The organism is Pseudomonas fjordensis (genome assembly GCF_976987115.1).
The window spans coordinates 6245157-6301892 of record NZ_OZ336860.1 but is presented as its reverse complement, the minus strand read 5'-3'; the positions used below and the strand labels follow the sequence as shown (position 1 = coordinate 6301892).

Annotated in this window: 52 protein-coding genes and 1 pseudogene (1 of these 53 cut by a window edge); 27 read left to right on the top strand and 26 right to left on the bottom strand. The window is 60.9% G+C overall.

The genetic code is table 11. From position 1 onward, the window contains the following. Nucleotides 1-116: 116 nt before the first annotated feature. From choV to ACWHXD_RS28920, 3 genes are all read right to left on the bottom strand, one after another. Complete coding sequence (gene choV, locus ACWHXD_RS28930; protein ID WP_138762877.1) at nucleotides 117-1295, bottom strand: choline ABC transporter ATP-binding protein; 1179 nt, start codon at nucleotides 1293-1295, stop codon at nucleotides 117-119. After that, a complete protein-coding gene (gene choW, locus ACWHXD_RS28925; protein WP_003194913.1) occupies nucleotides 1292-2137 on the bottom strand; it encodes a choline ABC transporter permease subunit in 846 nt (281 codons plus the stop codon). The genes choV and choW overlap by 4 nt, the downstream gene beginning before the upstream one ends. A gap of 69 nt (nucleotides 2138-2206) precedes the next feature. Further along, a complete protein-coding gene (locus tag ACWHXD_RS28920) occupies nucleotides 2207-3154 on the bottom strand; it encodes a choline ABC transporter substrate-binding protein (RefSeq protein WP_032894932.1) in 948 nt (315 codons plus the stop codon). Nucleotides 3155-3570: 416 nt separating this feature from the next. Here ACWHXD_RS28920 and ACWHXD_RS28915 point away from each other — a divergent pair, with 416 nt between their 5' ends. Continuing rightward, nucleotides 3571-4947 carry an L-serine ammonia-lyase gene (locus tag ACWHXD_RS28915; RefSeq protein ID WP_032894933.1) on the top strand — a complete coding sequence of 459 codons (1377 nt, stop codon included), beginning with the start codon at nucleotides 3571-3573 and terminating at the stop codon, nucleotides 4945-4947. A 527-nt stretch (nucleotides 4948-5474) separates the two neighbouring features. Then, nucleotides 5475-6578 carry a choline metabolism transcriptional regulator GbdR gene (gene gbdR / locus ACWHXD_RS28910; RefSeq protein ID WP_003194907.1) on the top strand — a complete coding sequence of 368 codons (1104 nt, stop codon included), beginning with the start codon at nucleotides 5475-5477 and terminating at the stop codon, nucleotides 6576-6578. Nucleotides 6579-6705: 127 nt separating this feature from the next. On the opposite strand, the gene ACWHXD_RS28905 is transcribed toward gbdR, so the two are convergent. The 5 genes from ACWHXD_RS28905 to choX all read right to left on the bottom strand — a co-directional run bounded on the left by ACWHXD_RS28905 (nucleotide 6706) and on the right by choX (nucleotide 10816). Continuing rightward, nucleotides 6706-6969, bottom strand: a complete 264-nt coding sequence (locus tag ACWHXD_RS28905; RefSeq protein ID WP_138762875.1) for a hypothetical protein — start codon at nucleotides 6967-6969, stop codon at nucleotides 6706-6708. Between the two features lie 223 nt (nucleotides 6970-7192). Then, on the bottom strand, nucleotides 7193-7687 hold the full coding sequence (locus ACWHXD_RS28900) for a thioesterase family protein (RefSeq protein ID WP_138762874.1): 495 nt from the start codon (nucleotides 7685-7687) through the stop codon (nucleotides 7193-7195). Nucleotides 7688-7806: 119 nt separating this feature from the next. Continuing rightward, a complete protein-coding gene (locus ACWHXD_RS28895; protein ID WP_138762873.1) occupies nucleotides 7807-8772 on the bottom strand; it encodes an L-carnitine dehydrogenase in 966 nt (321 codons plus the stop codon). Between the two features lie 138 nt (nucleotides 8773-8910). Then, a complete protein-coding gene (cdhC, locus tag ACWHXD_RS28890; RefSeq protein WP_056782933.1) occupies nucleotides 8911-9798 on the bottom strand; it encodes a 3-dehydrocarnitine:acetyl-CoA trimethylamine transferase CdhC in 888 nt (295 codons plus the stop codon). A gap of 73 nt (nucleotides 9799-9871) precedes the next feature. Then, a complete protein-coding gene (choX, locus tag ACWHXD_RS28885) occupies nucleotides 9872-10816 on the bottom strand; it encodes a choline ABC transporter substrate-binding protein (protein WP_138762872.1) in 945 nt (314 codons plus the stop codon). A gap of 195 nt (nucleotides 10817-11011) precedes the next feature. Here choX and ACWHXD_RS28880 point away from each other — a divergent pair, with 195 nt between their 5' ends. Together ACWHXD_RS28880 and ACWHXD_RS28875 are read left to right on the top strand one after the other, a co-directional pair. After that, entirely contained in the window at nucleotides 11012-11956 is a 945-nt protein-coding gene (locus tag ACWHXD_RS28880) for a GlxA family transcriptional regulator (protein ID WP_032894941.1), read from the top strand. A 164-nt stretch (nucleotides 11957-12120) separates the two neighbouring features. Next, entirely contained in the window at nucleotides 12121-12549 is a 429-nt protein-coding gene (locus ACWHXD_RS28875) for a hypothetical protein (protein WP_056782929.1), read from the top strand. Between the two features lie 7 nt (nucleotides 12550-12556). Here the strand turns inward: ACWHXD_RS28875 and ACWHXD_RS28870 are convergent, their stop codons facing one another. Then, nucleotides 12557-12973 carry a DUF3010 family protein gene (locus tag ACWHXD_RS28870; RefSeq protein ID WP_138762871.1) on the bottom strand — a complete coding sequence of 139 codons (417 nt, stop codon included), beginning with the start codon at nucleotides 12971-12973 and terminating at the stop codon, nucleotides 12557-12559. Between the two features lie 40 nt (nucleotides 12974-13013). Continuing rightward, nucleotides 13014-13415, bottom strand: coding sequence for a lysozyme inhibitor LprI family protein (locus ACWHXD_RS28865; RefSeq protein ID WP_014720247.1), 402 nt, complete (start codon nucleotides 13413-13415; stop codon nucleotides 13014-13016). A 218-nt stretch (nucleotides 13416-13633) separates the two neighbouring features. On the opposite strand from ACWHXD_RS28865, the gene ACWHXD_RS28860 reads away from it, so the two are divergent. The 6 genes from ACWHXD_RS28860 (at nucleotide 13634) to etfB (ending at nucleotide 21399) form a co-directional block, all read left to right on the top strand. After that, entirely contained in the window at nucleotides 13634-14611 is a 978-nt protein-coding gene (locus tag ACWHXD_RS28860; RefSeq protein WP_014720245.1) for a dipeptidase, read from the top strand. A gap of 78 nt (nucleotides 14612-14689) precedes the next feature. Then, on the top strand, nucleotides 14690-15220 hold the full coding sequence (locus tag ACWHXD_RS28855; RefSeq protein ID WP_005792152.1) for a DUF5943 domain-containing protein: 531 nt from the start codon (nucleotides 14690-14692) through the stop codon (nucleotides 15218-15220). A gap of 15 nt (nucleotides 15221-15235) precedes the next feature. Next, nucleotides 15236-17296 carry a dimethylglycine demethylation protein DgcA gene (gene dgcA / locus ACWHXD_RS28850; protein WP_032894946.1) on the top strand — a complete coding sequence of 687 codons (2061 nt, stop codon included), beginning with the start codon at nucleotides 15236-15238 and terminating at the stop codon, nucleotides 17294-17296. 158 nt (nucleotides 17297-17454) lie between these two features. Further along, nucleotides 17455-19398, top strand: coding sequence for a dimethylglycine demethylation protein DgcB (gene dgcB, locus ACWHXD_RS28845; RefSeq protein ID WP_003194874.1), 1944 nt, complete (start codon nucleotides 17455-17457; stop codon nucleotides 19396-19398). Next, on the top strand, nucleotides 19398-20618 hold the full coding sequence (etfA, locus tag ACWHXD_RS28840) for an electron transfer flavoprotein subunit alpha (protein ID WP_098950164.1): 1221 nt from the start codon (nucleotides 19398-19400) through the stop codon (nucleotides 20616-20618). The genes dgcB and etfA overlap by 1 nt, the downstream gene beginning before the upstream one ends. A 4-nt stretch (nucleotides 20619-20622) precedes the next feature. Next, entirely contained in the window at nucleotides 20623-21399 is a 777-nt protein-coding gene (gene etfB, locus ACWHXD_RS28835; RefSeq protein WP_164545343.1) for an electron transfer flavoprotein subunit beta, read from the top strand. A 746-nt stretch (nucleotides 21400-22145) separates the two neighbouring features. Here etfB and gbca read toward each other — a convergent pair. Then, nucleotides 22146-23441: a glycine betaine monooxygenase oxygenase subunit gene (gene gbca / locus ACWHXD_RS28830; RefSeq protein WP_032894948.1), complete on the bottom strand. Its 1296-nt coding sequence runs from the start codon at nucleotides 23439-23441 to the stop codon at nucleotides 22146-22148. A gap of 282 nt (nucleotides 23442-23723) precedes the next feature. On the opposite strand from gbca, the gene gbcB reads away from it, so the two are divergent. After that, nucleotides 23724-24824, top strand: coding sequence for a glycine betaine monooxygenase reductase subunit (gene gbcB, locus ACWHXD_RS28825; protein ID WP_014720237.1), 1101 nt, complete (start codon nucleotides 23724-23726; stop codon nucleotides 24822-24824). An 81-nt stretch (nucleotides 24825-24905) separates the two neighbouring features. On the opposite strand, the gene ACWHXD_RS28820 is transcribed toward gbcB, so the two are convergent. The 3 genes from ACWHXD_RS28820 to ACWHXD_RS28810 all read right to left on the bottom strand — a co-directional run bounded on the left by ACWHXD_RS28820 (nucleotide 24906) and on the right by ACWHXD_RS28810 (nucleotide 27014). Beyond that, complete coding sequence (locus ACWHXD_RS28820; protein ID WP_138762870.1) at nucleotides 24906-25439, bottom strand: REP-associated tyrosine transposase; 534 nt, start codon at nucleotides 25437-25439, stop codon at nucleotides 24906-24908. A 140-nt stretch (nucleotides 25440-25579) separates the two neighbouring features. After that, on the bottom strand, nucleotides 25580-25780 hold the full coding sequence (locus ACWHXD_RS28815) for a hypothetical protein (protein WP_138762869.1): 201 nt from the start codon (nucleotides 25778-25780) through the stop codon (nucleotides 25580-25582). Nucleotides 25781-25973: 193 nt separating this feature from the next. Continuing rightward, the gene (locus ACWHXD_RS28810; protein WP_032894950.1) at nucleotides 25974-27014 is read right to left on the bottom strand and encodes a threonine aldolase family protein; all 1041 of its coding nucleotides are present in this window, start codon (nucleotides 27012-27014) and stop codon (nucleotides 25974-25976) included. Nucleotides 27015-27104: 90 nt separating this feature from the next. Here ACWHXD_RS28810 and ACWHXD_RS28805 point away from each other — a divergent pair, with 90 nt between their 5' ends. From ACWHXD_RS28805 to fdhA, 8 genes are all read left to right on the top strand, one after another. Further along, nucleotides 27105-27833 (top strand): TraX family protein, encoded by a 729-nt coding sequence (locus ACWHXD_RS28805; RefSeq protein WP_138762868.1) that lies wholly within the window; start codon nucleotides 27105-27107, stop codon nucleotides 27831-27833. 260 nt (nucleotides 27834-28093) lie between these two features. Continuing rightward, on the top strand, nucleotides 28094-29347 hold the full coding sequence (gene glyA / locus ACWHXD_RS28800) for a serine hydroxymethyltransferase (RefSeq protein ID WP_003194857.1): 1254 nt from the start codon (nucleotides 28094-28096) through the stop codon (nucleotides 29345-29347). Between the two features lie 22 nt (nucleotides 29348-29369). Beyond that, the gene (locus ACWHXD_RS28795) at nucleotides 29370-30620 is read left to right on the top strand and encodes a sarcosine oxidase subunit beta (protein ID WP_003176546.1); all 1251 of its coding nucleotides are present in this window, start codon (nucleotides 29370-29372) and stop codon (nucleotides 30618-30620) included. A gap of 15 nt (nucleotides 30621-30635) precedes the next feature. Then, on the top strand, nucleotides 30636-30938 hold the full coding sequence (locus ACWHXD_RS28790; RefSeq protein WP_003194855.1) for a sarcosine oxidase subunit delta: 303 nt from the start codon (nucleotides 30636-30638) through the stop codon (nucleotides 30936-30938). Then, nucleotides 30935-33952 (top strand): sarcosine oxidase subunit alpha, encoded by a 3018-nt coding sequence (locus tag ACWHXD_RS28785; RefSeq protein WP_138762867.1) that lies wholly within the window; start codon nucleotides 30935-30937, stop codon nucleotides 33950-33952. Before ACWHXD_RS28790 ends, ACWHXD_RS28785 begins: the two co-directional genes overlap by 4 nt. Nucleotides 33953-34088: 136 nt before the next feature. After that, nucleotides 34089-34721: a sarcosine oxidase subunit gamma gene (locus ACWHXD_RS28780; protein WP_138762866.1), complete on the top strand. Its 633-nt coding sequence runs from the start codon at nucleotides 34089-34091 to the stop codon at nucleotides 34719-34721. 125 nt (nucleotides 34722-34846) lie between these two features. After that, complete coding sequence (purU, locus tag ACWHXD_RS28775) at nucleotides 34847-35704, top strand: formyltetrahydrofolate deformylase (RefSeq protein WP_014720231.1); 858 nt, start codon at nucleotides 34847-34849, stop codon at nucleotides 35702-35704. Nucleotides 35705-35901: 197 nt separating this feature from the next. Next, nucleotides 35902-37101 carry a formaldehyde dehydrogenase, glutathione-independent gene (fdhA, locus tag ACWHXD_RS28770; protein ID WP_014720230.1) on the top strand — a complete coding sequence of 400 codons (1200 nt, stop codon included), beginning with the start codon at nucleotides 35902-35904 and terminating at the stop codon, nucleotides 37099-37101. A gap of 91 nt (nucleotides 37102-37192) precedes the next feature. Here the strand turns inward: fdhA and ACWHXD_RS28765 are convergent, their stop codons facing one another. Continuing rightward, complete coding sequence (locus ACWHXD_RS28765; protein ID WP_019817428.1) at nucleotides 37193-37651, bottom strand: anti-sigma factor domain-containing protein; 459 nt, start codon at nucleotides 37649-37651, stop codon at nucleotides 37193-37195. A 136-nt stretch (nucleotides 37652-37787) separates the two neighbouring features. On the opposite strand from ACWHXD_RS28765, the gene ACWHXD_RS28760 reads away from it, so the two are divergent. Continuing rightward, the gene (locus ACWHXD_RS28760; RefSeq protein ID WP_098950167.1) at nucleotides 37788-38360 is read left to right on the top strand and encodes a DUF2780 domain-containing protein; all 573 of its coding nucleotides are present in this window, start codon (nucleotides 37788-37790) and stop codon (nucleotides 38358-38360) included. Here the strand turns inward: ACWHXD_RS28760 and yihG are convergent. Next, nucleotides 38357-39244, bottom strand: coding sequence for a 1-acylglycerol-3-phosphate O-acyltransferase, YihG family (yihG, locus tag ACWHXD_RS28755; protein WP_032894964.1), 888 nt, complete (start codon nucleotides 39242-39244; stop codon nucleotides 38357-38359). The two genes, ACWHXD_RS28760 and yihG, sit on opposite strands and share 4 nt — an antisense overlap. 171 nt (nucleotides 39245-39415) lie before the next feature. Between yihG and rloA2 the strand changes: the two genes are divergently transcribed. Genes rloA2 through ACWHXD_RS28730 form a run of 5 tightly spaced genes read left to right on the top strand, consistent with a single transcriptional unit; the run spans nucleotide 39416 to nucleotide 43612 of the window. Further along, on the top strand, nucleotides 39416-39916 hold the full coding sequence (gene rloA2, locus ACWHXD_RS28750; RefSeq protein ID WP_014720226.1) for a retropepsin-like aspartic peptidase RloA2: 501 nt from the start codon (nucleotides 39416-39418) through the stop codon (nucleotides 39914-39916). Between the two features lie 8 nt (nucleotides 39917-39924). Further along, on the top strand, nucleotides 39925-40593 hold the full coding sequence (gene creB, locus ACWHXD_RS28745) for a two-component system response regulator CreB (protein ID WP_034133934.1): 669 nt from the start codon (nucleotides 39925-39927) through the stop codon (nucleotides 40591-40593). Beyond that, nucleotides 40593-42032: a two-component system sensor histidine kinase CreC gene (creC, locus tag ACWHXD_RS28740; protein WP_098950169.1), complete on the top strand. Its 1440-nt coding sequence runs from the start codon at nucleotides 40593-40595 to the stop codon at nucleotides 42030-42032. Before creB ends, creC begins: the two co-directional genes overlap by 1 nt. A gap of 51 nt (nucleotides 42033-42083) precedes the next feature. Beyond that, complete coding sequence (gene creD / locus ACWHXD_RS28735; protein ID WP_138762864.1) at nucleotides 42084-43433, top strand: cell envelope integrity protein CreD; 1350 nt, start codon at nucleotides 42084-42086, stop codon at nucleotides 43431-43433. After that, nucleotides 43430-43612, top strand: a complete 183-nt coding sequence (locus ACWHXD_RS28730) for a hypothetical protein (protein WP_169918556.1) — start codon at nucleotides 43430-43432, stop codon at nucleotides 43610-43612. Before creD ends, ACWHXD_RS28730 begins: the two co-directional genes overlap by 4 nt. Here ACWHXD_RS28730 and ACWHXD_RS28725 read toward each other — a convergent pair. The 8 genes from ACWHXD_RS28725 to ACWHXD_RS28690 all read right to left on the bottom strand — a co-directional run bounded on the left by ACWHXD_RS28725 (nucleotide 43597) and on the right by ACWHXD_RS28690 (nucleotide 52568). Beyond that, on the bottom strand, nucleotides 43597-44226 hold the full coding sequence (locus tag ACWHXD_RS28725; RefSeq protein WP_032894974.1) for a glutathione S-transferase family protein: 630 nt from the start codon (nucleotides 44224-44226) through the stop codon (nucleotides 43597-43599). The genes ACWHXD_RS28730 and ACWHXD_RS28725 overlap by 16 nt on opposite strands. 106 nt (nucleotides 44227-44332) lie before the next feature. Further along, entirely contained in the window at nucleotides 44333-44503 is a 171-nt protein-coding gene (locus ACWHXD_RS28720; protein ID WP_138762863.1) for a DUF4175 domain-containing protein, read from the bottom strand. Continuing rightward, complete coding sequence (locus ACWHXD_RS28715; RefSeq protein ID WP_032894975.1) at nucleotides 44500-45603, bottom strand: PepSY-associated TM helix domain-containing protein; 1104 nt, start codon at nucleotides 45601-45603, stop codon at nucleotides 44500-44502. Before ACWHXD_RS28715 ends, ACWHXD_RS28720 begins: the two co-directional genes overlap by 4 nt. Before the next feature lie 62 nt (nucleotides 45604-45665). Continuing rightward, the gene (locus tag ACWHXD_RS28710; RefSeq protein ID WP_138762862.1) at nucleotides 45666-48095 is read right to left on the bottom strand and encodes a TonB-dependent siderophore receptor; all 2430 of its coding nucleotides are present in this window, start codon (nucleotides 48093-48095) and stop codon (nucleotides 45666-45668) included. Between the two features lie 208 nt (nucleotides 48096-48303). After that, the gene (locus ACWHXD_RS28705; RefSeq protein ID WP_138762861.1) at nucleotides 48304-49272 is read right to left on the bottom strand and encodes a FecR domain-containing protein; all 969 of its coding nucleotides are present in this window, start codon (nucleotides 49270-49272) and stop codon (nucleotides 48304-48306) included. Further along, nucleotides 49269-49787, bottom strand: coding sequence for an RNA polymerase sigma factor (locus tag ACWHXD_RS28700; RefSeq protein ID WP_003194824.1), 519 nt, complete (start codon nucleotides 49785-49787; stop codon nucleotides 49269-49271). Before ACWHXD_RS28700 ends, ACWHXD_RS28705 begins: the two co-directional genes overlap by 4 nt. A gap of 154 nt (nucleotides 49788-49941) precedes the next feature. Then, on the bottom strand, nucleotides 49942-50649 hold the full coding sequence (locus ACWHXD_RS28695) for a 3'-5' exonuclease (protein ID WP_098950175.1): 708 nt from the start codon (nucleotides 50647-50649) through the stop codon (nucleotides 49942-49944). After that, on the bottom strand, nucleotides 50646-52568 hold the full coding sequence (locus ACWHXD_RS28690) for a putative nucleotidyltransferase substrate binding domain-containing protein (protein ID WP_138762895.1): 1923 nt from the start codon (nucleotides 52566-52568) through the stop codon (nucleotides 50646-50648). The genes ACWHXD_RS28695 and ACWHXD_RS28690 overlap by 4 nt, the downstream gene beginning before the upstream one ends. A gap of 246 nt (nucleotides 52569-52814) precedes the next feature. On the opposite strand from ACWHXD_RS28690, the pseudogene ACWHXD_RS28685 reads away from it, so the two are divergent. Beyond that, nucleotides 52815-53252: pseudogene (locus ACWHXD_RS28685) on the top strand (response regulator); the annotation flags it as partial. Between the two features lie 231 nt (nucleotides 53253-53483). Here the strand turns inward: ACWHXD_RS28685 and ACWHXD_RS28680 are convergent. Further along, a complete protein-coding gene (locus ACWHXD_RS28680) occupies nucleotides 53484-55661 on the bottom strand; it encodes a malate synthase G (RefSeq protein WP_138762859.1) in 2178 nt (725 codons plus the stop codon). A gap of 320 nt (nucleotides 55662-55981) precedes the next feature. On the opposite strand from ACWHXD_RS28680, the gene ACWHXD_RS28675 reads away from it, so the two are divergent. Continuing rightward, a complete protein-coding gene (locus ACWHXD_RS28675; RefSeq protein WP_138762858.1) occupies nucleotides 55982-56494 on the top strand; it encodes a glycine cleavage system transcriptional repressor in 513 nt (170 codons plus the stop codon). 222 nt (nucleotides 56495-56716) lie between these two features. On the opposite strand, the gene rarD is transcribed toward ACWHXD_RS28675, so the two are convergent. Beyond that, nucleotides 56717-56736, bottom strand: partial view of an EamA family transporter RarD gene (rarD, locus tag ACWHXD_RS28670; RefSeq protein ID WP_098950177.1) — the 3' portion only. 865 nt of this gene lie beyond the right edge of the window; only the last 20 of its 885 coding nucleotides appear in the window; its start codon lies off the right edge, out of view; the stop codon is at nucleotides 56717-56719.

Below are 56736 nucleotides of genomic sequence, written 5' to 3'. Positions count from 1 at the left end.
CCCTGTAGGAGCGAGCTTGCTCGCGAAAGACGTGAACGATAACGCAGCGCTAATCTGGTAGCTCGTGTTGCTTGCTCGTTTTTCGCGAGCAAGCTCGCTCCTACAGGGGGTCGGTTTTAGCCCAGGTTCTTGCCCAGCAGGGCATGGTAGAGCTCGCTGTCTCCCAAAATCCCCACCACCTTGTTGTTGTCGTGCAGCACCAGCTTGTTGCCTGTCTGGTAGCGAATCTGCAGCGCATCGCGCATGCCGATGTTCGAGTCCACCAGCGTCGGTACGCGGCCCAAGCCTTCCACGGGTTGCCCTGGCGCCCAGTTCTGCAGATTCATCGTCACGCCATTCTGGCGTGCGCCCTGGATGGTGTTGCCTTCGGCCAGGTCCAGCCAGGAGTCGCCACCCGGATCAAGGCACACTGAACCATTCACGCGCGTGCAGTTATCCAGGGTGCGCATCAGGCTGCGCCCGCACAGCACGTTCAGCGGGTTGGTATGGGCGACGAAGGTGCGCACATAGTCATCCGCCGGGTTCAGCACAATCTCTTCCGGCACGCTGTACTGGATGATCTTGCCGTCTTTCATGATCGCGATACGGCTACCGAGCTTGAGTGCTTCGTCCAGGTCGTGGCTGACGAACACGATGGTCTTGCTCAACTTGCGTTGCAGTTCCAGCAGTTCATCTTGTAAGCCTTGGCGGATCAGCGGGTCGAGGGCCGAGAAGGGTTCGTCCATCAGCAGGATATCGGCGTCCATCGCCAGCGCGCGAGCCAGGCCGACGCGCTGCTGCATACCGCCGGACAACTCGTCGGGCTTCTTGTTGCGCCATTGGCTCAGGCCCACCAGTTCGAGTTTCTCATCTACCAGCGTGCGCCGTTCTTTCTCTGGGCGGCCCTGCATCTCCAGGCCGAAGCTGATGTTCTCGCGCACCGTCAGCCAGGGCATCAGGGCGAACTTCTGGAACACCATGGCGATGCGTTTGGTGCGCATCATTTTCAGTTCGGCGGGGGTGCAGGAGGCGATGTCGATCTGGCGACCTTCATGCTCTACAAACAGCTGGCCACGGCTGACGGTATTGAGGCCGTTGATGCAGCGCAGCAAGCTGGACTTGCCTGAGCCCGAGAGGCCCATCAGCACACAGATCTCGCCTTTCTCAATGTCCAGGCTGGCCTTTTCAACGCCGACAATCTGCCCGGTCTTCTTCAGGATTTCATTACGGCTCATGCCCTGGTCCAGCAGCTTGAGCGCTTCGCGTGGGTCTTTGGAAAAGATCACGTCGACATTGTCGAATCGGATAATGCTCATGCATCACCCCCTACTTTAGCGTCGGGTTGTTTGCAGATACGGTCGAGCATGATGGCGAGCAACACAATGGCCAGGCCCGCTTCAAAGCCCAAGGCAATGTCTGCGGTGTTGAGTGCGTTGACCACCGGCTTGCCGAGGCCATCAGCGCCCACCAAGGCCGCGATCACCACCATCGACAGCGACAGCATGATGCACTGGGTAATGCCGGCGGCGATGCTCGGCATGGCGTGGGGCAGTTCAATGCGCGAGAGCAACTGGCGGCGCGAGCAGCCAAAGGCTTTGCCGGCGTCCATCAGCTCTTGCGGGACATCACGGATACCCAGGTAGGTCAGGCGGATCGGCGCGGCAATCGCGAACACCACCGTGGAAATCAGCCCAGGCACCACACCCAGCCCGAAGAGGGTCAGGGTAGGGATGAGGTAGACGAAGGTCGGCACGGTCTGCATCAGATCGAGTACCGGCCGCATCATGGTGTAGAACATCGGTTTATGCGCGGCAACAATGCCCAGCGGCACACCGATGACCACGCAGACCAGGGTGGCGAACAGCACCTGCGCGAGGGTTTCCATGGTTTCCTGCCAGTACCCCAGGTTGAGGATCAGCAGGAAGGAGGCGATGACAAAAACAGTCAGTCCCCATTTACGTTGAATAAAGTGAGCCAGCAGCGCAATCAGACCGATCAATGCCAGTGGATTGAACCAGGTCAGCGCAAACGTCACGCCGTGGATCATCGTTTCCAGTGTCGATGCGATTGCGTCGAAGTAGTTGGCCCCGTGTTGGGTCAACCAGTCGACGAAGGCAGCGATGTACTGGCCTAGTGGGATTTTCTGTTCAGTCAGCATGGTAGTGAATGTCCACATGCGAAGGGGAAAACATCCCAGGCCAGCGCACCGGCCTGGGGTCAGCGGGTGCTATTTGGCGAGGTAAGCTTTAACGGCATCGAGCCCTGGTTTGCCATCAACGGTGGTGACACCGGCGAGCCAGGTGTCGAGCACTTGCGGGTTCTTTTGCAGCCAGGCCTTGGCGGCAGCATCGGCCTTCATCTTGTCGTCCAGGACGTTCCCCATCAGGGTGCTTTCCATGTCGAGGGTGAACACCAGGTTCTTCAGCAACTGACCAACGTTGCTGCACTCCTGGGTGTAGCCTTTGCGGGTGTTGGTGTAGATGGTGGCCTGGCCGTAGTTGGGGCCGAACGAGTCGTCACCACCGGTCAGGTACTTCATCTTGAAGCGGGTGTTCATCGGGTGCGGTTCCCAGCCGAGGAACACGATGGCCTGGTCGCGCTTGGAGGCGCGCTCAACCTGAGAGAGCATGCCGGCTTCGCTGGATTCAACCACCTTGAAGCCGGCGGTTTTGAGGCCGAAGGCATCTTTGTCGATCAGCGTCTGGATGGTGCGGTTGCCATCGTTGCCCGGCTCGATGCCATAGATCTTGCCGTTCAGCTCATCCTTGAATTTGGCGATGTCGGCGAAGTCCTTCAGGCCCTTGTCGTACAGCGCCTGTGGGACTGCCAGGGTGTACTTGGCGTTCTCCAGGTTGGCGCGCACGGTTTCCACGGTGCCGGCATCACGGTACTGCTTGATGTCGTTTTCCATGGTCGGCATCCAGTTGCCTAGGAAAATGTCCATGTTCTTGCCGTCGGCCAGGGACTTGTAAGTCACCGGTACCGAAATCATCGTGGTGCGCGGCTTGTAGCCCAGGCCCTTGAGGATCTCGCTGGTGGTCGCGGTGGTGACGGTGATGTCGGTCCAGCCGACATCGGAGAAGTTGACGGTCTTGCACTGTTCCGGTTCTGCGGCGTGTGCCACGACTGGCAGACTCAGCATGGCGGCCAACAACAACGAGGGTGAACCTTTCATGTGGGTAGACTCCTGTGTCTTTTCTGGCGGCATTCGCCGCGCTTTATAAGTGTTGCGGTTGGAGCGTGAGACAACAGCTCTGGCGCGGTGCCTTGCAAACGAGTCGAGACTGATCATGTACCAGTGAAAATCTGACGCCTACAGGGGGCGTCGTATCCAGTACAGGGAGGGTCGCATCCAGTACCGATGACGTCGCTTACAGGTTTTTCCGAAGGTAAAACTGCTGTTTTTACCCTTCTGCACCGCAAAAAACGGCCAAAACTGGCGTTCGCACGCGAGCGCCGCTGGTGAGCATGAGTGCGTCGGTGTGAGACGCCGTGATGACGAATAAAAGCTTGATGATGCCGCCATCTGGGCGATCTGAGCGTAGCACCTCGTTCAAGCCCGGCCCGTGCTTATCGAGGAGTTTCACGTTAATGGCTATCAGCGTTTTCGACCTGTTCAAGATCGGCATCGGGCCTTCGAGTTCGCACACCGTGGGGCCCATGCGCGCCGCGGCGTTGTTCGTTCAAGGGTTGCGTGAGCGTGGGTGGCTGGAACAGGTGCAGCGTGTCGAAGTGCAACTGTACGGCTCGCTGTCGGCCACCGGCATCGGCCACGGCAGCGACACCGCCACCATCATGGGCCTGATGGGCGAATGGCCGGACGCAATCGACCCCACGCAAATCGGTTCCCGCATTCACACCTTGCGCGAAACCGACACGTTGCTGCTCGACGGGCGGTTGCCGGTGCCGTTTGTGTGGGCCCGGGACATGCGCCTGCTCGATGAGAACCTGCCGTTTCATCCCAACGCCATGACCCTGGTGGTGTTTGGCGAAAACGGCGAGTTGCACCGCGACACCTATTACTCGGTGGGCGGCGGTTTCGTCGTGGATGAAGCCCAGGCCCAAAGTGGTGTGGCGGACATGGACCGTACCGAGCTGCCCTATGACTTTTCCAGTGCCGTGGAGCTGTTGCAGCTGTGCAAGACCCACAACCTGCGCGTTGCCGAACTGATGCTGGCGAATGAAAAAACCTGGCGCAGCGAAGAAGAAATCCGCAGCGGCCTGATGAAGCTCTGGCGCGCCATGCAAGATTGCGTGGAGCAGGGCCTCAAGCACGAAGGCATCCTGCCTGGCGGCTTGAACGTGCGCCGTCGCGCCGCTAAGTTGCACCGCAGCTTGCAGGAGCTGAACAAGCCGAATGTGATCGGCTCGACCTTGAGCGCCATGGAATGGGTCAACCTGTTCGCCCTGGCGGTCAACGAAGAAAACGCCGCCGGTGGGCGCATGGTCACGGCGCCCACCAATGGCGCGGCGGGGATCATCCCGGCGGTGTTGCACTACTTTATGAAGTTCAGTGAAGAAGTCACCGAAGCCAACGTGGTCGACTACCTGCTCGGCGCGGCGGCGGTGGGCATCCTGTGTAAAAAGAACGCCTCGATCTCGGGGGCCGAAGTCGGTTGCCAGGGCGAGGTCGGTTCTGCGTGCGCCATGGCCGCGGCCGGGCTGGCGGAGATTCTCGGCGCCACCCCGGAGCAACTGTGCAACGCCGCTGAAATCGGTTTGGAACATAACCTTGGCCTGACCTGCGACCCGGTGGGCGGTTTGGTGCAAGTGCCGTGTATCGAGCGCAATGCGATCGCGGCGGTGAAGGCGATCAACGCGGCGCAAATGGCGTTGCGTGGCGATGGCCAGCACTTCATCTCGTTGGACCGGGTGATCCGCACCATGCGTGATACCGGGGCTGATATGCATGACAAGTACAAAGAGACATCGCGGGGTGGGTTGGCGGTGAGTGCGGTTGAATGTTGAGTCAGTGACATGATCGTTCCCACGCTCCGCGTGGGAATGCCGCCCCGGACGCTCCGCGTCCCATGGGTGACGCAGGGCGTCACAGGATGCATGCCCACGCAGAGCGTGGGAACGAGCCGAACAGAGGAGCATCATTGCTCACAAAGTGAACATCCCGGCCAAAATCGCCACCTTTTAGCGCGTCGCAAATAGATAAGTAGCTTCCGAACGATTCCTACACGATCACACGCCTGATGTGCTTTGGGTGACAGACTTCTCCTACGCCCGCAAAGCGCCTTCCCACAAGTGCTACCGATCTGCTCACACCCCTTGAACCCCGCCCGTTATGCGTCATATCCCGCACTTCACGCGCGGGCTTGTATAGACGCATCAACAGGTCGTTTTCAGGAGTTCTTGAATAGCCATTCAATTTTAGGCATGGCATTTGCTCTATCAATTGCAAAGCCTCTCCTTTTCAGGACGAGCGCAATAACAAGAGCCTCGCCTGAGGCCACCACCTGCTTTGTGTGATGTGAGGAGATACTGCGATGACGTCGACCAACTCCGGGGCCCAACCCCAGAACCGTGCGCCTCAATCCATCGGCTTTTTGCTGCTGGACAATTTCACGCTGATTTCCCTGGCGTCAGCCGTGGAGCCACTGCGCATGGCCAACCAGCTGTCCGGCCGCGAGCTGTATCGCTGGACAACCCTGAGTGTCGACGGCAACCAGGTGTGGGCCAGCGATGGCCTGCAAATCACCCCCGATGCCTCCATGCACAAAGCACCCGTCCTGGACACGGTCATCGTGTGCGGCGGCGTGGGTATCCAGCGCACCGTCACCCGTGAACATGTGTCGTGGCTGCAAAGCCAGGCACGCCAGTCTCGTCGCCTCGGCGCAGTGTGCACCGGCAGCTGGGCCCTGGCCTGCGCGGGCTTGCTCGACGGCTTTGATTGCAGCGTGCACTGGGAATGCCTGGCGTCGATGCAGGAAGCCTTCCCGCGGGTGGCCATGAGCACGCGCCTGTTCACCCTCGACCGTAACCGCTTCACCAGCTCCGGCGGCACCGCGCCCCTGGACATGATGCTGCACCTGATCAGCCGCGACCACGGCCGTGAATTGTCGGCCGCCATCTCCGAGATGTTCGTGTACGAACGCATCCGCAACGAACAAGATCACCAGCGTGTGCCGCTCAAGCACATGCTCGGCACCAACCAGCCGAAGCTGCAGGAAATCGTCGCGCTGATGGAAGCCAACCTCGAAGAGCCGATCGACCTGGACGAACTGGCGGTGTATGTCGCCGTGTCGCGCCGGCAGTTGGAGCGGCTGTTCCAGAAATACTTGCACTGCTCGCCGTCGCGCTACTACCTCAAGCTGCGCCTGATTCGCGCACGGCAACTGCTCAAGCAGACGCCGATGTCGATCATCGAAGTCGCCTCGGTGTGCGGGTTTGTGTCTACGCCGCACTTTTCCAAGTGCTACCGCGAGTACTTTGGCATTCCACCACGGGATGAGCGCGTAGGCTCCAACACCACCCAGCAAGTGGCGATGATGCCGATTCCGCCGGCACTGGTGTTGTCCCCATTGTCGGGGCCGATGTCGGCGTTGAGCCAGGCGCGCAATGAGTCGACGTTTGCCAGCGTAAGGCTCTGACACCGGGCTGCCTTATGGTAGGAGCGAGCTTGCTCGCGAAAAACTCAAGATCGCCGTGGGGTATCTGATGCCCCGCGTTATCGTTGGCGATCTTCGCGAGCAAGCTCGCTCCTACAGAGGATGTATTTCAGGCGCCGGAGCTTTGTTTGAACTGCATCAGCGCCGGCAACAATTGCTTGTCGATCGCCTGCCTCACCGCCGGCAAAATCGTCGCACTGCCGCTGTACATCTTTTCCACCATGCCCTTGAGCGCCTTGGCCCGGGCTTCGCTCAACCCGCGCACCGCACATTCGCAAGCCTGCTCGGCGGTAACGCCGCTGGACACTTCAAAACCCAGCGAGCGCAGTTGGCCCAGCAGGTCATCCTGGTCAATCAAATCCGCGTGCATCATGACGGTCATCCTGGTGTAGGGAGCGGGAATTGACTTGGATTCTGGTAGGCCCCAGGACTGGCGGCAAGGGCAGAATCCAGCGATGGCTCGTATGGCTATGAACAGGTCGTTTTCGGGTCACTTGATCTGACTCGTAACGGGCACACTGAACCCAGGCACGCAGCTTGACGGTTTGGTCACCCTCGAATGCACGGCTCACACAAAGCACTCTGCCCCGATCCCGTCACGGCTGGATCGGGGCTTTTTTTTGCGCGGGCAGCCCGATCACCCGGCCGAGCAGGGCAGGCCGGGGTAGGTCGGCGTGTTCCTGGCTCAGGGCGATGAGTTTTTCCAGGGTGGCGCCGGCAAACGGCGCCGACTGCGGCCCGGCCAGATCGACATGCAGCAGCATCTGCTCGTTACCGGCCAACTCGCGCCCTTCGCCCACAAGGTGGAGGCTGTGATAGAGGTGCAGGCGCTTGGCGTCGTGGGCGATCAGTTGGGTATGCACCTCAACCTCGGCGCCGAGCTTTACCTCGTGCAGGTAGTTCAGGTGCAGCTCCAGAGTGAACAGCGAGTGGCCGCTGGCTTCGCGGTTTTCGCTGTCCAGCCCCAGGGTGTCCATCAGCGCATCGGTGGCGTAGCTGAAGATCAGCAGATAGAACGCGTCACGCAGATGGCCGTTGTAGTCGACCCAGTCCGGCAGGATTTTGGTGGTGTAGGTGGTCAGTGCGGGCATGGTATGAATTCCAATTTGTAGGAGCGAGCTTGCTCGCGAAAAACTCAAGATCGCCGTGGGGTACCTGATGCCCCGCGTTATCGTTGGCGATCTTCGCGAGCAAGCTCGCTCCTACAGGGTTATTCGGCGAAGTTCATGCCGTGCTTGGCCTTGGTTGTTTTTACGGCTTCCAGTACCGCCAGCAGGCAGTCATCACGATAGCGCTCCAGTGCCGAAATGCTGTGGTTACCTAACTGTTCACTGGTGCCGTCGACCACATCATCAATCAGTTTTTCAGTCAATTCAGGCGCCGGCAGGTAAGTCCACGGCAACTGCAACGCCGGGCCGAACTGGGCCATGAAGTGGCGCATGCCCGCATCGCCGCCCGCCAGGGTGTAAGTGAGGAAGGTACCCATGAACGACCAGCGCAAGCCGGCGCCAAAGCGAATGGCATCGTCGATTTCGCCGGTGGTCGCCACGCCGTCATTGACCAGGTGCAGCGCCTCTCTCCACAGCGCTTCCAGCAGGCGGTCGGCAATAAACCCCGGCACTTCCTTGCGTACATGCAGCGGGCGCATGCCGAGGGATTCATACACCTTGATCGCTGCCCGGATCGCCTCTGGCGCGGTGTTTTTGCCGCCCACCACTTCTACCAGTGGCAACAGGTAGACTGGGTTGAAGGGGTGGCCAACCACGCAGCGTTCCGGGTGGGTGGAGCTTTCATAGAATTCGCTGGGCAACAGCCCGGAGGTGCTCGAACCAATCAAGGCATTGGGCTTGGCTGCGGCGCTGATCTGGCTGTGCAATTGCAGCTTCAGTTCCAGGCGTTCCGGGGCGCTCTCCTGGATGAAGTCGGCGTCTTTTACGCAGTCTTCGATGGTGGTGACAAAGCGCAGGCGGTCTTGGGAGGCTCCGGGCGCCAGGCCCTGTTGCTCAAGGGCGGCCCAGGCGTTGGCGACACGTTTGCGCAAGGCTGCCTCGGCACCGGGGGCGGGGTCCCAGGCGACCACATCCAGGCCATGGGCAAGGGCACGGGATACCCAGCCGCTGCCGATGACGCCGCTGCCCAACGCGGCGAAGGTTTTGATGTCGGTGATAAAGCGCATGGCATATTCCTAAAAAGTTCGGTGATCCCCTGTGGGAGCGGGCTTGCTCGCGAATGCGGTGTGCCAGTGGGTGCATTCGGTACTGACCCACCGCATTCGCGAGCAAGCCCGCTCCCACAGGGTTGTGTGGTGTTTGTGTTAGCCGCGTTGGGTCAGGCCCATCTTGATGCGGCCTTCGGCCGGGGTCAGGACCCGTGCGCCTAACCGGCTGAGAATTTCACTGGCGCGTTCCACCAACTGGCCATTGGTGGCGAGCACGCCCTTGTCCAGCCACAGGTTGTCCTCCAGGCCCACCCGTACGTTGCCGCCCAGCAGCACCGCTTGCGCGGCCATCGGCATTTGCATGCGACCAATGCCGAAGCCGGCCCACACCGCGTTGGCGGGCAGGTTGTCGACCATGGCTTTCATGGTGGTGGTATCGGCCGGTGCACCCCAGGGAATGCCCAGGCACAGTTGGAACAGCGGGTTATCGAGCAACCCTTCCTTGATCATCTGCTTGGCGAACCACAGGTGGCCGGTGTCGAAAATCTCCAGCTCGGCCTTTACGCCCAGTTCCTGGATACGTTTGGCGCCGGCACGCAGCTGCGCCGGGGTGGACACGTAAATGGTGTCGCCATCGCCGAAGTTCAGCGTGCCGCAGTCCAGGGTGCAGATTTCCGGCAGCAGTTCTTCGACGTGGGCCAGGCGGGTCAGCGGGCCGACCAGGTCGGTATTGGGCCCGAACTCCATGGGATTCTCGCCGCCACCGATCTCCAGGTCGCCGCCCATGCCGGCGGTGAGGTTGACGATGATGTCGATGTCGGCCTCGCGGATGCGCTCCATCACTTCGCGGTACAGGGCTACATCGCGGCTGAATTTGCCGGTCTGCGGGTCGCGTACATGGCAGTGCACCACGGTGGCGCCGGCCTTGGCGGCTTCCACCGCGGCGGCGGCGATTTGTTTGGGCGTGACCGGCACGTGTGGGCTTCGGGCGGTCGTGTCGCCAGCACCGGTGAGTGCGCAGGTGATGATGACGTCGTGGTTCATGAGGCGGTTCCTTACAGGCGTGGTGGTGCCGTTCGCGGTCGCAAGTGGCCGCGAAACGGTGGTTCGCAAAATGTTATTTGCTGGTCAGTTGCAGGTTGGTCGCGGCGGGTTTGCCGTCGAAAGTGGTGACGCCATCGAGCCAGCGCTGCCGGTCTTGAGGGTGATCCTTGAGCCACTGCCGTGCGGATTCCAAAGCGTCCTTGTGATCCAGCAGCGGCTGCATCATCCGGCTCTCGTCGGCGGCGGTGAACGTCAGGTTGGTCAGTAGCTTATGCACGTTGGGGCACTGCTCGGCGTAGGCCGGCGCGGTCACGGTCCATACGGTAGCCATGCCTTCGTTCGGGCCCAGGGCGTCTTCGCTGCCGGTGAGGTAAGTCATCTCGACGTTGACGTTCATCGGGTGCGGCGCCCAACCAAAGAACACCACGGCTTCCTTGCGGCGCACGGCACGGTCCACTGCGGCCAACATGCCGGCTTCGCTGGACTCCACCAACTGGAACTTGCCCAGGCCGAACTGGTTCTTGGCGATCATTGCCTTGATCTGCGTGTTAGCCCCCGAGCCCGGCTCGATGCCGTAAATCTTGCCGCCCAGTTCTTTCTCGAACCTGGCGATGTCAGCAAAGGTTTGCAGGCCCTTGTCGGCCAGGAAAGTCGGCACTGCGAGGGTGGCGCGAGCGTCTTCCAGGCTGGCTTTGTCGAGGACCTTGACTTGCTTGGCGTCGACGAACGGCGTGATGGTCTGGGTCATCAGCGGGTTCCAGTAGCCGAGAAACAGGTCCAGGCGCTGGTCGCGGATGCCAGCAAATATGATTTGCTGAGAGGCGCTGGTTTGTTTGGTCTTGTAACCGAGGCCATCGAGCAGCACCTGGGCCATGGCGCTGGTGGCGATGACATCGGTCCAGTTGACCACGCCCATGCGCACGTTCTGGCAAGCAGGGGCATCCGCTGCCATGACAGGGGTGCTCAAAATAGCGCTGGCGCTGAGTGCAAGTACGCAGCGGCTGATCAGTCGGTTCATGGGTGAAGCCCTCGGCAGGTCGTTATTGTGGGTGCCGGCGTCTTGGTGCGCCGTGGGATCACGTTACGCAGCTTGGCGCCCCGCAAAGCGCACGGCGGCGACTCGCTCTTGCACTGCAGCGACCTGTGCTCTTGAATGGCCGGTTGAACTGGCGTATCACAGTGACCACGCTGCCCGTCCGACGAGAGCGCCACCATGTCCCAGGATGTCTACTTCTTGCTGATGCCGGGTTTCTCGGCCCTCGGTTTTATCTCCGCGCTGGAACCGTTGCGGGTGGCCAACCGCTTTCGCGGCGAGCTGTACCGCTGGCACATCTTGAGTGCCGATGGCGGCGCGGTGCTGGCGAGCAACGGTATGTCGGTCAACGCTGACGCAGCGCTCGAGCCACTGAAAAAAGGCGCGACTTTACTGGTGGTGGCCGGCTTCGAACCCCTGCAGTTCGCCACGCCCGCCCTGGAGCATTGGCTGCGCCGCCTCGACCATGAGGGTGTGACCCTCGGCGCCATCGACACCGGCGCCTGCGTGCTGGCCGAGGCGGGGCTGCTCGACGGCCATCGCCTGACCTTGCACTGGGAAGCCATCGACGCCTTCAAGGAAGCCTATCCGCACCTGAGCGTGACCCAGGAGCTGTTCGAAATCGACCGGCGCCGCATCACCTGCGCCGGCGGCACGGCTTCCATCGACCTGATGCTCGACCTCATCGCCCAGGCCCACGGCCCGGAGCTGGCTATCCAGGTTTCCGAGCAATTCGTACTCAGCCGCATCCGCCCACGCAAAGACCACCAGCGCATGCAGATCGCCACGCGCTACGGCATCAACAACAAGAAGCTGGTGCACGTGATCGGCGAAATGGAACAGCACACCGAACCGCCCCTGAGCACCTTGGCCCTGGCCGAAACGATCAAGGTCACCCGACGCCAACTGGAGCGGCTGTTTCGCCTGCACCTGAACGACACCCCCAGTAATTTCTACCTTGGCCTGCGCCTGGAAAAAGCCCGAAAACTGCTGCGCCAGAGCGACATGAGCGTGCTGGAGGTGAGTATTGCGTGTGGGTTTGAGTCGCCGTCGTATTTCACGCGAAGTTATCGAGCCAGGTTTGCCAAATGCCCAAGGGAGGATCGGCGACGGGAGGTGGTTTAAGCGTTGGTGCAGATTCAAGCCAGCTCCCACATTGGTAAGTAGTGTGGTGTCAGGAAACGCGTGTGGTGGCGTGGGAATATTCTTGTTTTGCAAGGTTGCGGGCGATTACTGGAAACGGACTGCTAACGTCCAAAGGGTTCCTTACGTAACCATAAGAGGTTGGCATGCTGAAAAAACTAGTCACTCTGATTGCACTCGCGTCCACCCCAGTGTGGGCCGCCCAGGCGCCAGCGCCGTTCACCGGCGCCGATTACAGCGGGCGTTATGAATGTACCGGCCAGGACAAACATATTGGCAACTTCAAAGGCGTTGTCGACATGAAACTCGACGCCAAGCAAAGCACTGGCAAATATGCGGCCTACACCTTCACTCTGACCCTGGAAGACAAGTCCCGCTATGAAGGCATGGCCGCCGGGACTGCCGATACCCTGGGTATCTACTTCGCCCATACCGACCCGGCCTTGAAGGACTTTGGCGTGGGCGTGGCACAAGTGACACCGACCCCGGAAGGCAAAGTCTCCTTCGTTAAATACTATTACGGCCCTGAATACGAAGGTGGCGGGCACGGCTTGGAGCACTGCGTCAAAAGCTGATGTGCGGTTATTTCTTCATCAGACATGAGCACGCGGTCTTATAGGCCTCGTGCTGATACTTGTTGAGCGTCGCTGGCAGATCAAAGGTGTGCTTTTTGTATTGCGCATTGATGGTCTGCGGCGACAGCAGCGTCACCTCAACCCCCTCCAGCAATTGAAACACCCCTTCAATCTTGAACGTCGTCGGGCCACCGGCGAATTCACCTTTTTTGCTGCGCTTCTTGATCGCGATACGGGTAATGGCGTTCGCCTGCACGAACGCCTTCACCTGTGCGGCAAAGGCTTTGACGTTGGCCGCTTCGTCGTCATCGTCCAGGGCGATTTTCTTGGTGGCCAGGGCGACGTGGGTCAGCGCCTGGTTGTCCAGGGAGGCGACAGCGATGATGGCTTCGCTGCCTTTGATTTCTATGCCGCACAGAGTCATGAGTAGCCTTGGTCAAAAGAAAGAGTGGCGCGATTGTCGCTTATTCCTGGCCAATCGACTCCAAAAACTCCGACCGCTCATCACTCATCCGCGCCAGGCAGTCGTTGTGCGCAATGGCATAGGCCTTGGTGCCGGTTACCGCCGGGAAGGTGTCCACTGCACAATCGGCGTCGCGCAGTTTTTCCCACTTCTGCTGCGCATCCTTCAGACGGGCGGTAATGTCCGCCAGTTTGGTCTTGTCGCTGCCGTAGGTCGAACCCATGCGCTCCAGCAGCCCCTGATAGTTATCCTTGAGCAATTGCTCGGCGGTGGTTTTGTTGTAGGTGGCGCATTCCAGGGTTTGCTGGTCGTTCTCGATACCGTCGCACGGCGTGCTGTCGGTGTCTTCGGCCGCGTGGGCGGTGGTTGCGATGAGTGCCAAAGCCAGGAAAATCGATTTCATTGCGCCGTCTCATATCAGGTGATGAGGAATTCTGGCTCAAGCGTAAGACAAAGAACAGCCGACCGTGGGGCCTGTCTTCGCAGCCTTTGTCGCGGATTGACGCTTTCGGCAATTCCCCTGTCGTTTTTGCACCCGGCTCCGTCGGTGCCTGGGCATATGCTGGCCCCAAAGCGCCGGCAGACGATTCGGCGCATGAATCGCCAATAAGGGGACGCCTGATGAGCCCAGCCGAGTTGCACGCCGACAGCATCGTTATCGACGGTCTGATTATTGCCAAGTGGAACCGCGACCTGTTCGAAGACATGCGCAAAGGTGGCCTCACCGCCGCCAATTGCACGGTGTCGGTGTGGGAAGGCTTCCAGGCCACGATCAATAACATCGTTGCCAGTCAGACCCTGATCCGGGAAAACAGCGACCTGGTGATCCCGGTGAAAACCACCGCCGACATCCGTCGCGCCAAGGAGCAGGGCAAGACCGGCATCATCTTCGGCTTCCAGAATGCCCATGCGTTTGAGGACCAACTCGGCTATGTCGAGATCTTCAAGCAGCTCGGCGTTGGCGTGGTGCAGATGTGCTACAACACCCAGAACCTGGTGGGCACCGGTTGCTACGAACGCGATGGCGGCCTGTCGGGTTTCGGGCGTGAGATCGTCGGCGAGATGAACCGCGTCGGCATCATGTGCGACCTGTCCCATGTCGGCTCCAAGACCAGCGAAGAGGTCATCCTCGAATCGAAAAAGCCGGTGTGCTACTCCCACTGCCTGCCGTCCGGGCTTAAAGAGCACCCGCGCAACAAGTCCGATGAAGAGCTGAAGTTCATCGCCGACCATGGCGGTTTTGTCGGCGTGACCATGTTTGCGCCGTTTTTGGCCAAGGGCATTGACTCGACCATCGACGACTACGCCGAAGCCATCGAATACACCATGAACATCGTCGGCGAAGACGCAATCGGCATCGGCACCGACTTCACCCAGGGCCATGGCCAGGATTTCTTCGAAATGCTCACCCATGACAAGGGTTACGCCCGCCGCCTGACCAGCTTCGGCAAGATCATCAACCCGCTGGGCATCCGCACCGTGGGTGAGTTCCCCAACCTCACCGAGACCCTGCTCAAGCGCGGCCACAGCGAGCGCGTGGTGCGCAAGATCATGGGCGAGAACTGGGTCAACGTGCTCAAGGACGTCTGGGGCGAATAAGCCACTGCTCGCTTAATCCTTCACCCGCCGCCATCCGCGCGGCGGGCATCAAAACGAATTTTCTGGAGTTAAGTTTCCATGGCCAAGATCGCCCCGCAATTGCCTATCGAAGTCGACAGCGAAACCGGTGTCTGGACTTCCGACGCCCTGCCGATGCTGTACGTGCCACGCCATTTCTTCGTCAACAACCACATGGGTATCGAAGAAGTGCTGGGCGCTGACGCCTACGCCGAGATCCTCTACAAGGCCGGCTACAAATCCGCCTGGCACTGGTGTGAAAAAGAAGCCGAATGCCATGGCCTGGAAGGCGTCGCGGTGTTCGAGCATTACATGAAACGTTTGTCGCAACGCGGCTGGGGCCTGTTCAAGATCCAGGACATCGACCTGGATAAAGGCACCGCCAGCGTCAAGTTGGAACACTCGGCATTCGTCTACGTGTACGGCAAGGTCGGCCGCAAGGTGGACTACATGTTCACCGGCTGGTTTGCCGGCGCCATGGACCAGATTCTTGAGGCCCGTGGCAGCAAGATCCGCACTGTCGCCGAACAAGTCTACGGAGGCTCCGAAGAGGGCCACGACGATGGTCTGTTCACCGTCAAACCGTTGTAAGCCGAGGACCGTGCCATGGCTTTCGAAGCAATGTTCCAGCCGATCCAGATCGGCAAACTGACCATCCGCAACCGCGTGCTCAGCACTGCGCATGCCGAGGTGTATGCCACCGACGGCGGCATGACCACCGACCGCTATGTGAAGTACTACGAAGAGAAAGCCAAGGGCGGTATTGGCCTGGCAATCTGCGGCGGCTCCTCGGTGGTGGCCATCGACAGCCCGCAGGAGTGGTGGGCGTCGGTAAACTTGTCCACCGACCGCATCATCCCGCACTTCCAGAATTTGGCCGATGCCATGCACAAGCATGGCGCCAAGATCATGATCCAGATTACCCACATGGGCCGTCGCTCGCGTTGGGACGGCTTCAACTGGCCGACCCTGATGTCGCCGTCCGGCGTGCGCGAGCCGGTGCACCGTGCCACCTGCAAGACCATCGAGCCGGAAGAGATCTGGCGTGTGATCGGCAACTACGCCCAGGCTGCACGCCGGGCCAAGGCCGGTGGCCTGGACGGGGTGGAACTGTCGGCCGTGCACCAGCACATGATCGACCAGTTCTGGAGCCCGCGGGTCAACAAGCGTACCGACGAATGGGGCGGCACTTTCGAGGGCCGCATGAAGTTCGGCCTGGAAGTGTTGAAGGCCGTGCGTGCCGAAGTGGGTGACGACTTCTGCGTGGGCATGCGCCTGTGCGGTGACGAGTTCCACCCGGACGGCTTGTCCCACGAGGACATGAAGCAAATCGCCAAGTACTACGACGACACTGGCATGCTCGATTTCATCGGTGTGGTGGGCTCGGGTTGCGACACCCACAACACCCTGGCCAACGTCATCCCGAACATGAGCTACCCGCCGGAGCCGTTCCTGCACCTGGCGGCCGGCATCAAGGAAGTGGTCAAGGTTCCGGTGCTGCACGCGCAGAACATCAAGGACCCGAACCAGGCCACGCGCATTCTGGAAGGCGGCTATGTGGACATGGTCGGTATGACCCGTGCGCACATCGCCGACCCGCACCTGATCGCCAAGATCAAGATGGGCCAGATCGACCAGATCAAGCAGTGCGTGGGCGCCAACTACTGCATCGACCGCCAGTACCAGGGCCTGGATGTGCTGTGCATCCAGAACGCCGCGACCTCCCGTGAATACATGGGCGTGCCGCACATCATCGAGAAGTCCACCGGGCCCAAGCGCAAGGTGGTTGTGGTGGGCGCCGGCCCGGCCGGGATGGAAGCCGCACGCGTGGCGGCCGAACGTGGCCACGACGTGACGCTGTTCGAGAAAAAAGAGTTTATCGGCGGGCAAATCACCACCGCGTCGAAAGCGCCGCAGCGTGACCAGATCGCCGGTATCACCCGTTGGTATCAACTGGAACTGGCGCGCTTGAAAGTCGACCTGCGCCTGGGCGTGGCGGCAGACGCCGAGACCATCCTGGACGTGCGTCCGGACGTGGTGGTGCTGGCGGTGGGCGGTCATCCGTTCATCGAGCAGAACGAACACTGGGGCGCCGCCGAAGGCTTGGTGGTGAGCAGTTGGGACGTGCTCGACGGCAAGGTGGCGCCGGGCAAGAACGTGCTGGTGTACGACACCATCTGTGAATTCACCGGCATGTCGGTGGCCGACTTCCTGGCCGACAAAGGCAGCCAGGTGGAGATCGTCACCGACGACATCAAGCCGGGCGTGGCGATCGGCGGTACCTCGTTCCCGACGTACTACCGCAGCATGTACCCCAAGGAAGTGATTATGACCGGCGACATGATGCTAGAAAAGGTCTACCGCGAGGGCGACAAGCTGGTGGCTGTGCTGGAGAACGAATACACCGGCGCCAAAGAGGAGCGGGTGGTCGACCAGGTGGTGGTGGAGAACGGCGTGCGTCCCGACGAGGCCATTTACTACGGGCTCAAGGAAGGCTCACGCAACAAGGGCCAGATCGACGTTGAAGCCTTGTTTGCGATCAAGCCGCAGCCCTGCTTGAGCGAAGCGGGCGAGGGGTACTTGCTGTTCCGCATTGGTGACTGTGTGGCCCAGCGCAATACCCATGCCGCCATCTATGACGCCCTGCGCTTGTGCAAGGATTTCTGACGAGGTGAACTCGGTCAAATGTGGGAGCGGGCTTGCTCGCGAAGGCAGTGTATCAGGCACTGGATGCATCGACTGACACGCCGCCTTCGCGAGCAAGCCCGCTCCCACATTCAGGGCCAGTTTCACAGTAGACCTGTGTGGTCTTCGGGAGCTTCACCATGCTGAATACCCTTCTTCCCATCCTGCTCTTTGCCGCCCTGGGCCTCGCCGTCCTCGGCGCCCTGCGCCGGGTGAACATGTGGCGCCGTGGCCGCGCATCCAAAGTCGACCTGCTGGGTGGCCTGTTGGCCATGCCCAAGCGCTACATGGTCGACCTGCACCACGTGGTCGCCCGTGACAAATACATCGCCAACACCCACGTTGCGACGGCGCTGGGCTTTGTGCTGTCGGCGCTGCTGGCGATTGCGGTGCACGGTTTCGGCCTGCAGAGCCGCATTCTTGGCTATGCACTGCTGCTGGCGTCGACATTGATGTTTGTCGGCGCGATCTTCATGTACCTGCGCCGCCGCAATCCGCCTGCGCGCCTGTCCAAAGGCCCGTGGATGCGCCTGCCCAAAAGCCTGATGGCCTTCTCGGTGAGCTTCTTCCTGGTGACCTTGCCGGTGGCCGGGATTCTGCCCGCCGACTTCGGCGGCTGGTTGCTTGCGGCATTGCTGAGCGTGGGCGTGTTGTGGGGCGTGTCCGAAATGTTCTTCGGCATGACCTGGGGCGGGCCGATGAAACACGCCTTCGCAGGTGCCCTGCACCTGGCCTGGCACCGCCGCGCCGAACGCTTTGGCGGTGGCCGCTCCACCGGTTTGAAACCGTTGGACCTGAGCGATAAAACCGCGCCGCTGGGCGTGGAAAAACCCAAGGACTTCACTTGGAACCAACTGCTCGGCTTCGACGCCTGCGTGCAGTGCGGCAAGTGCGAAGCGGCGTGCCCGGCGTTTGCCGCCGGCCAGCCACTGAACCCGAAAAAACTCATCCAGGACATGGTGGTCGGCCTGGCCGGTGGCACCGATGCCAAGTTCGCCGGCAGCCCATACCCCGGCAAACCGGTGGGCGAACACGGCGGCAACCCGCACCAGCCGATCGTCAACGGCCTGGTGGACGCCGAGACCTTGTGGTCGTGCACCACCTGCCGCGCCTGCGTGGAAGAGTGCCCGATGATGATCGAGCACGTGGACGCCATCGTCGACATGCGTCGCCACCTCACCCTGGAAAAAGGCGCTACGCCGAACAAGGGCGCCGAAGTCCTGGAAAACCTGATCGCTACTGACAACCCTGGCGGCTTTGCCCCCGGTGGTCGTCTGAACTGGGCGGCAGACCTGAACCTGCCGTTGCTCAGCGACAATGGCAGTTGCGATGTACTGTTCTGGGTCGGCGACGGCGCCTTCGACATGCGTAACCAACGCACCCTGCGCGCGTTCGTCAAAGTGCTCAAGGCTGCCAAGGTCGACTTCGCCGTGCTTGGCCTGGAAGAACGCGACAGCGGTGACGTGGCGCGGCGCCTCGGCGATGAAGCGACCTTCCAGCTGCTGGCCACGCGCAATATCCAGACCCTGGCCAAGTACAGCTTCAAGCGCATCGTCACCTGCGACCCACACAGTTTCCATGTGCTGAAAAACGAATACGGTGCCTTCAACGGCAACTACCGGGTGCAGCACCACAGCACCTTCATGGCCGAGCTGATTGGCGAGGGCGCGCTGAACCTGGGCCAGCACAAAGGCAACAGCGTGACCTACCACGACCCGTGCTACCTGGGCCGCTACAACGGTGAATACGAGGCGCCACGCCAAGTGCTGCGGGCGTTGGGTATCGAGGTCAAGGAAATGCAACGCTCGGGCTTCCGTTCACGCTGCTGCGGTGGCGGCGGCGGCGCGCCGATCACCGACATTCCCGGCAAGCAACGTATTCCCGATATGCGCATGGACGACATCCGCGAGACCGGTGCCGAACTGGTGGCCGTGGGTTGCCCGCAATGCACGGCGATGCTGGAAGGCGTGGTCGAACCACGCCCGTTGATCAAAGACATCGCCGAACTGGTCGCCGACGCGTTGCTTGAAGACGCCGCGCCAGCCAAAGCCCCCCTCAAGCGTGAACCTGCGGAGGTGCACTGATGAGCGACATTATCCGCCGCGACCCACGGGCCGAATGGATCGCCCGTAACCGCCTGCACCCGTTGCACGCGGCGATGCAGCCGCTGCAACACAGCTGGATGGGGCCCAACGGCGTCATTCGCAAAAACGTGCATGGTGTCGGTTTTATCGGCCCCAACGGCATCAAGCGCATCGACCGCAGCGGTGCCCAGCAGGGCGGCGCGTCCAAGCGTACCGCGGCAGTGGAAGTGCAATTGCCGCTGCATCAGGTGCCGGCCCCGGCGTTCTACATCAACGTGGTACCGGACATGGTCGGTGGCCGCCTGAGCAGCCACGACCGTGACCTGCTTGGCCTGGCGCGCCAACTGGCCGGCAGTGACGGCGCGGTGTTGGCGGTGGTGTTCGGTGAACACAAGGAAAGCGCCTTTGCCACCGCCGGCGTCGACCGATTGCTGGTGCTGGAGGGGCATGAATTCGAAGGTTATGCACCGGAGCAACGCGTGCAGGGTTTGCGTGCTGTGGATAACCAATTCAGCCCGCGCCACTGGCTGCTGCCAGACAGCCGCAGCGGTGGTGGCGAACTGGGGCGACGCTTTGCCGCCAGCCTCAAGGAACGCCCGGCAACGCGGGTGTGGCAGATCAAGGGCGAGGAATGCATCGGCCGCGCCGGTGCCGGCCAGGAAGACCTGGCGCGACCGTTGCCCCGTCTGATCCTCGCCGCCGCCGAATGTGCCGATCCGGTCAGCGAGACCCGCCACGAAGTCTTGCCCGTGGAGTTATCCACAAGCCTGGCGCGCAGTTTGCCGCGTATCGAAGACCTCGGTGCGGTGGCGGTCGACCCGGCAGCGATTCCAATGGCCGAGGCCGAGTTCATTTTCTCCGGTGGCAACGGCGTGAAGGACTGGGCGCTGTTCCACCAGACCGCCGCGGCCCTGGGCGCCACCGAAGGCGCCTCGCGGGTGGCAGTGGACGATGGCTTCATGGCGCGTGATCGCCAGGTCGGCGCCAGCGGTACCTGGGTCACTGCGCGGGTGTACGTGGCCGTCGGGATTTCCGGGGCGATCCAGCACCTGCAAGGCATTGGTGCCTGCGACAAGGTGGTGGCAATCAACCTCGACCCGGGTTGCGACATGATCAAGCGTGCCGACCTGTCGGTGATTGGCGAAAGCGCCGCGATACTCAACGCTTTGATCGCAGCGGTCGAAACCTACCGCAACGGCGCCAAGCGCGATGCAGCCTGAGGATATGACCATGACGAACACAGTATTCAGCCTGGTGTCCATCGGCGCTCACCCCACCTCCGGGCGACCACGGCGCGCCGAGCAGGACGCGCGCGCGGTCGAGCTGGGGCTGCAACTGGCTGGGGATAAGTTGCAGGTGCTGCACGCGGGTGATGTCAGCGAGCCGACCCTGCGCAGCTACCTGGGCATGGGCCTGCCGCAACTGCAGGTACTCGAACAGCCGGCCGGCGCCGATGCGTTGCCGGTGCTCAGCGAGTATCTGCGCGACGCCGGTGCCCAAGTGGTCCTGACCGGAAGCCAGGCAGAAACCGGCGAAGGTTCGGGGATGCTGCCGTTCCTGTTGGCCGAACAATTGGGCTGGCCGCTGATTGTGGGGCTGGCGCAGGTGGAGTCCATCGACGCCGGCGTAGCCCTGGTGCTGCAGGCGTTGCCTCGCGGCCAGCGGCGGCGCTTGAAGGTGCGCCTGCCGTTTCTTGCCACTGTGGATAACGCGGCGCCCAAGCCACGCCAGAGCGCCTACGGCCCGGCGCAACGGGGTGAGCTGGCGGCCCATGACGTCGAGATTGAACAGGATGAGTTATTCACAGGCGCACTGCTGCAACCGGCCAAGCCACGGCCCAAGCGCCTCAAGGTGATCAAGGCCAAGAGCGGCGCCGATCGGATGAAGGCTGCCACGGCCAAGGCCAGTGGTGGTGGGGGGCAGGTGCTCAAGGGCGTCAGCGCCGAAGAAGGCGCGCAGGCGATTCTCAAGCTTCTTGTAGAAGAGGGTGTCGTACGCTGATACCTGACCACCACCAAACCTTGTGGGAGCTGGCTTACCCACAAGGCCTGTTGATCCGCCTGTGGATAACCTGTTCGCGGTTGTCCACAAGCCCGGCGTATCAAGCTCTCCAGCCCTTTGTACGAAAACTAACCAGCCTAACTCTCGGTTTTTGCTCGGGTTTTCATCGGCTCAATGCCTCGACTTGCCCCCAAAGTCTGTTGGCGCTTTTGTGGATAAGATGTTCGCTATCCGCTACAGGCCTTATGAAACGTGGCTTTCGCAGGATTGGTTAATAATTGATCAAATCTAACTTTTTCGCGTTTTTAACTGCGGCACATCCCCGATTTATGAGGGTTTCCCAGGCTTTTCCACAACCCGGACAAAGTTGCCCCCAAAGTCTGTTGGTGCATCTGTGGATAAGGTGTTCGCTTACCGCTGAAAGCCACGCCAAACAAGGCTCTTGTAGGTTTGATCAATAAATGAACAGCTTAAGATAAAACCCGCAAGTTTAAATAAGTCACGGATTTTCTTGATTTAATTTGCGTGCACGGCGTACTTGCCCACAATTGCTGTGGGTGGCTTTGTGGATAAGTTGTTGGGTAAAGGCTGTAGGGCAGGGCGCTAACGGCTTGTAGGAGCGAGGGGGACGCCTAGTTCTTGCTCGCGAAAAACGTCAACGATAACGCGTGCTTCCTGGATAAACACGGTGCCTGTGAGTTTTTCGCGAGCAAGCTCGCTCCTACAGTGTGATCCATAGGTGTCAGTTATTCGTGTGCTGCCACACCTTTGAGGTACGGCGCCGGAGCAGCGCCCAGGTTGCTCAACATGCGCTCGCTGTACCAATCCACAAAATTCACCACGCCAAACTCATAGGTCTTGGAGTAAGGGCCAGGCTGGTAAGCGGTGGAGTTGATGCCACGCTGGTTCTCTTCGGCCAGGCGACGGTCCTGGTCGTTGGTGGCGTCCCACACCTGGCGCATGCGCTCCACGTCGTAGTCCACGCCTTCCACGGCGTCCTTGTGCACGATCCACTTGGTGGTGACCATGGTTTCCTGGGCGCTGATGGGCCACACGGTGAACACAATGATGTGGTCGCCCATGCAGTGGTTCCAGGAGTGGGGCAGGTGCAGGATGCGCATCGAGCCCAGATCCGGGTTCTTGATGCGGCCCATCAGCTTGGCGCAGCCTTGCTTGCCATCCAGGGTCATCGACACGGTGCCCTTGAGCAGCGGCATGCGCACGATGCGGTTACGCAGGCCGAAGCTGGCGTGGGCGTAAGGGATTTTTTCGGCATCCCAGGCGGCGGCAGAAGCGGCCACGTGGTCCTTGAACGCTTGGTCGGCGCGTGGGTCGGTGACGTCGTCCCACTCCAGCAGGGTTTTCAGCAGTTCGGGGTGTGACGCGTTGCAGTGGTAGCACTCGCGGTTGTTTTCCAGCACCAGCTTCCAGTTGGCTTTTTCGAACAAGGTGGTCTGGATCGCCACCTTGGTGTTCTCCATGTCGTAGGGTTCCATGTAATGGCTGAGCGTCGACAGGAAGTCATCGATGGCCGGTGGGTTTTCGGCCAGGCTGATAAAGATGTAGCCGCCAGCGGTCTTTACGTTCACCGGCTTGAGGCCGTACTGCTTCATGTCGAAATCGGCGCCCATCTCGGTGCCGGCGAACAGCAGGCGGCCGTCCAGCTCGTAGGTCCACTGGTGGTAGTGGCAGACCAATTTGGCGACCTTGCCCTTGTCGCTGGTGCACAAGCGCGAGCCACGATGGCGGCAGACGTTGTGGAACGCATGCACCACGCCGTCGGCACCCCGGATCACGATGATCGGGTTCTTGCCCACTTGCAGGGTGAGGTAGTTGCCCTTGGTGGGGATTTCGCAGGTCATGCCGGCGATCAACCACTCTTTCTGGAAGATCTCCTGCATGTCGATATCGAACAGCCGCTCATCAGAGTAAAACGGCTGCGGCAGCGAAAAAGTGCGCTCGCGCTCTTGCAGCATTTGCGCGGTGGCCTTGCGTGCGGGTTCCAGCGGATCGCCCAAGCTTAAGGTTGCGGTGACGTCCATCGTGTGTGTCCTCATGGCCATTCTGTGTGGCCGGCGAATAGTGGCTACGGTTGGTGCTGTGCAAGGCGTAAAGAACGCGTCTTTGTTGGGAGCGAGTGTGGGCCCGGCGTCACGTCGGACCTTATCCATGGGCGACATGGCCCAATCTGATCCCGACGCGCAAGCCCCTGTCTTTGGGGGCTGGTCGCCGTAAGTATGTGAATGTCGCAGATAGGTAAATGGGTGGTTCTCGCGTTACGCAGAATCGCCACCATAAGGCCGACGTCGGCGGTGGAGAACAACATGTCCAATAATTTCCTGAATCCGGTAACCACCCAGACCTGGGCCAATGGTCGGCACATCGTCCGTTGCGTCAAAGTCATCCAGGAAACCTGGGATGTGCGCACCTTCTGCTTTATGGCTGACCAGCCGATCCTGTTCTTTTTCAAGCCGGGGCAATTCGTCACCCTTGAGCTGGAAATCGAAGGCCAGCCGATCATGCGCTCGTACACCATTTCCAGCTCACCGTCGGTGCCTTACAGTTTTTCGGTGACCATCAAGCGCGTACCGGGCGGCCGGGTTTCCAACTGGCTGCACGACACCTTGCACGAAGGCCAGGAGTTGGCCGTACACGGCCCGGTCGGGCTGTTCAATGCCATCGACTTCCCAAGCCCTAAAGTGCTGTACCTCAGCGGTGGGGTTGGGATCACGCCGGTGATGTCCATGGCGCGCTGGTTCTACGATACCAACGCCAACGTCGACATGACCTTTATCCACAGCGCCCGCTCGCCCAAGGACATCATCTATCACCGCGAGCTGGAGCACATGGCGTCGCGGATCGACAACTTCAGCCTGCACCTGATCTGCGAAAAACACGGCCTGGGCGAACCCTGGGCCGGGTATCGCGGTTATCTGAACCACAAGATGCTGGAGCTGATGGTGCCGGACTTCCTGGAGCGCGAAGTGTTCTGCTGCGGCCCTACGCCGTACATGAACGCAGTGAAGCGTTTGCTGGAAGTCGCCGGTTTCGACATGACCCGTTATCACGAAGAATCCTTTGGCGCGACGCCACCGGAAGCCCGTGCCGATGCGGTGGAGCAGGCCGAGCAAGCGGCGGATGCGCCGGAGATCGACCTGGCGGACCTGCATCAAGTGGAATTTATCGCGTCCGGCAAGAGCATTCGCGTGGCGCCGGGGGAAACCGTGCACGCCGCAGCCGCCAAGCTCGGCCTGCTGATCCCCAAGGCCTGCGGCATGGGCATCTGCGGTACATGCAAGGTGATGAAGCTGGGCGGCGAAGTGGAGATGGAGCACAACGGCGGGATTACCGAAGAGGACGAAGCCGAAGGCTACATCCTGTCGTGCTGCAGTGTGCCGAAGGGTGATGTACGCATCGAATTCTGATCTGATCGTTCCCACGCTCAGCGTGGGAACGCCGCCCAGGACGCTCCGCGTCCCGTCGCAAGTGAAGGGTGACCCGGATCTTCAGAGCCACGGTTGGATGTCGATCAGGCCAGGCATACCCGCATAGTTGCGAGCGCTGGAGTAACGCCAGTGTTCAGCCAGGTCCACATAGCCTCGCTTTATGGGGTTGTGATGGATGTAATCAAGCTTCTGGCGCATGACAGCCTCGCTGTAGATCAATTGCGCATGTGAGCCTTCCTGCCACAGTTGATAAACACGATCTGTCTTGTGTGCACGCTTGCAGAAACGCAGGCGCTGCAATACCCGCTCCGCGCCTTTGCTTTGCAGGTCGTCAATGATGGTGCGAGCGGTGAAGGATTTGAATTGGCTGACGCACTTTCCCAGATCGGGCGCTTGAGCAATAAAGTGCAAGTGATTTTCCAGGATGACGTAACCAAACAAGTTTAATGCGTGGTTGCTTTGTTGATATCGCCAGCAATCCAGAAGATGGTCCACCAGATAGTTGCGGGTGAAGAGGGGGAGCCATTCCATGACAGTGCAGGTAAGGAAGTGTGGTTTTTCGGGTTCGGTGATGACATAGCGGCTTCTACCCACGTGTTCATCCTTGAGTTCGGGTGGACGCGGAGCGTCCGGGGAGGCATTCCCACGCGGAGCGTGGGAACGAGCAGCGTGGGAACGAGCAACTTCTTCAGCGTCGCGTCGCAGTCTGCGACGCGAGCCTTAGGTGTTAACGCTTATTGGGCGTAGATATGAACAACAAAGTGCTGGCCTGAGGTTGTCAGTTCGTAGACTTTGTCGTAGATGGTCAGGGTTTGCGATGGCTCTTGAATGGTATCCCCGATTTTGGCGTGTTTCCTGAACTCATCCCAGTCAATGACCGTGGTGCTACTGCTGCCGCCGCTTTGCAATGTGTTGCTATTGCTTTGATATTCCATGATTAAGCTCTCCATTGATTTACCTTTGCCGCCGATTATTCGGCCGGCAGTGAAACCCGAAAGGTGGCAGATATCGCTGCGTTTTCCTTGCGGGTAACAAGAGGCTAGACAATAAAAACGAGCCGTATTGCTGTCAGAAATATCAAAAAACAGTCTCGGCGATCGGCCAGTACGGACTGGCCGAATTCGTACGTTAAGCGTTCATGACTTCCCGAATATCGGCGGCCAGTTCCCTTACACGCTCTTCCTCGGTATCCCACGCACACATGAAGCGCGCACCGCCTTTGCCGATGAAGGTGTAGAAGCGCCAGCCCTTGGCGGTCAGCGCTGCAATCGCGGGTTCAGAGAGTTGCAGGAACACGCCGTTGGCCTGTACCGGGAACATCAATTCCACGCCGGGAATATCCGCCACCAGGCTGCTCAGCAATTGCGCGCAATGGTTGGCGTGGCGTGCATGCTTGAGCCAGGCGCCATTTTCCAGCAGGCCCACCCATGGCGCCGAGAGAAAGCGCATTTTCGACGCCAATTGACCGGCCTGTTTGCAGCGGTAATCAAAGTCTTCAGCCAGTTTGTGATTGAAGAACAGGATGGCTTCACCCACCGCCATGCCGTTTTTGGTGCCGCCAAAGCACAGCACGTCCACGCCGGCTTTCCAGGTCAGGTCGGCCGGTGAGCAACCCAGGAATGCACAGGCATTGGCGAAGCGTGCGCCGTCCATGTGCAGGTTCAGGCCCAGTTCCTTGCAGGTGGCGCTGATGGCGCGGATTTCTTCGGGGGTATACACGCTGCCGACTTCGGTGGCTTGGGTCAGGGTGACCACGCGAGGCTTGGGGTAGTGGATGTCCTGGCGCTTGAGGGCGATTTCGCGGATCGACTCCGGGGTCAGCTTGCCGTTTTCGGTGCGGGCAACCAGCAGTTTGGAACCGTTGGAGAAAAACTCCGGCGCGCCGCATTCGTCGGTCTCGACGTGGGCGGTTTCCGAGCAAATCACGCTATGGTAGCTCTGGCACAACGAGGACAGCGCCAGGGAGTTGGCGGCCGTACCGTTGAAAGCGAAGAACACCTCGCAGTCGGTCTCGAACAGATTGCGGAAACCGTCGGCGGCGCGGTGGGTCCATTCATCATCGCCGTAGGCGCGCTGATGGCCCTGGTTGGCTTGTTCCATGGCGGCCCAGGCTTCCGGGCAGATGCCGGAATAGTTGTCACTGGCGAATTGTTGGCTCTTGTCGGTCATGGCCCGTTCCTGTGGTCGATGTTGGTGCGCACTTTACCCAAGATTGCCGGGGGCGCGCACGCACTGTAAATGCAAAGTCGTTGGGGAATTATGCACGGTACTCAAACCCTGCCTGTCGGACCTGTCCGAGATGGCGCTTTGGATCTGCTCAAGTGGCTGGCGCTGTTGAGCATGGTGCTCGATCACCTGCGCTATGTGGGGCTGAGCCTGGATGGGCTATACGTGCCGGGGCGCTTGGCGTTTCCGTGGTTTTGCCTGGCGATTGCGGCCAATTTGCATCGGGTCCGCAATGCTCCGGTGACCGGCCATTGGCGCTACCTGGGTTGGTTGCTGCTGTTCAGCGTGATCAGCGAGGTGCCGTATCGGCTATTTATCGAGGATGTCGATACCTTGAACGTGTTGCCGACCCTGGCGCTGGGCTTGCTGGTTGCCCGAGGTTGGCAGCAACAGGCGCTTTTTGATCGAGGATTAGCGCTGATAGCACTCAGTATCGCGGCGGTGTTTGCGACACATCTGATGTTCGGCTTTTTCGGCGTGTTGCTGCCCTTGGCGATGTTGCTGGTGTTCAGTCGCCCTTGGTATTTCAGTGTGCTTCCAGGCTTGGTTTGTGTTGCTGCCAATCAATGGCAGATTCTGCTCAATAGCGGCACGCTCGTGGCGCAGCTGGGGTTGGCGGCATGTCTGATTGCGCCCGTGGCTGGGTGGGTCTTATTGCGACATGCCCGCAGCGTTGCGCCCCCGCCAATGCGCCGCTGGGCCTATGCCCTTTATCCGCTGCACTTCCTCCTGCTGCTGCTCCTTCGCACGCTCATCGCCTAACCCGCCTGTAGGAGCGAGCTTGCTCGCGAAAAACGTCAACGATTACGCGTGCTTACTGAATAAACACTGCGCCTATGAGTTTTTCGCGAGCAAGCTCGCTCCTACAAATTGTGAGGCCTGCCAATATCATTCGTTCAGTCATGTCGTAAACGCACCTTTGCGTGGCGTGCGCAGGCATTTGGCCCGCACGCGCCAGCCCTACCATCGCATCAAAGGGCCCTGCACGGGCCTCAACAATACGAAAGGCTGGGAGAGACGCGATGTTCAGCAAACAAGACCAGATCCAGGGATATGACGACGCACTGCTGGCGGCGATGAATGCCGAGGAGCAGCGCCAGGAAGATCATATCGAGCTGATCGCGTCGGAGAACTACACCAGCAAGCGCGTGATGGAAGCTCAAGGCAGCGGCCTCACCAACAAATACGCCGAAGGCTACCCGGGCAAGCGCTACTACGGTGGCTGCGAGCATGTGGACAAGGTCGAAGCCCTGGCCATCGAACGCGCCAAGCAGCTGTTCGGCGCCGATTACGCCAACGTGCAACCGCACTCCGGTTCCTCGGCCAACAGTGCCGTGTACCTGGCGCTGATCAATGCCGGCGACACCATTCTGGGCATGAGCCTGGCCCACGGCGGTCACCTGACCCACGGCGCCAAAGTGTCGTCCTCGGGCAAGCTGTACAACGCAGTGCAATACGGCATCAACACCGACACCGGCCTGATCGACTACGACGAAGTCGAGCGCCTGGCGGTCGAGCATAAGCCGAAGATGGTCGTGGCGGGTTTTTCGGCCTACTCCAAGACCCTGGATTTCCCACGCTTTCGTCAGATCGCCGACAAAGTAGGCGCGCTGTTGTTCGTCGACATGGCCCACGTTGCCGGCCTGGTCGCCGCCGGCCTGTACCCGAACCCGCTGCCTTACGCCGACGTAGTCACCACCACCACCCACAAGACCCTGCGCGGTCCACGGGGCGGCTTGATCCTGGCCAAGGCCAACGAAGAAATCGAAAAGAAACTCAACGCTGCGGTATTCCCCGGCGCCCAGGGCGGCCCGCTGATGCACGTCATCGCCGGCAAGGCCGTGTGCTTCAAGGAAGCGCTGGAGCCCGGCTTCAAGGCTTACCAGCAGCAAGTGATCGATAACGCCCAGGCCATGGCCGAAGTGTTCATCAAGCGTGGCTACGACGTGGTCTCCGGCGGCACCGACAACCACCTGTTCCTGGTCAGCCTGATCCGCCAGGGCCTCACCGGCAAAGAGGCGGACGCCGCCCTGGGTCGCGCCCACATCACCGTCAATAAGAACGCGGTGCCGAATGACCCGCAGTCGCCGTTCGTGACCTCGGGCCTGCGCATCGGCACCCCGGCGGTGACCACCCGTGGCTTCAAAGTGCCGCAGTGCGTCGAGCTGGCCGGCTGGATCTGCGACATCCTCGACAACCTCGGTGACGCCGATGTCGAGGCCAACGTGGCCAAGCACGTGTCTGCCCTGTGCGCTGATTTCCCGGTTTATCGCTGAGCGCGGTTTTGGAGTAATGACTATGCAACGCTACTCAGGCTTCGGCCTCTTCAAGCACTCCCTCAGCCATCACGAAAACTGGCAGAAGATGTGGCGCACGCCGACCCCTAAAAAGGTCTATGACGTAGTGATCGTCGGCGGCGGCGGGCATGGTCTGGCGACCGCCTATTACTTGGCCAAGGAGCACGGCATCACCAACGTGGCGGTGGTCGAGAAAGGCTGGCTGGGCGGCGGTAACACCGCGCGCAACACCACCATCGTGCGTTCCAACTACCTGTGGGACGAGTCGGCGCACCTGTACGAACACGCCATGAAACTCTGGGAAGGTTTGTCCCAGGACCTGAACTACAACGTAATGTTCTCCCAGCGCGGCGTGTACAACCTGTGCCACACCCTGCAGGACATCCGTGATTCCGAGCGCCGTGTGAGCGCCAACCGCCTCAACGGCGTAGACGGCGAACTGCTGAATGCCCAGCAAGTGGCCGACGAAATCCCGTACCTGGATTGCTCCAAGAACACCCGCTACCCCGTGCTCGGTGCCACCGTGCAACGGCGCGGCGGCGTGGCCCGTCACGATGCCGTGGCCTGGGGCTTTGCTCGCGCTGCCGACGCCTTGGGCGTGGACCTGATCCAGCAGACCGAAGTGATCGGTTTTCGCAAGGAAAACGGCGTGTGCATCGGTGTGGAAACCAACAAGGGCTTTATCGGCGCCAAGCGCGTCGGTGTGGTCACAGCCGGTAACTCCGGGCACATGGCTTCGCTGGCGGGCTTTCGCCTGCCGATCGAATCCCACCCGCTGCAAGCTCTGGTGTCGGAGCCGATCAAGCCGATTATCGACAGCGTGATCATGTCCAACGCCGTGCACGGCTACATCAGCCAGTCCGACAAGGGCGACCTGGTGATCGGCGCGGGTATCGATGGCTACAACGGCTACGGCCAGCGCGGCTCGTACCCGGTGATCGAGCACACCATCCAGGCCATCGTCGAGATGTTCCCGGTGCTGTCACGGGTGCGCATGAACCGCCAGTGGGGCGGCATCGTCGACACCACCCCGGACGCCTGCCCGATCATTTCCAAGACCCCAGTGCCGAACATGTTCTTCAACTGCGGTTGGGGCACCGGTGGTTTCAAGGCCACCCCAGGCTCAGGCAACGTGTTTGCCGCCAGCCTGGCCAAGGGTGAAATGCACCCGTTGGCCGCACCTTTTTCCATCGACCGTTTCCACAACGGTGCGCTGATCGACGAACACGGCGCTGCGGCCGTCGCCCACTAACAGGAGAAATTCCCTATGTTGCATATCTTCTGTCCTCACTGTGGCGAACTGCGCTCCGAAGAGGAATTCCATGCGTCCGGCCAAGCGCACATCCCGCGCCCGCTGGACCCGAATGCCTGCACCGACGAGCAGTGGGGCGACTACATGTTCTTTCGCGACAACCCACGCGGGCTGCACCACGAACTGTGGATCCATGCCGCCGGTTGCCGCCAGTATTTCAACGCCACCCGCGACACTGTGACCTACGAAATTCTTGAAACCTACAAGATCGGTGAGAAGCCTCAGTTCACCGCCAAGGCCTCTGGAGAGAAGGTATGAGCCAGATCAATCGCCTGTCCAACGGTGGCCGCATCGACCGTAATAAAGTCCTGACGTTTACGTTCAACGGTCAGAGCTACAAAGGCTTTGAAGGCGACACCCTGGCCGCAGCCCTGCTGGCCAACGGCGTCGATATCATTGGCCGCAGCTTCAAGTACTCGCGCCCACGGGGCATCTTTGCCGCAGGCGCCGAAGAGCCGAACGCGGTGCTGCAGATCGGCGCCACCGAAGCCACGCAGATCCCCAACGTGCGCGCCACCCAACAGGCGCTGTACCAGGGCTTGGTCGCCACCAGCACCAACGGCTGGCCGAGCGTGAACAACGACATGATGGGCATTCTCGGCAAGGTCGGCGGCAAGCTGATGCCGCCGGGCTTCTACTACAAAACCTTCATGTACCCGCAATCGTTCTGGATGACCTACGAGAAGTACATCCGCAAGGCGGCGGGCCTTGGCCGTTCGCCCACCGAGAACGATCCGGACACCTACGACAACTTCAACCGTCATTGCGATGTGCTGGTGGTCGGTGCAGGCCCATCCGGCCTGGCAGCGGCACTGGCGGCGGCGCGCAGCGGTGCCCGTGTGATCATCGCCGACGAGCAAGAGGAATTTGGTGGCTCGCTGCTCGATTCCCGTGAAAGCCTCGACGGCAAGCCTGCCACTGAATGGGTCGCCAGCGTCATTGCCGAATTGAAAGCCCTGCCGGACGTGGTGCTGCTGCCCCGCGCCACCGTCAACGGCTACCACGACCATAACTTCCTGACCATTCACGAACGCCTGACCGACCACCTGGGTGACCGTGCGCCGATTGGCGTGGTGCGTCAGCGTATCCACCGCGTACGTGCCAAGCGTGTGGTGCTGGCCACCGGTGCGTGCGAGCGTCCGCTGGTGTACGGCAACAACGATGTGCCGGGCAATATGCTCGCAGGTGCGATCTCTACCTACGTGCGTCGTTATGGCGTGGCACCGGGTAAAAAGCTGGTGCTGTCGACCAACAATGACCATGCCTATCGCGTAGCGCTGGACTGGTTCGATGCGGGCCTCACCGTTGTCGCGGTGGCCGATGCGCGCCACAACCCACGCGGTGCACTGGTGGAAGAAGCCCGTGCCAAAGGTATCCGCATCCTCACCGGCAGCGCCGTGATCGAAGCCCGTGGCAGCAAGCACGTGACCGGTGCCCGCGTGGCGGCCATCGACGTCAAGGCGCATAAAGTCACCAGCCCCGGCGAGTGGCTGGACTGTGACCTGGTCGCCAGCTCCGGCGGTTACAGCCCGGTGGTGCACCTGGCCTCGCACCTGGGCGGCAAGCCGACCTGGCGTGAAGATATCCTCGGTTTTGTACCGGGCGAAGCTCCACAAAAACGCGTGTGCGTGGGCGGCATCAACGGTGTCTACGGCCTTGGCGATTCCCTCGCCGATGGCTTTGAAGGTGGCGTGCGTGCGGCCAGCGAAGCCGGTTTTGCCCCGGTTGAAGGCACGCTGCCAAAAGCCTTGAGCCGTCTTGAAGAACCAACCCTGGCGCTGTTCCAGGTGCCCCACGAAAAAGCCACTGCACGGGCGCCAAAGCAATTTGTCGACCTGCAAAACGACGTGACCGCCGCCGCCATCGAACTGGCCACCCGCGAAGGTTTCGAGTCGGTGGAGCACGTCAAACGCTACACCGCGCTGGGCTTCGGCACCGACCAGGGCAAGCTGGGTAACGTCAACGGCCTGGCCATCGCCGCCCGTTCGCTGAACGTGACCATCCCGCAGATGGGCACCACCATGTTCCGTCCCAACTACACGCCGGTGACATTCGGCGCCGTAGCGGGCCGTCACTGTGGGCACATTTTCGAACCGGTGCGCTACACCGCTCTGCAAGCCTGGCACGTGAAGAACGGCGCCGAGTTTGAAGACGTCGGCCAGTGGAAACGCCCGTGGTATTTCCCGCGTAACGGTGAAGATCTGCACGCCGCAGTGAAGCGCGAATGCCTGGCGGTGCGTGACAGCGTCGGCCTGCTGGACGCGTCCACCCTCGGCAAGATCGACATTCAAGGCCCGGATGCCCGCGAGTTCCTGAACCGTATCTACAGCAACGCCTGGACCAAGCTCGACGTGGGCAAGGCGCGCTACGGCCTGATGTGCAAGGAAGATGGCATGGTCTTCGACGACGGCGTGACGGCCTGTCTGGCCGACAACCACTTCCTGATGACCACCACCACTGGCGGCGCCGCCCGCGTATTGCAGTGGCTGGAAATCTACCAGCAGACCGAATGGCCGGACCTCAAGGTGTACTTCACCTCGGTCACCGACCATTGGGCAACCATGACCCTGTCGGGCCCCAACAGCCGTAAGCTGCTGGCGGAAGTCACCGACATCGACCTGGACAAGGACGGCTTCCCGTTCATGACCTGGAAAGAAGGCCTGGTGGGCGGCGTGCCGGCGCGGGTGTTCCGTATCTCGTTTACCGGTGAGCTGTCGTACGAAGTCAACGTGCAGGCCGACTACGCCATGGGCGTGCTGGAAAAAATCGTCGAGGCCGGCAAAAAGTACAACCTGACCCCGTACGGCACCGAGACCATGCACGTACTGCGCGCCGAGAAGGGCTTCATCATCGTCGGGCAAGACACCGACGGCTCGATGACCCCGGACGACCTGAACATGGGCTGGTGCGTCGGCCGTACCAAACCGTTCTCGTGGATCGGCTGGCGTGGGATGAACCGTGAAGACTGCGTGCGTGAAGAGCGCAAGCAGTTGGTGGGACTCAAGCCGATCGATCCGAATGTGTGGCTGCCGGAAGGCGCGCAGTTGGTGTTCGATCCGAAGCAGACGATCCCGATGAAGATGGTGGGTCACGTTACCTCAAGTTATGCACATAACTCCCTGGGCTATTCGTTTGCCATGGGTGTGGTGAAGGGCGGCTTGAAGCGCATCGGCGAGCGGGTGTTCTCGCCGCAAGCGGATGGCAGCGTGATCGAGGCCGAGATTGTGTCTTCGGTGTTCTTTGACCCGAAAGGCGATCGCCAGAACATCTGACACCTGATCGTTCCCACGCTCCGCGTGGGAATGCATTCCGGGGCGCTCTGCGCCCCAAGAGCGGACGCAGAGCGTCCATGGTGGCATCCCCACGCAGAGCGTGGGAACGATCAACAGAATTCAGAACAGGTGCTTTATGACAGCAGCCAATGTTTACCAACAACGCCCCACCACCGGTGCCAAGGCCGAGTCGTCGCTGCACCATGCCGACCTCGCCAGCCTGGTGGGCAAGGGCCGCAAGAATGCCGGCGTGACCGTGCGTGAAAAGAAACTCCTCGGCCACCTGACCATCCGTGGCGATGGCCATGACGCCGCCTTCGCCGCTGGCGTACACAAGGCCGTCGGCATTGAACTGCCCGGCCCCCTGAGCGTGGTCTTCAAGGGTGAAACCAGCCTGCAGTGGCTCGGCCCGGATGAGTGGCTGTTGATCGTGCCGAGCGGTGAAGAATTTGCCGCCGAGCAAAACCTGCGCGCTGCCCTGGGCGACCTGCATATCCAGATCGTCAACGTCAGCGGCGGCCAGCAGATTCTCGAACTGAGCGGCCCGAATGTGCGCGATGTGCTGATGAAGTCCACCAGCTACGACGTGCACCCCAACAACTTCCCGGTCGGCAAGGCCGTGGGTACGGTGTTCGCCAAGTCGCAACTGGTGATCCGTCATACCAGCGAGGACACCTGGGAACTGCTGATCCGTCGCAGCTTCTCGGATTACTGGTGGTTGTGGTTGCAGGATGCCTCGGCCGAGTTTGGCCTGAGTGTTGTCGCATGATGATCATTCCCACGCTCCGCGTGGGAATGCATACCGGGACGCTCTGCGTCCCAAAAGCGGACGCAGAGCGTCCATGGCGGCATTCCCACGCAAAGCGTGGGAACGATCAGCCTGAGGAGTGACCTATGAGCCGCGCACCCGATACATGGATTTTGACCGCCGACTGCCCCAGCGTGCTCGGCACGGTGGACGCGGTCACCCGCTACCTGTTCGAGCAGGGCTGCTACGTCACCGAGCACCATTCGTTCGATGACCGCCTTTCTGGCCGGTTTTTCATTCGTGTGGAGTTCCGCCAGCCCGACGGTTTCGACGAGCAAGCCTTTCGCGCAGGTCTGGCGACCCGTGGCGAAGCGTTTGGCATGATCTTCGAACTGACGGCGCCGAACTACCGGCCCAAAGTGGTGATCATGGTCTCCAAGGCCGATCACTGCCTGAACGACCTGCTGTATCGCCAGCGCATCGGCCAGTTGTCGATGGATGTGGTCGCGGTGGTGTCCAACCACCCTGATCTCAAACCGTTGGCCGACTGGCACCAGATTCCCTACTACCATTTCCCCCTGGACCCCAACGACAAACCGTCCCAGGAGCGTCAGGTGTGGCAGGTGATTGAAGACACCGGCGCCGAATTGGTGATCCTTGCGCGCTACATGCAAGTGCTGTCACCGGAGTTGTGCCGCAAGCTGGACGGCAAGGCCATCAACATTCACCACTCGTTGCTGCCGGGCTTCAAGGGCGCCAAGCCGTATCACCAGGCGTACAACAAGGGCGTGAAACTGGTGGGCGCCACGGCGCATTACATCAACAACGATCTGGATGAAGGGCCGATCATCGCCCAAGGCGTGGAGGTGGTAGATCACAGCCACTATCCCGAAGACTTGATTGCCAAGGGCCGCGATATCGAAGGGCTCACATTGGCGCGGGCGGTGGGGTATCACATTGAGCGGCGGGTGTTCTTGAATGCCAATCGCACGGTGGTGCTCTGACTGACGCCTTCGCGAGCAAGCCCGCTCCCACATTCGACAGCATTCCAAGGTTGGAACCCGATCAACTGTGGGAGGGGGCTTGCTCCCGAAGAGGCCCTTACAAGCAACACAAGAAACAGCATCTGTACCCGAGCACTCAACGCGCTGCCCATCCAAGCGGCAACGCAGTTCCATAAAAACAACAGCGAGGTGAAAGCATGTCTGGTAATCGTGGTGTCGTGTATCTCGGCAACGGCAAGGTCGAAGTACAGAAAATCGACTATCCCAAAATGCAGGACCCCCGTGGCAGGAAGATTGAGCACGGCGTCATCCTGCGCGTGGTCTCCACCAACATCTGCGGCTCCGACCAACACATGGTGCGCGGCCGCACCACGGCCCAGACCGGCCTGGTGCTGGGTCATGAAATCACCGGTGAAGTGATCGAGAAGGGCAGCGACGTCGAGAACCTGAAAATCGGTGACCTGGTGTCCGTGCCCTTCAACGTGGCGTGCGGCCGCTGCCGCTCCTGCAAGGAACAACACACCGGCGTCTGCCTGACCGTCAACCCGGCCCGGGCCGGTGGTGCCTACGGCTACGTGGACATGGGCGACTGGACCGGCGGCCAGGCCGAGTACGTGCTGGTGCCGTATGCCGACTTCAACCTGCTGAAACTGCCGGACCGCGACAAGGCCATGGAGAAAATCCGTGACCTGACCTGCCTCTCCGACATCCTGCCCACCGGCTATCACGGCGCCGTCACGGCCGGTGTTGGCCCAGGCAGCACCGTGTACATCGCCGGCGCCGGCCCGGTGGGTCTGGCGGCTGCGGCCTCCGCTCGTTTGCTGGGTGCCGCGGTGGTGATCATCGGCGACGTCAATTCAATCCGCCTGGCCCACGCCAAGGCCCAGGGTTTTGAAGTGGTCGACCTGTCCACCGATACCCCTCTGCACGAACAGATTGCCGCGTTGCTCGGCGAGCCGGAAGTGGATTGCGCCGTTGACTGCGTAGGCTTTGAAGCACGCGGCCACGGCCACGATGGCGTCAAGGCCGAAGCCCCGGCCACGGTGCTCAACTCGCTGATGGGCGTGGTGCGCGTCGCGGGCAAGATCGGTATCCCAGGCCTGTATGTGACCGAAGACCCAGGTGCTGTCGATGCCGCCGCGAAAATGGGTAGCCTGAGCATTCGCTTTGGCCTGGGCTGGGCCAAATCCCACAGCTTCCACACCGGGCAGACGCCGGTGATGAAGTACAATCGCCAACTGATGCAGGCGATCATGTGGGACCGTATCAACATTGCCGAGATCGTCGGCGTGCAGGTGATCAGCCTGGATGACGCGCCACGCGGGTATGGCGAGTTCGATGCGGGTGTGCCGAAGAAGTTTGTGATTGATCCGCACAAATTGTTCAGCGCCGCGTAAGCATTGGCCAAATGAAAAGGGCGACCCACGGGTCGCCCTTATTCGTTGCCTGGAGCCAATTTTCAAGGCACTGATGAGCCAATGTGGGAGATCAGCGAGTGGCCAATGCACCCTGGTAAACGGTCGGGCCTGTTGGCTGCTTGCTCACCGAGCCACCCTTGGTCTCCGAACTCACCATCAATTCCACCGGTTTGCTGATGGTTTCCTGTTGGCGTGGGTTCAGGCCAATGATGCCTTTGCCATCCTCGGGCAACAGGCCAAGGGACACCGGTGTGCCGTCTTTGGGAATCGCCCAGAGTTCAAGGCTTTGGTCTGGTGCTGGCGCCGTGGAGGCAATCGGTTCTACTTCCAGGTAATCCTTGTGGGCCATGATTTGTGCGGCCGGCTGCTGGGTCGTGGTCACCAACGTTGCCGCGGATTTGACGCTGTCCTGGGTGTAGAGCGCGCCGCCGATACCGGCAACCACCACCACGCAGGCGCCGATGAACAGGCGAGGGCGGCTCCAGAACGCAGGCTTGTGCTCAATCACTGGGGGTTGGATCGCAGTCATAAGTCTCTTCTCGACAAATTTTGTAGTCAGTTCATGGACCCGCTTATCCCCGATGGGTTCCTGAGGGGCTCCGGAACAACCGACGGGTTACCCAGTCCAACGCCTGCGTTTACCCCTATACCCAGAGGTTGTTTCGATGAAGATTTCACGCGGTTTTGCCCTGTCCTGCCTGTTGACCGTGGCCGCCGGCCCGGTGTTCGCCGCAGGTTTCAGCCTTGGCGATGCAGCCAACGCCATTTCCGGCATGCAGGGTGGCAACAACAAGGCCGCTGCCGCCGCGCCTACGTCGGAAACGGCCGACCTGCTGACGGCCCTGACCTCGCAACTGAACATCACCCCCGAGCAAGCGGTGGGCGGCACGGGTGCCATGCTGGGTCTGGCCAAGAACAAACTCAGTGGCAACGACTTCTCGCAGTTGAGTAGCACTGTGCCGGGGCTGGACAAGTTATCGGGTAATAACGCATTGGGCAGCCTCGGTGCCTTGAGCGGGATGCTCGGCCAAACCGGCGGCAGCAAGACCAGCGGCCTGGACGGCCTGCTGGGTAACGTGAAAAGCACCAATGACTTGAACACCGCCTTCAGCGCCCTGGGCATGGACAGCGGCATGGTCGGCCAGTTTGCCCCGGTGATTTTGCAATACCTGGGCGGCGAGGGTGCCAACAGCTCCGTACTGGGCAAATTGGCTCAGGCGTGGGGCACCGGCAGCTAAAGAGGCTCCTCGCGCAGTTGTTCGATGCGCGCATCCTTTTCCATCCAGAGCTGGTTGACCCAGTTCTGGACGGTCTGGCGAAACGCCGGATCATTCTCGTAATCCCCTTGCCACAACGCCGGGTCCAGTTCGCGGGTGCGGATATCCACGATCACCTTCGGCACCGCGCCGCTGATCAAGTCCCAGAAGCCCGGAATCTTTTGCTGCGGGTACACCACGGTCACGTCGAGGATCGCGTCCAACTGTTCGCCCATCGCCGCCAGCACAAAGGCCACACCGCCCGCCTTGGGCTTGAGCAACCGGTTATACGGTGAAGCCTGTTGCGTGCGCTTGGCCTCGTTGAACCGCGTGCCCTCCAGGTAATTGACCACCGTGACCGGCTGGCGCTTGAACAGCTCGCAGGCCTCCTTGGTGATCTTCAGATCCTGCCCTGCCAGCTCCGGGTGCTTGGCCAGGAACGCCTTGGTGTAGCGTTTCATGAAGGGGTAATCCAACGCCCACCAGGCCAGGCCGAGAAAGGGCACCCAGATCAGTTCTTTTTTCAGGAAGAACTTGAAGAACGGCGTGCGCCGGTTCAATGCCTGGATCAGCGCGGGAATATCGACCCAGGATTGGTGGTTGCTGATCACCAGGTAAGAGGTATCGCCGCGCAGGTCCTCGCCACCGCGAATATCCCATTGGGTGGGGATGCACGCGGCGAAGATCAGCTTGTCGATCTCGGCCCAGGTCTCGGCGATCCACATCACCGCCCATGAGGCATAGTCACGCGAGCGCCCTGGCGCCACCAGCTTGAGCAGGGCGAAGACCATCAAGGGGCCGATCAGGATCAGCGTGTTGAGTAACAGCAGCAGTGTAACCAGACAGCCGGTGAGCAGGCGGCGCATAAGCAACTCTTGGAATTCTGTGGGCGGGCCATGATAAGCAAGGTGAGTCTAGAGGCCAAATCGCAAAATCGCGCACGAATGTTTCACACTGTGCGCGATATGCTCGGTCATCCAACTAAGTGCTGTGTTTGCGGTCTAGACTCCGCCCACTTCTTTCGAGGAAATCCTGCCGTGAAATTACTCCTTGCCGCGTTTGCCCTGGTTGCCGTACCTGTCATGGCGGCCGAGCCGACCCTTTACGGTCGCTACGAATACATCCAGTTGCCGGAGATCGGCCAGACCTTCAAGGCCAAGATGGACACCGGCGCGCTGACCGCCTCGCTGTCGGCGCGTGACATCGAAACCTTTCAGCGCGACGGCGATGATTGGGTACGCTTCCGCCTCGGCGGTGAGGACGCCGGTAACAAGGTGTATGAGCACAAGGTGTCGCGCATCAGCAAGATCAAGAGCCGCGCCGACGAAGATGATGACAAGGACGAAGCCAGCGTGGCCAAGCGCCCGGTGATCGACCTGGAAATGTGCCTGGGAGACGTCAAGCGCACCGTCGAGGTCAACCTTACTGACCGCAGCAGTTTCAACTACCCACTGCTGATTGGCGCCAAGGCCCTGCGTGAGTTTGGTGCTGCGGTAAACCCGGCGCGTCGTTACACTGCCGACAAACCGGACTGCTGATTGAGCCCATGCCGCACATCCTGATTGTCGAAGACGAAGCGGCGATAGCCGACACGCTGATCTTTGCCCTGCAAGGCGAAGGCTTCACCACCACCTGGCTGACGCTCGGCCAGGCGGCGCTGGAGCATCAGCGCCAGACCCCGGCGGACCTGGTCATCCTCGACATCGGCCTGCCGGACATCACCGGCTTTGAAACCTGCAAGCAATTGCGCCGCTTCAGCGAAGTGCCGGTGATGTTCCTCAGTGCCCGGGATGCCGAGATCGACCGGGTAGTGGGGCTGGAGATCGGCGCCGATGATTACGTGGTCAAGCCTTTCAGCCCGCGGGAAGTGGCGGCGCGGGTCCGGGCGATTCTCAAGCGGGTCGGCCCGGGTGTGGCGCCGACGCTGTTCCAGGTAGACCTGGAACGCATGCAGATTCTCTATCGCGGCCAACCCTTGAGCCTCACGCGCCATGAGTTCCGCCTGCTGCAAAGCCTGCTGGAGCAACCCGAGCGTGTGTTCAGCCGCGAGCAACTGCTGGACGCGGTGGGCGTACCTGCCGATGCCGGTTACGAGCGCAATATCGACAGCCATATCAAAAGCCTGCGCAGCAAGCTTCGGAGCGTGGCGGCGGATGCCGAGCCGATCCAGACCCATCGTGGCCTTGGCTATAGCTACAGCCCGAGCCACAGCTGATGCGCCTGGGGCTGCGGATTTTCCTGGTGTATGCGCTGTTTATCGGCCTGACCGGCTACTTCGTGCTCAACACCGTGATGAAGGAAATCCGCCCCGGCGTGCGCCAGTCCACCGAAGAAACATTGGTGGACACCGCCAACCTGTTGGCCGAGATCCTGCGCGAGGACGTGAAGAACGGCACCCTCGGCCAGAGTCATTGGCCTGCGCTGCTCAAGGCTTATGGCAACCGTCAACCGGGTGCGGTGATCTGGGGGCTGCCGAAGAACCAGGTCAACCATCGCATCTACGTGACCGACGCCAAGGGCAGGGTATTGCTCGACTCCAGCGGTGAAGCGGTGGGCCAGGACTATTCGAAATGGAACGACGTGTACCTGACCCTGCGTGGCGAATACGGTGCGCGCTCCACCCGCAGTGACGCGGACGATGCCACCTCATCGGTGATGCACGTGGGGGCGCCGATTCGCGATAACGGCCAGATCATCGGTGTGGTCACGGTGGCCAAGCCCAACAGCTCGTTGCAGCCCTACGTGGATCGCACTGAGCGGCGCCTGTTGTGGTACGGCGCCGGGCTGGTCACCCTGGGGCTGCTGCTGGGCGCGCTATTGTCGTGGTGGCTGACGGCGGCGCTCAGGCGCCTTACCGCCTATGCCGAAGCCGTGAGCGAGGGCCACCGCGCCGAGTTGCCGCATTACCGCGGCGGCGAGCTCAAGCAGTTGTCCACCGCCGTGGAACACATGCGCACGCAGCTGGAAGGCAAGGCTTACGTAGAGCGCTACGTGCACACGCTGACCCATGAATTGAAAAGCCCATTGGCGGCGATTCGCGGAGCGGCGGAGCTGTTGCAGGGTGACATGAGCCGCGAGCAGCAGCAGCGTTTTGTCGGCAATATCGACAGCGAAAGCGCGCGCCTGCAACAGTTGATCGAACGCCTGTTGAACCTGGCCCAGGTGGAGCAGCGCCAGGGTCTGGAGGAGCAGTCGAGCATTCCTTTGGCCGCGCTGGTTGAGGATGTGCTCAAGGCTCAATGTGCGCGGATCGAAGGCGCCGGCTTGCACGTCGAGCAGGCCATCGCCGCTGATGTGAAGGTGGTTGGCGAACCCTTCCTGCTGCGCCAGGCCCTGGGCAACCTGTTGGACAATGCCCTGGATTTCACCCCGCCGGGCGGCACGCTGAGGTTCAGCGCCCAGGTGCAGCATCACGAGGTGCAGGTCAGCCTGTTCAACCAGGCGCAGGCAATTCCCGACTACGCCTTGCCGCGCCTGAGCGAGCGCTTCTACTCGCTGCCGCGCCCGGCCAGCGGGCGCAAAAGTACGGGCCTGGGGCTCAACTTTGTCGAGGAGGTGATGAAGCTGCACGGCGGCTCGTTGCAGATCGGCAACGTACCCGGCGGCGTGCGAGCGGTGCTGCATCTCCACACAGTCTCCACATTGCCCACATAAGTCCCCCATACCGGCTGGGCAGACTCTCCCCATCAAAACAGGGAGAGACCCATGAACCGCAACCTGCTTTTCAAATTGGGCGCGATTGCGCTGCTGATCCTGCTGTTGCTCATTCCGTTGCTGATGATCAACGGCATCATCAGCGACCGTCAGCAATTGCGCGACGGCGTGTTGATGGACATTGCCCGCAGTTCAAGCTTTGCCCAGCGCCTCACCGGGCCGGTGATGGTGGTGCCGTATCGCAAGACCGTGCGTGAGTGGAAGCTCAATGAGAAGCTCAACAAACGCTACGAAGAAACCCGTGAAGAACGCGGCCGTCTGTATTTCCTGCCGGACCGTTTTGAGCTCGACGGCAAGGTGCAAACCGAACTGCGCTCGCGGGGGATCTACCAGGCGCGGTTGTTCCATGCCGACAACCGTATCAGCGGGCGTTTCGAGTTGCCTGCGCAGTTGGGGATCACCGAAGACTTTGCCGATTACCGCTTTGAACCGGCGTTTCTGGCGGTGGGCATCAGCGATATTCGCGGCATTGAAAACGCGCTGAAACTGGAACTGAGCGAGCAGCGGCTGGAGTTCTCGCCAGGCTCTCAAGTCGACTGGCTGGGCGAGGGCGTGCATGTGACGCTGCCCGAGCAAGACAGCAAGAAACCCGCCGTGGTGGAGTTCGCCTTCGACCTGCGCCTGCAAGGCACCGAGCAACTGCAAGTGGTGCCCGTGGGCAAGACCAGCCAGGTGTCACTGGCGTCCAACTGGCCGCACCCGAGCTTTATCGGCAACTTCCTGCCGGCTCAACGTGACGTCACCGACCAGGGTTTCAGCGCCAATTGGCAAACGACATTCTTCTCCACCAACCTGGAACAAGCCCTGCAGAACTGCCTGGACGGGCAAGGCTGTGAAAACTTCAGCAACCGCAGCTTTGGCGTTAACTTCATCGACCCGGTAGACCAGTACCTCAAGAGCGACCGGGCGATTAAATATGCGCTGTTGTTTATCGCCCTGACCTTTGCCGGCTTCTTCCTCTTCGAGGTGCTCAAGAGTCTGGCGGTGCACCCGATCCAGTACGCTTTAGTGGGCGTCGCACTGGCGTTCTTCTACCTGCTGCTGTTGTCGTTGTCCGAGCATCTGGGCTTTGCCCTGGCCTACCTGATATCTGCCAGCGCCTGTGTGCTGTTGATCGGCTTCTACGTGTGCCATGTGCTGCGCAGCGTTGCCCACGGCCTGGGGTTTTCGGCTGGGCTGGCGGCGCTGTATGGCTTGCTGTACGGGTTGCTCAGTGCCGAGGATTACGCGCTGTTGATGGGCTCGCTGTTGCTGTTTGGCTTGCTGGGCACGGTGATGGTGCTGACACGCAAGCTGGATTGGTATGGGGTGGGTAAACGCAAGGTGGAGCAAGGGCAATGATCGGACTGCGCGAAGACCAGCAAATGAAAGCCAAGATGGTCAACTTCCTCGCCAACGCCACCTTCCACTGTAGGAGCGAGCTTGCTCGCGAAGAACGCAAGAACACCGCGTTTAACCAGACGACCCGCGTTATCGTTGATGATTTTCGCGAGCAAGCTCGCTCCTACAGAGGCGGCTGAGTCTGCTGCATCGAAGGCCGCTGGCTGACCTCGGCGTACCAGGCGGCGAGCTTGGGAGTGTCCGAGCGCCATTGCAGATCCGGGTGGCGAAAGTCGATATAGCCCAGTGCACAGGCCACGCTGATGGCGGCGATGTCGAAGTGGCTGGCCAGTTCGGCAATGGCGTCCCGCTCCAGTTCGGTGAGGGCGCGGCGGATCTTGTTGCGCTGTTCTTCCAGCCAGGGCGCCCAGTGTTTTTCTGGCGGGCGCATGGCGGTTTCGTAACGCACCAGCACGGCGGCATCCATGATGCCGTCAGCCATCGACGCCAGGGTCAGGCGCCGCCAGCGGGCCGAGCCGTCGCGGGGGATCAGCGGGTTGCCGACATGCTGGTGGTCGAAGTAATCGAGGATCACCCGGCTGTCGTGCAGTACCGAACCGTCGGCCAGGCGCAGGGCCGGGATTTTGCCGGTGGGGTTGCCTTGCACCACATCGGCGTCCGGGGTGATGGGCGTGGGCATGCAAGCGTGCAGGGCCACGCGGTCCTGTTGGCCGGTCTCGATCAGCAGCACGCGGACTTTGCGCACGAAGGGTGACGCCGGGTTGTGGAACAAGGTCATGCTGGGCGCGGACATGGGCATTCCTCTGTAGGAGCGAGCTTGCTCGCGAATAACGCCAACGATAACGCAGCTCGCTTGGTTTAACGCGGTGCTCTCGGGTTTTTCGCGAGCAAGCTCGCTCCTACAGCAGTTTGTAGACGGCAATGGCCGCGGGTATGCCCAACCCGACCCAACTCAAAGAATCCCACCACCCATCCCCCAGCAGCGCCGCAAACAACCCGGCAGCACTGAGCAGGCCAATCCCCAGCGGTAGGGCAAACACCTTCCAGAAATTCGACTGCCGCGGCTTCATACCTTGGCCGCCTTGCGCCGCACGATCCATAAGTAAATGCCGCTCACCAGCACGATGATGGTCAACACATCCAGCACCGCCCACAGGACCTTCATCGGCATGCCGCCGTAATCACCAAAATGCAGGGGTTGGGACATGCCCATGGCGTCCATGTACCAAGGCCGTTCGGCGATGGCGGTGACGGCCAGGGTACTGGCGTCGATCAGGACCGGTGTCAGCAAGTGGGAGGTCAGGTGCGTGCTGCCTTTCATGAACACAGCGTAGTGATGTTCGCTGGAAAAGCGCGTGCCGGGGAAGGCGATAAAGTCTGGCTCCATACCCGGTGCGGCCTTGGCGGCAATGCTCAACAGCTCGGTGGCGGGTGCGCGCTGGGTCAGCGGCGGGGCGCTCTTGTAGGGTTCGATCATGGCGCTGAGGCTGTCCTGGCGCCAGGCGGCGATGATCAGGTCGGCGCAGGCGCTGATCACGCCGGTTACCCCCACCACCAGCGCCCAGGTCAAAGTGACCACGCCGATCAGGTTGTGCAGGTCGAGCCAGCGCAGGCGAGTGGACTTGTCCTGGCGCACGGTGGCGAACTTCAAGCGGCGCATGAACGGCAGGTACAACACCGTGCCCGAGATAATCGCCAGCACAAACAGAAGGCCCATGAACGCCAGCAACAACTTGCCCGGCAGCCCGGCAAACATATCCACATGCAGGCGCAGCAGGAACAGGGTGAAGCCCCCATTGGCAGACGGCATTTCGACGGTTTCGCCAGTGCGGGCATCGAGCATGAAGGTGTGCGACGAGTTCGGCTCCGTGCCGGCGGTGGCCGCCATGATCGCGATCACGCCGTTGTTGTCGTCTTCGTCCCAGGCCAGGTACTGCATGGCCTCGCCGGGGCGATGGGCCTGGGCTTTGGCTACAAGCTGCTCGAGGTTGAGCCGGGGCGTATCGGCAGGCATCTGCGCCAGTTCGGGCTCGTTGCCCAGCAGGTGGTCGATTTCGTGGTGAAACACCAACGGCAGGCCGGTGAGGGCGAGCAGCAGCAGGAATACGGTGCAGATCAGGCTGGTCCAGGTGTGGATGAAGGACCAGCGGCGGATGGTTTTGCTTTTCATTGTCTAGCCTTCAGATGCACCAAAGCCGCCCTGTTGGGCGGCCTGGTGGTTAGCTCAACTGATTACCACTGGTAGGTGGCGCTGGCGACGACGCTGCGTTGGTCGCCGAAGTAGCAATAGGAGCCATCACAGGTGGAAATGTAGTCCTTGTTGAACAGGTTGGTCGCGTTCACTTTCACCGACGCGCCCTTGAGACTGTTGTCCAGGCGGCCGAGGTCGTAGTGCACCACGCCGTCGAACACGGTGTAGGCGTTGGCCTTGCCGGCCCAGGTATTGGCCTGGTCGCCGTAGGTGTTGCCGGTGTAGCGGGCGCCGAAGCCGATACCGAAACCGTCGAGCGCGCCGGTGTGCCAGGTGTAGTCGGTCCACAAGGACGCTTGCTGGTTAGGCATCAGTTGCAGGCGGTTGCCTTTGTACTGACCTTTTTGCACCTCGGACTTGGCCAGGGTGTAGGCCGCGATGATCTTGAGGTTTTCGGTCACATCAGACACAGCTTCCAGCTCCAGCCCCTTGACCTTTACTTCTCCGGTCTGGTCGGTCACGGAGGCGCCACCGGACTGGAAGCTGGTGACTTGCACGTTCTTTTGGGTCAGGTCGTAGACCGCCGCACTAAGCAGGGTGTTGGAGCCGGGTGGCTGGTATTTGATCCCCAACTCCCACTGATTGCCTTCCGTCGGCTTGAACGACTGGAGGGGGTCGACACTGGCGTTGCTCGCAGGCTGGAACGACTCGGCGTACGAGAGGTAGGGGACAAAGCCCGAGTCGAACACATAGCTCAGCGCCGCGTTGCCACTGAAATTCTTGCTGCGGTCGGTATTGGTCGCGTCGTTCTTGTTGAAGTAGGTGGTGCCCTGGTGTACCCAGTCTTCACGACCACCAAGAGTCAGGCGCCAGTTGTCGAGGGCCATCTGGTCTTGCACGTAAAGGCCGGTCTGCACGGTTTTCTGGTTGTAATCGTAGAACGCGGTGGAGCGCGCTGGGCGCACGATCGGCTGGCCATAGACCGGGTTAAAGATGTTCGTAGTGCCACCGTCGCCGAAAATCGCCAGGTACGAGGTGTCGGTGCGTTGATGATCCAGGCCCAGCAGCACGGTGTGGGAGATGTCGCCAGTGGCAAAGTCAGCCTGGAAATTGTTGTCCAACGCGAACTGGCTGATGTCCTCGTCCACATTGGTCGAAGAGCGGCTGATGTCGCCATTGGCATCGGCGGGGGAAAAGGCAAACGAGCCTACCGTCAGTTGCTGGAACGCCAGCTCGGATTTGGTGTAGCGCAGGTTCTGCTTGAATTGCCAGGTATCGTTGAAACGGTGCTCGAACGCGTAGCCCAATGCGTAGTAGGTGCGGTCGTAGAAATCGTAGTCCGGGTCGCCGAGGTTCTTGTGGTGGGAAACCTCGCCTAGCGGTGATTTGATTTTGGTGCCCTGAATCGGCAGGAACTGGCTGGTGGTGCCGGTATCGTCACGGGTGAACTGCGACAGCAAGGTCAATTTGGTATCGGTGTCGATGTTCCAGGTCAGGCTGGGCGCGATGTTGTAGCGCTTGTTGTCGATGTGATCGACCTGGGTACCGGCATCACGTACCACGCCGCCAACGCTGTAGAGAAACTGGCCCTCATCATCGATCTTGCCAGTGCTTTCGAAATTGATCTGGCGGTGGTTGTCACTGCCGTATTGCACCTGGATAGCACTGCTCTGTTCGGCGCTGGGACGGCGGCTGACCATGTCCAGCAAGCCACCAGGTGGAGTTTGACCATAAACCGATGAAGCCGGGCCGCGCAGCAGGGCGAGGCGATCGAGGTTCCAGGTTTCGGCTTTAGGGTTGGCATACACGCCGCGAGGCAATGGCAGGCCATCAAGGAATTGCGTCGGCTCGAAGCCGCGCACACGCATCCAGTCGTAACGGGTGTCGCTGCCGTAGCTGGCGGACACGATGCCGGGCATGTATTTGACCGCATCGTCGAGGTTCTGCACGTTACGGTCCTGCATCTGCTCGCGGGTGGCAACCGAGATCGAGCGTGGTGCCTCAACCAGCGCGGTATCGGTTTTGGTGCCGGCGGCGGTGCGCTTTGCTACATATCCCTCCACCGGCCCCCAAGCGCTTTCATAGCTGCCTTGGCCGGTGATGTTGGTGGTCGGCAAGGCGACGACGCCCTCCGGAACCGGCATCAGGGTGTAAGTGCCCGCACTGCTTTGTTCCAACTGCAACCCCGTCCCCCGCAAGGCCTCACGCAACGCGCTCTGCGCATCGAACTGGCCTTTGACCGGCGCCGAGGTCTTGCCGGCAGCGAGTGCGGGGTTGAGGGTCAGGGCCAGGCCGGCCTGGCTGGCGATCTGGTTCAGGGTGGTGGCGAGTGGCGCAGCGGGCAGGTTATAGGCGCGCACACTGGAGGCTTGTTCTGCGGCGATCAGCGGGGTGCTGGCCAGCGGGGCGCTGAGGGCGATCGCCATGGCTAACAGGCTGGGGCGCAACAAGGTGTCTAGCGTGCGGGACATAGGGGCGGCTCCTGAATGGAAATATTTCTCAATTGCCTAGGTGCCGAGTGAGAATCGAAAAGTGATAGGGCTGGGTGAAAATATTTTTTCGCAGGTGTGCTTGAGGGCCTCATCGCAGGCAAGCCAGCTCCCACAGTTGATGGTGTTCGCAGTTCAAAATGTGGGAGCTGGCTTGCCTGCGATAGCAATCGCCCAGGCACTGCAGGACCTAAGGCTTACCCTTGACGGTCACCCACCACGGCGTGTGCTGCTCGATCTGCACCGGCAAGGTCGGCAACAGCGCATTCAATGCCAACGTGGTGTCGTGCAGCGGGAAACTGCCGGTGATGCGCAGGTCGGCCACGGACTTATCCACACCCAGGTAGCCGGTGCGATAGCGCGCCAATTCCTCGATCACATCCCCCAGCCGGGCGTTGTCGACCACCAGCATGCCGCGGGTCCAGGCATCGGTGGCCGGGGTGACGGCCAGCAGAGGGCCAAGGCCGTCGCTGCGCATCAGCACCTGCTGGCCCGCCTTGAACACCTGTTCATGGTGCAACGCCTCGGGCTGGGCGGCCACGGCTGACTGCAACACACTCAGGCGCGTGGCATCGTCTTCGCGCTTGACGATAAACCGGGTGCCCAGCGCCCGCAGACTGCCGTCGCGGGTTTGCACGTAGAACGGGCGTGAATCGTCGTGGCCGGTTTCGACGAGGATTTCGCCTGCCTGCAACACGATCAAGCGGCGTGTTTCGTCGAAACGCACATCAATGGCGCTGTGGGTGTTGAGGTTGACTCGCGTGCCGTCCGCCAGTTTCAGCGTGCGTTGTTCACCGGTGGCGGTGCGTTGGTCGGCCAGCCAATAGTGGATAGGTACGTAACGCTCACCGGCAAACAGCGCCAGGCCGCACACCACAACGATACTGGCCAGGCCCCGGCCCAGTTTGCGCACGCGCTGGCGGATGCCGTGGCGCGATTGCAGCAGCGCCGCCCGGGCCGGGCCTGAGGCCACGCTGAAACGCTGGTCGAGCATGCCCAACTGGCGCCAGGCGCGCGCATGTTCCTCATCGCTGGCCAGCCACTTGCTGAACTCTTCCCGTTCCACCGCGCTGCCGTCGCCCGAGTCGAGGGACAGTTGCCAGGCAATCGCGGCATCCAGCACGCGCGACGACACCGGTTTGGAGCCGATGGCGGTCACGACGGCTCGCCATACAGTGCGATGTAGCACTGGCGAATGCCCTGGGCCAGGTATTGGCGCACGCGGGGCACTGACACGCCCAGGCGCTGGGCGATTTCAGCGTGGCCCAGGCCGTCGAGGCGGTTATAGAGGAACGCAGCGCGGGCCTTGCTCGACAGTTTGCCGAGCAGGCGGTCGATGGCCTTGAGGTCTTCGAGGATCAGTTGCTGGGCTTCCGGCGAAGGCTGTTCGCTTTCCGGGATCAGCATCAATTCGGTGAGGTAGGCCTGCTCCAAAGCTGCACGACGGAAGTAGTCGAACAGCAAACCCTTGGCGATAGCCACCAGGAACGCCCGCGGTTCGCGGGGCTCGCGCAGCTCATCACGGCCCAGCAGGCGCATGAAGGTGTCCTGGCTCAGGTCTTCGGCACGGCTTGGGCACGCCACGTTGCGTCGCAGCCAAGCCAACAGCCAGCCACGGTGGTCGCGATATAACGCACCAACAAGCTCACTGCGTGGGGTCTGGACCGACGACAAGGCATCACCGAATAAACAAGAGGTTTAAACTAACGAGAATTATTCGCGATTGTCGCAGAGGCGTGGGGTGGGCGCAATTGGCGTCTGTCGGGAGATCGTCCCCACGCTCTGCGTGGGAATGCATCCCGCGATGCTCCGCGTCGGGCGCGAAGCGTTAAAGGGAAGGGGACTGTTTGCGCCGTTTCCATTGGGCCAAACGCGCTTGCAGCGCCTGGGGCGTGTCGATCTGTTGCTGCCGCGCACGGCTGAACAGGATCAGCATCAGCTCCGCCGTCGCCAATGCATCGGCGCTGGCGTGATGGCGTTCGCCGGCCTGTAGCCTGAAGTGGTTGAGCCAATCATCCAGCCCGGCCTCGCGAATGTGCGCCTCGGGGCACAACAGTGGGGCCAGGTCTGCTACATCCAGGAATGGATGGGCCAGGCGATACCCCAGGCTGTCCTTGAGCGCCCGGCACAGCATGTGTTGATCAAACGGCGCATGAAAGGCCAGCAGAGGGCTGTCGCCCACGAACGCCATGAAATCCAGCAACGCCTCGGCCGGGTCGCTGCCGGCGGCGATTGCACTGGGCCCCAGCCCGTGGATCAGCACACTGGGGCTGAGCTTGGTGTCGGTGCGCTGCAGGGTACGTTCGAACAGTTGGGAAAAATCCACCGCACCGTCTTCGATGACCACGGCGCCGATGGACAGCACCTGGTCGCGGTGAAGGTTCAGGCCGCTGGTTTCCAGGTCCACCACCACCCAGCGCTGGCTGCGCAATGTGCCGTTGCCCAGTTCGGCGGGCTTGGGTAACTGCTCCAGGCGCTGCTGTTGCGCAGCGTTGAGCCCAGGCTTTTTGGCGCGCAGCCAGCCAAACAAACTCACAGCTGATACCGCAAGCTCAGGCTGCTTTGCAGGCGTTGGGCCTGGCGCAGGGACTCACGCAGGATGCGCCTGTCGAGGTGGTTGAGGCTGTCGGGGTCGACGCGGTTGGAATAAGGCAGGTTCTCGCGGGTCTGCAATTGATGCTGCTGCATACGGGTCTGCTGGATAAAGTGGTAGGCCTCTTCATAGGCGGCGCCATCCAGGGGCTCGATCACGGCCTTGTCCACCAATTGGCGCAGGCGTTCCAGGGTGTTGTTGGCGTGGATGCCATTGGCCAGGGCCAACAGGCGCGCGCCGTCGACAAAGGGCGTAAGGCCCTGCACCTTGAGGTCGAGGGTGGCTTTTTCGCCATTTTTGCGGGTCAGCACAAACTCGCGGAAACGCCCCACCGGCGGGCGGCGCAGCAGTGCGTTCTCGGCCAACATACGTTGGAACAAGCGGTTATCCGCCACCTGGTCGAGAATGCCCTGGCGCAGTTGCTCGCAACCGCGCTCGTCGCCCCACACCACGCGCAAGTCAAAATAGATGCTTGAGCCCAGCAGGTTTTCTGGCGTCGCCTCACGAATGAACGCGCCGAAGCGCCGCGCCCACTCCACGCGGGACAAGCACAGCTCGGGGTTGCCGGCCATGATATTGCCCTTGCACAGGCTGAAGCCGCACAGCGCCAGGCTTTGGTTGATGTGCTGCGCCAGGGGCAGCAAGCGGCCACGAAAGTCGGCGGCTTCGACGGCGTCCTTGGCCTCGAACAGGATGCCGTTATCCTGGTCGGTATACAGCGTTTGCTCGCGACGGCCTTCGCTGCCAAAACACAGCCAACTGAAGGGCACGCCGGGGTCGCCTTTTTCCGCGAGGGTCAGCTCGATCACCCGGCACACGGTGTGGTCGTTGAGCAGCGTAATGATGTGGGTGATCTGGGTGGATGAGGCGCCATGGGCGAGCATGCGCTCCACCAACTGGCCGATTTCACCGCGAATCGCCACCAGGTTTTCCACCCGGGGCGCGTTGCGGATGGTGCGGGCCAGGTGCACCAGGTCCACGCGCTGCAAGGAGAACAAGTCACGCTCGGAGACCACGCCACACAGGCGCTGGTCTTGCACCAAGCACACATGGGCGATATGCCGCTCGGTCATGGCGATGGCCGCGTCAAACGCGCTGTGCTCCGGGCTCAAGTAAAACGGCGCCTGGGTCATGTGCCCGGCAATGCTCTGGCTGAAATCGCTGGCTCCGTCGGCCACCACCTGGCGCAGATCGCGCAGGGTGAAGATGCCCAGGGGCGCCTTGTGTTCGTTGACGATCACAATGCTGCCGACCTGCTGTTCGTGCATCAAGGTCACCGCTTCACGCAACGGCGTGTGCGGGCTGCAGGTGACCGGGTGGCGCATGGCCAATTCACCCAGGCGGGTATTCAAGGAGTATTGGGTGCCGAGGGTTTCCACGGCTTTTTGCTGTACCTGCTGGTTGACCTGGTCGAGCAGGCTGCTGACCCCGCGCAAGGCGAAATCACGAAACGGGCTGGACAGCGCGAACAGCTTGATAAAGGCCGGCTTGTTCAATTGCAGGCAAAAAGTGTCTTCAGCGGCTTTGTGTTCTGTGCGGGTCGCGCGTTCACCCAGCAAGGCGGCGAGGGGGAAGCATTCGCCGGTGGCGATTTCAAAGGTAGTGTCTGCCGAGTCTGGGCGCTCACCCACGACCCGCCCCTGCTTGACGATATAAAAATGCTCGACCGGGCCGCCCGACGGTTTGAGGATGCTGTCGCCAGGGCCGTAGAAACGCAGCTGGCACTGTTCCACCAGGAAGGCCAGGTGCGCTTGTTCCATCTGGTTGAACGGCGGGAAGCGTTGCAGGAATTGCAGGGTGCCGTGGATGTTCTGCAACACCGCGGTTTTACCCGCCTGTGCGAATGCATCAGCTTTACTCATAACAGTGACCGCAGTGTTTTTGTCGTTATCGTGCTGCATGGTCGACTCCTGCGCGGTGGGTGCCCATTGGACGTAAGTCTAGGTCGAGGAATACCGCGCAAAACTAGGGAAAAACCTTACATGACAATCGTCCAAAACCCGTAGAACGCCCACTAGGCAAACTTTCCGACGAAGTGCACATTGATCGCCCTTCCGCAGATGTCTGACGAGTGTGCTGGGAGATTGATGAGAACTGCTGAGAAACGTATGTCCGACCACGATATTTTGAGTGATGCCGAGCGCGAGGCGCTGAGCGCCGTGATGCTGGAGCCCGATTTACCCCCCCAACGCGTATTGATCGTGGACGACGACAAGGACGCGCGTGAACTGTTGGCGGAAATCCTTGGGCTCGACGGTATTCGCTGCATGACAGCCGAAAGTGGCGAGGCAGCGTGGGAGTTGTTGAAGACGCACAGTTCCATCGGTTTGTTGATCACCGACCTGCGCATGGCGCCTAGCAATGGCCTGGAATTGATCCGCCAGGTGCGTGAGTCCACCCGTGCGGCGTTGCCGATCATCATCATGTCTGGCGACGCGGAAGCCCCGGATGTGATTGATGCGATGCATTTGAGCGTGGTGGATTTCTTGCTCAAGCCGATTGATAGCGTGAAGTTGGCGAAGTTGGTGAAGCGGGAGTTGGGCATCGCAATGCCTGAAGGAAATGAAAAAACCCTTTCTCCCAAGCAACCGCAGAAGCCGCACAGACACCCTTGGGGCAAGAAAAAGTAGTTTCAATTAAAAAGCCCCGATCTTTCGATCAGGGCTTTTTTGCATCTGTAGGAGCGAGCTTGCTCGCGAAGAATGCACAGGCACCGAGTTTGTCCAAGGTGCCTGCGTTATCGTTGACGTTTTTCGCGAGCAAGCTCGCTCCTACCATTACAGGCCGTTCTTGGCCTTGAACTCCCGACGCCTGCGATGCAACACCGGCTCGGTATAGCCATTAGGCTGCTTGGTCCCTTCAATCACCAACTCCACCGCTGCCTGGAATGCGATGTTGCTGTCGAAGTCCGGAGCCAGTGGGCGGTACAACGCATCCCCGGCATTCTGACGGTCTACCACCGGCGCCATGCGCTTGAGGCTTTCCATCACTTGAGCTTCGTTGACGATGCCGTGGCGCAGCCAGTTGGCGATGTGCTGGCTGGAAATACGCAGGGTGGCGCGGTCTTCCATCAGGCCGACATCGTTGATGTCCGGCACCTTGGAGCAGCCCACACCCTGGTCGATCCAGCGCACTACATAGCCGAGGATGCCTTGGGCGTTGTTGTCCAGTTCGTTGCGGATCTCTTCTTCGGACCAATCGGTATTGCTGGCCAAAGGAATGGTGAGGATATCGTCCACCGAAGCGCGTTCGCGCTTGGCCAGCTCGGCCTGGCGGGCGAACACATCAACCTTGTGGTAATGCAACGCATGCAGGGCCGCGGCGGTCGGCGACGGTACCCAGGCGGTGTTGGCGCCGGCCAGTGGGTGAGCGATTTTCTGTTCGAGCATCGCCGCCATCAGGTCGGGCATGGCCCACATACCTTTGCCGATCTGTGCACGACCTTGCAGGCCAGTGCTCAGGCCGATATCGACGTTCCAGTTCTCATAGGCGCCGATCCATTTTTCCGCTTTCATGGCCGCCTTGCGCACCATCGCGCCGGCTTCCATGGAGGTGTGGATTTCATCGCCGGTGCGGTCGAGGAAACCAGTGTTGATAAACACCACACGCTCGCTGGCCGCCTTGATGCAGGCCTTGAGGTTCACGGTAGTGCGGCGCTCTTCGTCCATGATCCCGACTTTGAGGGTGTTGCGCGCCAGGTTCAGCACCTCTTCGATGCGGCCGAACAGTTCGTTGGTGAACGCGGCTTCTTCCGGGCCGTGCATCTTCGGTTTCACGATGTACACAGAACCGGTGCGGCTGTTCTTGCGGGTGTTGTTGCCGTTGAGGCTGTGGATCGCCGCCAGGCTGGTGATCAGGCCGTCAAGGATACCTTCCGGTACTTCGTTGCCGTCTTTATCGAGGATCGCATCGATGGTCATCAAGTGGCCAACGTTGCGCACGAACAACAGCGAACGGCCGTGCAGGGTCACGTCGCTGCCATCCACGCCGGTGTAGACGCGGTCAGGGTTCATGGTGCGGGTGAAGGTCTGGCCGCCCTTGGCCACTTCTTCGGCCAGGTCGCCCTTCATCAGGCCGAGCCAGTTGCGGTAGATCACCACTTTGTCGTCGGCGTCCACAGCCGCCACGGAGTCTTCGCAGTCCATGATGGTGGTCAGCGCGGCTTCCATAAGTACGTCTTTGACGCCGGCAGCATCGGTTTGGCCGACTGGGGTGCTGGCGTCGATCTGGATTTCGAAGTGCAGGCCATTGTGCTTGAGCAAGATTGCAATCGGCTCGGCCGCAGGGCCCTGGAAACCGATCAACTGGGCATCGTCACGCAGGCCGCTATTGCTGCCGCCTTTGAGGCTGACGATCAGCTTGCCATCGACGATTTTGTAGCCGGTGGAATCGACGTGGCTGCCGGCGCTGAGTGGTGCGGCTTCGTCAAGGAAGGCGCGGGCGAAGGCAATCACCTTGTCGCCACGCACTTTGTTGTAGCCCTTGCCTTTCTCGGCGCCGTTGGCTTCGCTGATGGCGTCGGTGCCATACAGCGCGTCGTACAGCGAGCCCCAGCGCGCATTCGAGGCATTGAGGGCGAAGCGGGCATTCATCACCGGCACGACCAGCTGTGGGCCGGCCATACGTGCGATCTCGTCATCGACGTTTTGGGTCGAGGCCTCAAAGTCTGCGGCTTCTGGCAGCAGGTAGCCGATGTCTTGCAGGAAGGCTTTGTAGGCCACCGGGTCATGGGCCTGGCCTGCGTGGGTCTGGTGCCAGATATCGATCCGCGCCTGGAAGTCGTCGCGTTTGGCGAGTAGGGCTTTGTTCTTCGGGGCCAGGTCATGGATGACCTTGTCGGCACCGGCCCAGAACTGGTCGGCAGTGATGCCGGTACCGGGAATGGCTTCGTTATTCACGAAGTCGAACAGGACTTTGGCGACCTGCAGGCCACCGACTTGAACGTGTTCAGTCATTGCTTGCCTCACTCTGCGGAGCTTATGCGCTTTTTCAGATTTTCATTATGTAGTGCACGGTTGGGCATACTACATGATGACTTGCGGTTGTGAAAATTAGACTAAATACGTCGTTTAGCGACCCACTTTGGTCGTACGGTCACAGCGGAGAACCGGATGTTCTCAAAAAACTATTGGATTGTTCCAGATAAATATCAAAATGGTACACGATTTGTCTGTGGGAGCTGGCTTGCCTGCGATGGTCGTTAACGATCACGCAGACCTTCTGGATAAACGCGGCCTGTCTATAATCGAGGATCAACCAACCGAGGGACTGCGCCATGGACCATCTTGTACTCACTATTATCGCCGCCGACAAACCCGGCCTGGTTGAACGCATCGCGCAGAACATCGCCAGTCATGGGGGCAACTGGCTGGAAAGCCGCATGGCGCACATGGCCGGGCAGTTTGCCGGGATCCTGCGGGTCAGCGTGCCGAGCGAGCAGCGCCAGGCATTGGTGGGGGCGCTGGAGGATTTATCCACCCACGGCATTCGCGTGTTGGTGGGTGAGGGCAGCAGCGGCCAGGCATCGGCGTCCAAGCCGATCCTGATGACCCTGGTGGGCAATGATCGCTCGGGCATCGTGCGTGAGATCACCGCGCTGTTGAGCCAGCAGGGTGTCAACCTGGAACGCCTGAGCACCGATGTGCGCCCGGCGCCCATGAGTGGTGATCCGCTGTTCAACGCCGAGGCGTTGTTGCAAGTGCCGGCCACGCTGTCGCTGGAAACCTTGCAAGAGGCTTTGGAAACCTTGGCCGATGACTTGATGGTGGAGCTGCGTCACGAGGAATAACGATCCACAAGGTTATGCATCGAAATCTTGCATGGGCCTGTGGATAACCTGTAGAGACCCGACCCTAGGCCACGCCCGCCGGGCATCTGCGCAAGTTGAGCAAAAAACGAGCAGTTTCAAGGGCTTGTGCACAAATGGCGGGGATCAGGTTGTGGATAACCTTGGGGTGGAACGCTGCAAGCCACGAATGCTGTGGCTTGCAGAGGTTTGTACGTTATTTGATCAGCGTTTGCGCACGGTCA

Coding starts and splice junctions, on each gene's coding strand:
- creD (WP_138762864.1), top strand. CDS start 42,084: ATGAACCGCAACCTGCTTTTCAAATTGGGCGCGATTGCGCTGCTGATC.
- ACWHXD_RS28675 (WP_138762858.1), top strand. CDS start 55,982: ATGGACCATCTTGTACTCACTATTATCGCCGCCGACAAACCCGGCCTG.
- ACWHXD_RS28720 (WP_138762863.1), bottom strand. CDS start 44,503: ATGAAGCCGCGGCAGTCGAATTTCTGGAAGGTGTTTGCCCTACCGCTG.
- ACWHXD_RS28790 (WP_003194855.1), top strand. CDS start 30,636: ATGTTGCATATCTTCTGTCCTCACTGTGGCGAACTGCGCTCCGAAGAG.
- ACWHXD_RS28730 (WP_169918556.1), top strand. CDS start 43,430: ATGATCGGACTGCGCGAAGACCAGCAAATGAAAGCCAAGATGGTCAAC.
- ACWHXD_RS28710 (WP_138762862.1), bottom strand. CDS start 48,095: ATGTCCCGCACGCTAGACACCTTGTTGCGCCCCAGCCTGTTAGCCATG.
- ACWHXD_RS28765 (WP_019817428.1), bottom strand. CDS start 37,651: ATGACTGCGATCCAACCCCCAGTGATTGAGCACAAGCCTGCGTTCTGG.
- ACWHXD_RS28760 (WP_098950167.1), top strand. CDS start 37,788: ATGAAGATTTCACGCGGTTTTGCCCTGTCCTGCCTGTTGACCGTGGCC.
- glyA (WP_003194857.1), top strand. CDS start 28,094: ATGTTCAGCAAACAAGACCAGATCCAGGGATATGACGACGCACTGCTG.
- ACWHXD_RS28900 (WP_138762874.1), bottom strand. CDS start 7,687: ATGCCCGCACTGACCACCTACACCACCAAAATCCTGCCGGACTGGGTC.
- ACWHXD_RS28680 (WP_138762859.1), bottom strand. CDS start 55,661: ATGACTGAACACGTTCAAGTCGGTGGCCTGCAGGTCGCCAAAGTCCTG.
- choV (WP_138762877.1), bottom strand. CDS start 1,295: ATGAGCATTATCCGATTCGACAATGTCGACGTGATCTTTTCCAAAGAC.
- yihG (WP_032894964.1), bottom strand. CDS start 39,244: ATGCGCCGCCTGCTCACCGGCTGTCTGGTTACACTGCTGCTGTTACTC.
- ACWHXD_RS28815 (WP_138762869.1), bottom strand. CDS start 25,780: ATGGAATATCAAAGCAATAGCAACACATTGCAAAGCGGCGGCAGCAGT.
- choW (WP_003194913.1), bottom strand. CDS start 2,137: ATGCTGACTGAACAGAAAATCCCACTAGGCCAGTACATCGCTGCCTTC.
- creC (WP_098950169.1), top strand. CDS start 40,593: ATGCGCCTGGGGCTGCGGATTTTCCTGGTGTATGCGCTGTTTATCGGC.
- ACWHXD_RS28690 (WP_138762895.1), bottom strand. CDS start 52,568: ATGAGTAAAGCTGATGCATTCGCACAGGCGGGTAAAACCGCGGTGTTG.
- cdhC (WP_056782933.1), bottom strand. CDS start 9,798: ATGAACCACGACGTCATCATCACCTGCGCACTCACCGGTGCTGGCGAC.
- ACWHXD_RS28805 (WP_138762868.1), top strand. CDS start 27,105: ATGCACGGTACTCAAACCCTGCCTGTCGGACCTGTCCGAGATGGCGCT.
- gbdR (WP_003194907.1), top strand. CDS start 5,475: ATGACGTCGACCAACTCCGGGGCCCAACCCCAGAACCGTGCGCCTCAA.
- ACWHXD_RS28785 (WP_138762867.1), top strand. CDS start 30,935: ATGAGCCAGATCAATCGCCTGTCCAACGGTGGCCGCATCGACCGTAAT.
- ACWHXD_RS28895 (WP_138762873.1), bottom strand. CDS start 8,772: ATGCGCTTTATCACCGACATCAAAACCTTCGCCGCGTTGGGCAGCGGC.
- ACWHXD_RS28875 (WP_056782929.1), top strand. CDS start 12,121: ATGCTGAAAAAACTAGTCACTCTGATTGCACTCGCGTCCACCCCAGTG.
- ACWHXD_RS28860 (WP_014720245.1), top strand. CDS start 13,634: ATGAGCCCAGCCGAGTTGCACGCCGACAGCATCGTTATCGACGGTCTG.
- ACWHXD_RS28855 (WP_005792152.1), top strand. CDS start 14,690: ATGGCCAAGATCGCCCCGCAATTGCCTATCGAAGTCGACAGCGAAACC.
- creB (WP_034133934.1), top strand. CDS start 39,925: ATGCCGCACATCCTGATTGTCGAAGACGAAGCGGCGATAGCCGACACG.
- ACWHXD_RS28715 (WP_032894975.1), bottom strand. CDS start 45,603: ATGAAAAGCAAAACCATCCGCCGCTGGTCCTTCATCCACACCTGGACC.
- ACWHXD_RS28920 (WP_032894932.1), bottom strand. CDS start 3,154: ATGAAAGGTTCACCCTCGTTGTTGTTGGCCGCCATGCTGAGTCTGCCA.
- choX (WP_138762872.1), bottom strand. CDS start 10,816: ATGAACCGACTGATCAGCCGCTGCGTACTTGCACTCAGCGCCAGCGCT.
- gbca (WP_032894948.1), bottom strand. CDS start 23,441: ATGGACGTCACCGCAACCTTAAGCTTGGGCGATCCGCTGGAACCCGCA.
- purU (WP_014720231.1), top strand. CDS start 34,847: ATGAGCCGCGCACCCGATACATGGATTTTGACCGCCGACTGCCCCAGC.
- dgcA (WP_032894946.1), top strand. CDS start 15,236: ATGGCTTTCGAAGCAATGTTCCAGCCGATCCAGATCGGCAAACTGACC.
- ACWHXD_RS28780 (WP_138762866.1), top strand. CDS start 34,089: ATGACAGCAGCCAATGTTTACCAACAACGCCCCACCACCGGTGCCAAG.
- dgcB (WP_003194874.1), top strand. CDS start 17,455: ATGCTGAATACCCTTCTTCCCATCCTGCTCTTTGCCGCCCTGGGCCTC.
- gbcB (WP_014720237.1), top strand. CDS start 23,724: ATGTCCAATAATTTCCTGAATCCGGTAACCACCCAGACCTGGGCCAAT.
- ACWHXD_RS28795 (WP_003176546.1), top strand. CDS start 29,370: ATGCAACGCTACTCAGGCTTCGGCCTCTTCAAGCACTCCCTCAGCCAT.
- ACWHXD_RS28810 (WP_032894950.1), bottom strand. CDS start 27,014: ATGACCGACAAGAGCCAACAATTCGCCAGTGACAACTATTCCGGCATC.
- ACWHXD_RS28865 (WP_014720247.1), bottom strand. CDS start 13,415: ATGAAATCGATTTTCCTGGCTTTGGCACTCATCGCAACCACCGCCCAC.
- etfA (WP_098950164.1), top strand. CDS start 19,398: ATGAGCGACATTATCCGCCGCGACCCACGGGCCGAATGGATCGCCCGT.
- ACWHXD_RS28905 (WP_138762875.1), bottom strand. CDS start 6,969: ATGATGCACGCGGATTTGATTGACCAGGATGACCTGCTGGGCCAACTG.
- ACWHXD_RS28880 (WP_032894941.1), top strand. CDS start 11,012: ATGTCCCAGGATGTCTACTTCTTGCTGATGCCGGGTTTCTCGGCCCTC.
- fdhA (WP_014720230.1), top strand. CDS start 35,902: ATGTCTGGTAATCGTGGTGTCGTGTATCTCGGCAACGGCAAGGTCGAA.
- ACWHXD_RS28915 (WP_032894933.1), top strand. CDS start 3,571: ATGGCTATCAGCGTTTTCGACCTGTTCAAGATCGGCATCGGGCCTTCG.
- ACWHXD_RS28870 (WP_138762871.1), bottom strand. CDS start 12,973: ATGACTCTGTGCGGCATAGAAATCAAAGGCAGCGAAGCCATCATCGCT.
- ACWHXD_RS28725 (WP_032894974.1), bottom strand. CDS start 44,226: ATGTCCGCGCCCAGCATGACCTTGTTCCACAACCCGGCGTCACCCTTC.
- etfB (WP_164545343.1), top strand. CDS start 20,623: ATGACCATGACGAACACAGTATTCAGCCTGGTGTCCATCGGCGCTCAC.